The following is a 57671-nucleotide window of genomic DNA, read 5'->3' as shown; positions in this document are numbered from 1 at the left end:
ACCGTCTTTGCGGTAGTTGATCGCCGTGCCTTCGAAGAAGCGCCCTTCCTGCAGACAGATGCGCAACTCGTCGATCACTGCCCGGTCGGTCTCCGGGCCTTGCAGGCGCTTGAGCGTCTGGCCTTTCAGCTCTTCGAGCGTATAGCCGGTCATCGCGCAGAAGGCTGGGTTGGCGATTTCCACCCGCCCGCCGACGGTGAGGTCGGCATCGGTGATTACGATCGCGTTCCACGACTGCATTACGGCGGCCTGGAACAGCCTCGACTCGGAGGTGCTCATTGGGCAGGGCAGAAGCCAAAACGCCCTATCCTAGCAGCGTGGCGCGGTAGTGCGGGCTGCTATTGTGTTGTGGATGTGTCGCGAGTCACGTGCCGGTGCCGGCCGATGGGTTCATGTGGGCGCTGCGATCCTGCCCGGGGTCTCGAGCTGGATCTCGTCGCAGTTGTGCCCTGGCCCGCTGCGGTCGATGACGATGAAGTCGCAGATTTCGTCGAGTGCGAGCAGGGGGTGGTGCCAGACGCCGGGGGCGTAGTTGACGCCCTGGTCGCCGCGGGCGAGGAAGACTGTCAGGTCTTGTGCGGTGGGCGGTGCGCCCGCGGGGGCGACGACGACCAGATAGGGCTTGCCCGACATGGGGATGAAGGCCTGTGAGGCGAGCGGGTGGCGCTCCATCATGTTCACGGTGAAGGGCAGGGCGCGGGGCTGTCCGCGGAAGATGGAGACGATGACGCGGCCCTCGGGCCCGGGCTCGATGCGAGCGAGGTCGTGGTAGCGCTCGGTGTTGCCGGCGTTGATGGTGAAGTGCGGTGCGGCGTCGCGGGCCTCGATGAGCTGGCCGAAGGGTGCGAAGGCCTCGTGGGTGAGGGGCTCGACGGCGAGGGGGAGGGCGGGGTGCGCGGTCATGGTGTGCTCTCGGGTGAGGAAGGGGGCGACACGCTGGTCGGGCGCCCGGGCGCAGGGCTGCGCCCGCGCAGCGCCGGTCTTCTTATTTGGCCTCGACCTTGCCCCACAGGCGCAGTCGCGAGACGCCGCCGTCGGGGAAGATGTTCAAGCGCACGTGGGTGATCGGCCCGAGTTTGGCAACCTGCTCCGTGAAGGTATGGATCGCATCCATCTCCAGTTTCTGCTCGGGCAGCAGGGTGTGCCAGAACATCGACTGGGTGGTGATCGAGCGGTCGGTGCCGCCGGTGACATAGGCGGCCTGGATCGAGCAGCGATCGGGGTAGTTGCCCTTGAAGAAGGCGGTGTCGACCTCGATGCGCTCGACCGTGCCGGGGGCGCCGAGCTCGAGCACGCACCAGTCGTTGCCCGGTTCGCGGCGGCGGCGGGTCTCCCAGCCATCGCCCATGTTCATGCCACGGCCCGGCAGCAACAGCGCGGCGGCCGAAGAGCCGAAGCTGGCGTCGTTCCACGACACGGCGCGGCCGCCATTTTCCATCGCCACCAGATCGACGAGTTCGCCCGCGGCGGCTTTGGCCGCGAGCGAGCCCACCGGGCGGCCATAGACGCGCAGGCGCGCGATGCCGCCGTCCGGATACATGTTTACGCGCAGGTGGGTCCAGGCCGCGGTGCTGGCGCACTCGAGGAGGTGATGGCTGTTGGGTCCCATCGGGGTGGCCGGAAGGATCTCGGTCCAGGTCGCGGCCTGGAGCGCGGCCACGTCATCGGCGCCGGAGACGCAGGCCTCGATCGAGACGGCGGGCGGGTAGTTGCCGGTGAAGTGAGAGGTGTCGACGTCGAAGCCGCGGATGACGCCCTTGACGCCGAGTTTGACGAGAGCCCAGTCGTGCCCGGCGACGCGCTTGCGGCGCGACTCCCAGCCATCCATCCACTTGCCGTTGGTGTCGAACTTGCCGGGGACGAACTGTGCGGGCTCGGGGTTGAGCATGCGTGCGACCTCGGCGAAGAAGTCGTCGGAGGCGGCGATTGCCTTGGCGCCCAGGCGCGGGTTGGCGAGGTCGACCGAGCGCAGCGCCCAGTCGGGCAATTCGGCAGGGGGGGCGAAGACGGGGGCGCCGGGAGTGTGGCTGGCCATGTGTGTTCTCCTTGTCAGAGTTGGAGCAATGCGTTGGATCAATGGGGTCTGAGCCCATTGAAATCATTTCGGGTTGTAGGGGTGGCGCGCGATCCAGTGGCGGGCGATGTCGACGCGGCGGCACACCCATACGCGGTCGTGCTTCTCGATGTGGTCGAGGAAGCGCTGCAGCGCACGGAAGCGGCCCGGGCGGCCGAGCAGGCGGCAGTGCATGCCGATGCTCATCATCGCCGGGCGCTCCTCGCCCTCGGCGTACATCACGTCGAAGGCGTCCTTCAGGTACTCGAAGAACTCGTCGCCGTGCGAGAAGCCCTGCGGCAGCGCGAAGCGCATGTCGTTGGTGTCGAGGGTGTAGGGCACAACGAGGTGCTGCACGGTGTCGCCGTTGGTCTTGCGCACCTCGGTCCAGAACGGCAGGTCGTCGCCGTAGTAGTCCGAGTCGTAAAGGAAGCCGCCGTAGTCGGCCACCAGGCGCCGGGTGTTCACCGAGTCGCGGCCGGTGTACCAGCCCAGCGCGCGCTCGCCGGTGAGGCGCTCGATGATCTCCATGCCGATCTTCATGTGCTCGCGCTCGATCTCCTCGGGCACGTTCTGGTAGTGGATCCAGCGCCAGCCGTGGCAGGCGATCTCGTGGCCCAGTTCCTTGAACGCGGCGGTGAGCTCGGGGTGGCGCTCGAGCGCCATCGACACCCCGAAGATCGTCATCGGCAGGCCGCGGCGCTCGAACTCGCGCAGGAAGCGCCACACGCCCACGCGCGAGCCGTACTCGTAGATGCCCTCCATCGACAGGTGGCGCTCGGGGTAGCTGGCGGCGTTGAACAGCTCGGACAGGAACTGCTCGCTGCCGGCGTCACCGTGCAGCACGCAGTTCTCGCCGCCTTCCTCGTAGTTGAGCACGAACTGCACGGCGATGCGGGCGCGGCCCGGCCAGTCGGCATGCGGCGGGTTGCGGCCGTAGCCGACGAGGTCGCGGGGGTAGGGGGCGTTCGGAGTGCTCGGGGTGTTCGGTTTCATGCTCGGCTCCGGTGGGTCAGGCGAACAAGGCATCGAGGCGGAAGCGGGCGATCTTGCCGATCTCCTGCAGGCAGCGGGCGAATTCGGTGTCGCGATCGTTGCTCAGGCGGGCCTCGACGCCATCCATGATCTGGTGGCGGCTGAGCCCCTTCACGGCGACGACGAAGGGGAAACCAAAGCGCTCGCGGTAGGCCTTGTTGAGGCTGCGCAGGCGCTGCAACTCGTCCTTGCTGCACTGGTCCAGCCCGGCGCCGCGCTGCTCGCCGGTGGAGGCGGTGGTGAGCGTGCCTTCCTCCGCTTCCTTGCCGGCAAGCTCAGGGTGCGCGCAGATGAGGGCGAGTTGCTCGGCCGTGCTGGCGGTATCGAGCACCGCGAGCATGGCGGCGTGCAGGCCGTCGATACTGTCGAACGGGCGTTGGGCCCAGGCGCGCTCGGCGATCCAGGGCGAGTGCTCGAAGATGCCGTCCAGGTGGCTGACGAAGTCAGGCTGGGACAGGGCGGAAAGCGCCTGTAGGGTGAGGGTGTTGGGCGTAGCGTTCATGGCGTGGGTCTCTTGCGATGCGTTCTCGGCGGCGCGCTCAGTCCTGCGTCCTCGCGCCCTGGGCGAACCAGATGGCGATGGCCTGGCGTTCTTCATCGGTGATGCCGGTGAGGTTGCCGAGCGGCATGTAGCCGCTGGCGACCGTCTGCGCGCTCATGACCGCGTGCTGGGCGATCTGCTCCGCGCTCTCCAGCATCACGCCCTTGGGGGGTTGGGCGAAGCCCTCGAAGGTGGGCGAGGCGGCGTGGCAACTCACGCAGCGCTGGTCCATGATCTGCTTGACGGTGGCAAAGGACACCTGCTCGCCGCTGGCGTCGACCGGCTTGGGAGCCATCAGCACGATCAACAGCAGGATCAGCGCGCTGCCGGCGGCCGGCAGCCACCACTTGACCTGGCCGCGATGGCGCAGCACGAAGAACTGGCGGATCAGCACGCCGGCCATCATCAGCACGCCGAGCACGAGCCAGCCGTTGGCATGCGCATAGGTCATCGGGTAGTGGTTGCTGATCATGATGAACAGCACCGGCAGGGTGAAGTAGGTGTTGTGCACCGAGCGCTGCTTGCCGACGATGCCGGGCATGGTGTCGACCTCTTCGCCGCGGCGGATCTGCTCGACCATCTTCTTCTGGCCGGGAATGATGTGGAAGAACACGTTGGCCGCCATCATCGTGCCGAGCATGGCGCCGACGTGGATGTAGGCGCCGCGGGCCGAGAACACCTGATGCAGCGCATAGTTGGCCACCATCACGAAAACGAACACGATGGCTGCGAGCACGCCGTCCTTGCCGATCATGTTGCGGCACAGCAGGTCGTAGAAGACCCACCCGGCAACCAGGAAGGCGATCGAGATGGCGATTGCCGCGGTGGGCGATAGCGCCATGACGCTGTTGTCGATCAGGTAGCTGGAGGCACCGATCCAGTAGATCAGCGCCATCATGCCCATGCCTGACAGCCAGGTGCTGTAGGCCTCCCATTTGGACCAGTGCAGGTCCTGGGTAAGTGGTTCGCCCTTGGGGCCGGTGAGGTACTTCTGGCTGTGGTAGAACCCGCCACCATGCACGGCCCACAACTCGCCGAACACGCCGCGCTGCGCGTCTTCGGGCTTTTTCGGGGGCTTCAGCGAGTTGTCCAGCATGACGAAGTAGAAGGAGGCGCCGATCCAGGCAATGCCTGCGATCAGGTGCACCCAGCGGACCAGCAGGTTGGCCCAGTCGAGCAGGTAGGCTTCCATGTTCTTGTCTCTTTGTCAGTGGGGGAAGCGCGAGGCTCAGCTGCCGCGGTAGGTGGAGTAGCTCCACGGCGAGACCAGCAGGGGTACGTGGTAGTGCTGCTCGGTGTTGGCAATGCCGAAGCGCAGCGCAACTTCGTCCACGAACAGTGGCTCGGGCAGGTCCAGCCCCTGGGCGCGGAAGTAGTCGCCGGCGGCAAAGATGATTTCGTACTTGCCGGCCTCGAGCGCGGCGCCTTCGAGCAGGGGCTGGTCACAGCGGCCGTCGTGGTTGGTGACGGTGCGCGCGACTTCGCGGCGCTCGCCATCGAGCCTGTAGACGATCACCGCAATGCCGCTGCCCGGCTTGCCCTTGGCGGTGTCCAGAACGTGGGTGGTTAGGCGTCCCATGGTGTTGTCTCCTGCATGCTGTCTGGTGTGGGGCGGGCCCGTGCTCAGGCCCTTGATCTGAGTTGCAGTTTAAGCCTAGGGTGTATTAAGTAATCGCATATATGTTTATAAGTGATATATGCTGGCGCATATCTGACTCGGCGACCCCAGGCCGGGCTCCCATCACCGTGGACGAGGAGACGAGCATGACCCTAAGGCGTAGCGATGACCCGCTCGATACCTACCTGCTGCGCGTATTCGTGCTGCTCATCGGCGAGCGCAGCGTGTCACGTACGGCGCTCAAGCTCAATCAGTCGCAACCCGCGATCAGTGCTGCGCTCAAGCGCTTGCGCGACATCCTTGGCGATCCGCTGCTGGTGCGCGAGAAAGGCGGCATGGTGCCCACCGAGCGCGCGCTCGCGCTGGTGTCGCATGCCAAGGGGGCGCTCGCCGAGATCGACCGCATGGTCGACGGGCCAGAGGCCTTCGAGCCCGACAGCACGCGTCATGAGTTCCGTATCGGCTCGCCCGATTACCTGGCGCCGGTGTTCATCGCCGGAGTCGCCGAGCGTTTCCGCAGCGAGGCGCCGCAGGCGCGCCTGACGCTGCACTCGCTCGGGCCGAACTTCGACTTCGAGCGCTCACTTGCAGAGGGCGACCTAGACGTCGTGATCGGCAACTGGCCCGAGCCACCGCATCGCATGCACCTGTCGATGCTGCTCGAAGACGAGATCGTCTGCCTGGTGGCGGCCTCACACCCGTTTGCGCGCAAGGGCATGAGCGCGGAAGACTATGCGCGCGCGGTGCATGTGGTGCCGATGCCCTATTCGATCAGCCAGCGCGGGGTGATCGACAGCGTGCTGGCGTCGATGCGCATCCACCGCGAGGAACGCGTCGTCGTCCAGTCCTTCACCGCGGCCCCCTACCTGCTGCAGGGCACCGACCTGGTATTTACCACCACCCGTCACTTCGCCCAGTTCTATGCCAACCTGCTGCCGCTGGCGATCGTGCCCTCACCGATCGCTTTTCCGCCGATGCGCTTCTATCAGCTCTGGCACGAGCGCAATCATCAGTCCCCTGGGCATCGCTGGCTGCGTCGGCTGCTCAGCGACTGCGGGCGGCGTATCGTGAGCGCATCGGCCTAGCAGGAGCGGCCTGCGTCTGCAGGCCGCATCGGGTCTGGTGGAGCGCTCAGCGGTCGATCGGCACCAGTACCACCGGTACGTCGGCCTTCATGGTCACCTTGTGTGCCACCGAGCCGATCAGCAGTTCGCCGATCGCGCTATGACCGCGCGAACCCATCACGATCATGTCGGCCAGGGTGTGCTTGGCCATGTCGAGGATCTGGCGGGCGGGTTCGCCCTCCAGTGCGCGCACGCTGGTGAGCACCGACTTCACGTCCATGTCGGGGTGAGCCTCGGCGAAGATGTCGATGCGCTGCTGCAGCAGGGATTCAGCCTGGTTGCGGCCGGCGACCTTGATCTCGTCCAGCGTTTCCTTCTTGATGAACTCGGTGAAGGGCAGGGAGGTGGTCGGCGTGGTCACGGTGACGGCGTGCAGCTTGGCGCCGAATCTGAGCGCGAGGCCTACGGCATGACGGAACACGGCAGGTGAGCGCGGGGTCAGGTCGGAGGCGTAGAGGATGGATCTGATCTCGTAGGACATGGATGTCTCCGTGGAATCTCGTGGGCTGGCGTGGCGGTTTCTCAATGGCGCGGCTTGGGCAGCACGGCATCGAGGACGAGGGCAGCGAGCGCAGCCGGGATGAGGCCGGACTTCAGCAGCAGGGCGACCTGCTCGGGCACGGCGGTGCTGATCTCGGGCACCAGCGGCAGGCCCACGCCCAGGCTCAGCGAAACGGCCAGGATCAGCATCGAGCGCTGATCAAGCTCGTTCTCGGCGAGGATCTTGACGCCCGCCGAGGCGATCATGCCGAACATCACGATGGCGGCGCCGCCGAGCACGGCCGGGGGCATTGCCGAGGCCACCGCCGACAGCTTGGGGAAAAGGCCGAGCACGATCAGCACGATGCCGCCGATGGTGACCACGTGGCGGCTGACCACGCCGGTCAGTGCGACCAGGCCGACGTTCTGCGCATAGGCGGTGTTGGGCAGGGTGTTGAAGACCGAGGCAAAGGCGGTGGCCACGCCATCGCCCATGACGCCGCCCGAGAGCTCCTTGTTGGTGGCGGCACGCTTGGCGCCGCTGACCGTGATCGCCGAGATGTTGCCGATCGTCTCCAGGCCGACCACGAACATGATGATGCACATGCCCAGGATGGCGGTGGGCGAGAACTCCATGCCGAACACCATCGGCTGCGGCACGGCGAACCAGGCGGCTGTCTCGACCCTTGAGAAGTCCACCCAGCCCAGCACGATCGCGACGATGTAGCCGCTGACGAGACCGACCAGCACCGAGGCGAGCTTGATGAAGCCGCGGCCGAACTGGTGGCAGCCGATGGTCACGATCAGCACGAACAGCGCCAGCAGCAGGTGATGCGGCGCGGCAAAGTCTGGTGCACCTACGCCGCCAGCGGCGTAGCGCAGCCCGACCGGCATCAGGATGAGCCCGATCAGCAGCACGACGATACCGGTCACTACTGGCGAAAACAGGTGGCGAACGCGGCCCAGGAAGGCACCCAGGAACACCTGCAGCAGGCCGGCAACCAGCGATGCGCCGAGTACCGCGGGCAGCCCGAAGGCCTTCGCCAATGGCAGTGCCACCGGCAGGAAACCGAAGCTCGTGCCCTGCACGATGGGCAGGCGGGCGCCGATGGGGCCGATGCCGATCGACTGGATCAGGGTGCAGATGCCGGCGACGAAAAGGGCCACCTGGATCAGGAAGATGCGCTCGTCCATGGTCGCGCCGATCACGCCGGCGATGATGATCGGGGGGGTGATGTTGCCGACGAACATCGCCATGATGTGCTGGATGCCGAGCGGAATCGCGCGCGACAGCGGCGGCATGTAGTCGGGTGAGTGCTCGTCGACGGCCGGGCGCGGCGGCTTGGCCGGGTCGGGGTAGGCTGGGGTCGTCCCGCTCATTGTGGTGTCTCCGTGTCTCTGGCGCTGTGGCCTGGTTTGTCGTTGTCGGCCTGCTCGCAGGCGTGTTGCTTCCAGTCGTGCAGTACCCGCAGTTTAGGAGCGGACCCCGATTCGGAAACTGGCGGCCTCTGATAGCACTTATACGTCCCGGCTTATAGCTGCATAAGCAACATGCACGCGCTACCATCGAGCACTGGGCCGGGCGTCCGTTGAAGCGGGCGCTGCCTTGCGCCCCGAGGACAACACATGAAGCTCTACATTTCGCCGCGCGCACCCAATCCGCGCCGGGTCCAGATGTTCATTGCCGAGAAGGGCATCAGGGGTATCGAAGAGGTGGTCGTCGAGATCGGCAAGAACGAGCATCGCAGTTCGGACTTTCGTGCCAAGAGCCCGCTGGCCAAGGTGCCGGTGCTCGAACTCGACGACGGTCGCATGCTCGGAGAGACGCGCGCCATCTGTTCCTATCTCGAGGGCTTGTATCCCGAGCCCAACCTGATGGGGGCAAGCTTCGAGGAGCGCGCCTTCATCGAAATGGCGGACCGGCGCATGGAGTTCTACCTGTTCGGTGGCATCGCCAACTGCATCCGCCATACCCATCCCGGCCTGGCTCCTCTGGAGCAGCCGCAGTTCCCTGAGTTCGGCCGTTCGCAAGGCGAGAAGGTGCGCGAGGTGGCGCGCTGGCTGGATGAGGAACTCGCGACGCGCGCCTTCGTCGCCGGCGAGCGCTTCACCATTGCCGACATCACTGCCTTCTGCGCGATCGAGTTCGCCCGCGGCCTGATGAAGTTCAGGCCGGTGGCCGAGGGGCTGGACAACCTTCAGGCATGGCGCGACCGCATCGCCGAGCGACCGAGCGCGAAGTGCTAGGTCCAGCGTGCCCGTCAGGCATCAGGCCGATAGGGCTTTCCGAGCGAGAGCGGCGAGTTCAGCCGGATCGTGTTCACGTTGCGCGAGATCACCACCAGGACCACGATCGTTGCCCAGTAGGGCAGCGATGACAGGAACTGCGATGGGAAGTCGATCTGCAGCCCGGAGCCCTGGATGAAGAGTTGGGTGATCATCACGCCGCCGAACAGGTAGGCGCCGATCATTACCCGCAATGGCCGCCAGGTGGCGAACACCACCAGCGCGAGCGCGATCCAGCCGCGGCCGGCGACCATGCCTTCTGCCCACATCGGCGTGTAGAACACCGACAGGAAGGCGCCGCCGATGCCCGCCATGGCGCCGCCGAACAGGACTGCCAGATAGCGGATGCGGATCACCGGGTAGCCGATGGCATGCGCCGAGGCGGGCGATTCGCCTACCGCGCGCAGCACCAGGCCTGCACGGCTGCGGTAAAGGAACCACAGCAGGCCCCAGAACAGCGCCCAGGAAAAGTACACCAGCAACTGCTGGTTGTAGAGCGCTTCGCCGATGAGCGGGATGTCGGCGATGAACGGGATGCGGATCGGCGGCACTGCCTGCAGCGCTACGGCCTCATACGGTTTGCCCACGAATGCGGCCAGGCCGACGCCGAAGATCGCCAGCGCCAGCCCCGAGGCGACCTGGTTGGCCATCAGGGTGAGTGTAAGCACGCCGAACAGCAGCGCCATCGCCATGCCGGCGCCCATGCCGGCCAGCACGCCCAGCCAGGGGCTGCCGCTGTGATGGGTGATGGCGAAGGCAGTCACTGCGCCCATGGCCATCATGCCTTCGGCGCCGAGGTTGAGCACACCGGCCCTCTCGCTCACCAGTAGTCCCAGGGCAACGATGATGAGCGGTGTGCCGGCCACCACGGTGGCGAACAGCATCGAGGTGAACAGGTTGGCGTCCATGGGCGTTCCCGCTTCAGGCGGCGCGGCGGCGCAGCCGCAGGCGGTAGTTGATGAAGACGTCGGAGCCGAGCAGGAAGAACAGCAGCATGCCCTGGAACACCATCGAGATCGAACTCGGCAGGTTGAGATACTGCTGCGCCTGCTCGCCGCCGATATAGAGCAGCGCCATCAGCAGACTGGCGAGCAGGATGCCGAAGGCGTTCAGTCGCCCGACGAAGGCAACGATGATGGCTGCGAAGCCGTAGCCGCTGCCGACCTTGTCGGTGAGCTGGCCCATCGGCCCTGCGACCTCGCCCATGCCTGCGATGCCTGCTGCTGCACCGCCCGCGAGCAGGCCGGCCCAGATCATGCGCGAAGCCGAAAAACCCGCATAACGCGCCGCTGCCGCGGCTTCGCCTGCCACCCGCATGCGAAAGCCCGTGAAGCTGTGGTTCATGAACACATGGCCGGCGACCAGCAGGCCGATCGCGATTGCGAAGCCCATGTGCAGCCGCGTGCCCTCGAGCAGCATCGGCATGGTGGCGGCGTCGTCGAACATCTTGGTCTGCGGAAAGTTGAAGCCGTCCGGATCCCGCCATGGCCCGAACACCAGCCAGGACACGAACAGTTGCGCCACGTACACCAGCATCAGCGACACCAGGATCTCGTTGGCATTGAAGTGCGTGCGCAGGAAGGCCGGGATGCTCGCCCACAGCGCGCCACCGAGCGCCCCCGCGGCCACCATTGCCGGCAGCAGCAGGCTGCTCTGGCTGCCGTCGAAGTACAGAGCCACGCCGGTTGCCGCCACTGCCCCGAGCATGAACTGGCCTTCGGCGCCGATGTTCCACACATTGGCGCGGAAGCCTATTGCCAGGCCGATTGCGCACAACATCAGCGGCGTCGCCTTGAGCAGCAGCTCGGAGACGGCGTAGAGGTCGCGTACCGGGTTGAGGAAGAAGATGCGAAAGCCCTCGATCGGATCCTTGCCGAGCGCAAGGAAGAGCAGCATGCCGCCGACCAGGGTGAGTGCCACCGCGAGCAGCGGCGACAGCCAGGGCATCAGCCGCGAGGGTTCGGCACGGGCTTCGAGTTCAAGCATGCAGTGACTCCGCAGGCGTTGGCGCAGCAAGTGGTTCGTCGGTCTCGGCCCCTGGCCACAGGCCGCTCATCCACACGCCGATGTCCTCGACCGTCGTCTGCGCAGTGGGGCGGGCGGGAGACAGCCGGCCCTTGGCGATGACGGTGATGCGGTCGCAGATCTCGAACAGCTCGTCGAGTTCTTCCGAGATCACCAACACGGCACAGCCGCGGTCGCGCAGGTCGATCAGGGCCTGGCGGATCAGCGCTGCGGCGCCCACATCGACGCCCCACGTCGGCTGTGCGCACACCAGCAGCCTGGGTGCTTGCAGGATCTCGCGGCCGACGATGAACTTCTGCAGGTTGCCGCCCGACAGCGATTTTGCGGGTGCGCCAGCGCCGCCGCACTTGACCTTGAACGCCTCGATGCAGCGCTCGGCGAAGGCGCGCGCACGGCCCGCGTCTACAAGACCGCCGCGCACCAGGCCCTGTGTGTGCGAGGCTGTGAGCAGGGCGTTGTCGGCCAGTGCCATGCCGGGTACGGCGCCGCGCCCCAAGCGCTCTTCCGGAACGAAGCACAGGCCGAGCTTGCGGCGCTGGCCAGGCTTGAGGCGGCCTGCCTCGACATTGCAGATCTGCACCGGGAAGCGTTCGGCCAGCGGCTCCTCACCCGAGATTGCGCGCAGCAACTCCTGCTGGCCGTTGCCCGACACGCCGGCAATGCCGACGATCTCGCCAGCATGTACCTCGAGGTGGATGTCCTTCAGGTCGACGCCGAAAGGGTCGTCGGCAGCGTGCGACAGACCTGCCAGGCGCAAGCGCACTTCGCCGCTGGCGGCGGCCTGCGAATGCTCGCAATGCGGCAGCTCCTTGCCAATCATCAGGCGTGCCATGGACTGAGGGGTTTCCCGGGCGGGTTCGCATTCGCCGGTGACCTTGCCGGCGCGCAGGACTGTGGCCGTGTGGCAGAGCTCGCGAATCTCGTCGAGCTTGTGGCTGATGTAGAGGATGGAGCAGCCTTCGTCCGACAGCTGGCGCAGGGTCTCGAACAGCTTGCGCACCGCCTGCGGCGTCAGTACCGAGGTGGGCTCGTCCATGATCAGCAGGCGCGGGTCCTGCAGCAGGCAGCGGATGATTTCCACGCGCTGGCGCTCGCCTACCGAGAGTGCGTGGATGTGGCGGCGCGGATCGACCGGCAGGCCATAACGCGTCGACACCTCGGTGATGCGTTCGGCCAACTCGTCCAGAGCCTGGGCGCCGGGCAGGGCGAGGGCAACGTTCTCCACCACGGTCAGTGTTTCGAACAGCGAGAAATGCTGGAACACCATGCCGATGCCCAGGCTGCGCGCATGCGCCGGGCTGGTGACCTGGACGTCCTGCCCCTCCCAGAAGATCTGGCCGGCGCTGGGGCGTGTGACGCCGTAGATCATCTTCATCAGCGTGGACTTGCCGGCGCCATTTTCGCCCAGGATGGCCCGGATTTCGCCGGGTCGGACGCTGAGGTCGACGCGGTCGTTGGCGACGACAGTCGGATAGATCTTGCTGATCCCGCTCAGCTTCAGCCGCGGGTTGCTGGCCGCGCCAGCGATGCTGGCAGGGGGGTGGGTCATGGTGTTCACTGGGCTCGGTGAGTCATCCCGCGCGCGTCTGGACGGCGCAACGTCGCGACGATACGCGTCCAGTAGCCGCGTAGGCAAGTCGTCGCCAGGTCACGACGGCGTCGCGGCTTGTGTCACGCGGGCAGCGCCTGGAAGGGGTGTGCGTTTTCGGGTTGAGGAATACCTTGTTTCTGCTACCATCCGGGTTGTGATGTTGCGCTGCAGCATATTGCTGTCGTTTGCCGATGGCGCGACCTGATCCCGTTTTTTCAAGGAATACCCCCATGCATGTCCGTCGTTTTCCGGGCGTCGCCTCGCTGGCTGCGCTCGTCATTGCCGTTTCTGCGCCCGCTGCGCTGGCTGGTGAGTCGGCAGCGGCCGTCCGTGTCAAGCTCGACCGGGCGGCCACTGCACCGCTGGCCGTGATGCTCGACCAGCAGACCGGCGGACGCTACGAGTACCTGGCCGACGAAGGCTGGCGTTTTGCCGGTCAACGCGCCGAGGCCGCCCTCGCACCGGCGCAGGCCGGTGAAAGCGTCAGCCTGTTCGTCGACGTACCGACCGGTTTCGTCTTCAACTATGTGGTGGAGCAGGGCTGGGTATTCGCCGGTACCATCGGCGAGCCACAGTGATGGGCTGAGGCCTTGCGCCGCGGGCGCACGCGACTGCCTTCAGTCCGGCGTCGCCTTGTCATCCGCGTTGCGCTCTGCACTTGGGGTGACATGGGTGTCGTGTTCGAGCGACAGGGTCTGGGCGCGCTTGAGCTCGTCCGGGCTGAGCTTTATGGCGATGCTGTCGCGCTCCTGAACGCCATTCATGTTGAGTGCGGCGGCGGCGCGGTTGAACCACACATACGCTTGTACCGCGTCCTGCGGCACCCCGATCCCGGCGCGGTGCAGGCGCCCCAGTTCGACCATGCCCTCGGGGTCGCCCGCCTCGGCAGCGGCCGCAATCCAGCGTGCTGCGAGGTCGTAGTTCTGGGTGATGCCCACACCGTTGCGGTAGAGCTTGCCAAGCAGGATCATCGCGCCCGTGTGCCCGCCCTCAGAGGCGCGCTTGAGCCAGCCCAGGGCTTCCAGCGTTGCCTCCTTGCCACGCGCAGTGTCGAGCAGCGCCGCGCGTCCGGCGCGGAACTGAGCCTCTGTATCGCCGCGTGCAGCGGCCTCGATGTGCGTGCTTGCCGCAGCGCCGACGGGCATTCCGGCGGACGGCGCCTCCGGCACGGATTTGCGCCCCTCGAGCAGGACCACGACCACGCCCGCGACCAGCGCAACGACCGCAAGTCCAGCCAGGCCCGCGAGCAGCAGGAAGCTGCGCCGTCCGGCAATACTGCCGGAGTGCCGGCCGACGAAGCGGTTGGCGCAATTCAGGCAGCGGTATGGATGCTGGCCCGGGGTGTCCACCTTTTCCTGGTGCGAGCGCCAGCGCGACTCGCGACAGTCGGTCGAGCCGCACTTCGGGCAGGTGATCGTGAGGGGTGTGCTGCTCATTGCGCGCCTCCGCTCAGGATTTCCAGGCCCACATGATCAGCACCACCGCAATGACCACCAGCAGCGTGCTGCCACCGATGGCGGCGATCAGGGGGTTGTGTTGCAGAAGGTTCCTGCGGCCTGGCCCGAAGAAGCGATGCACGCAGGACATGCAGCGGTAGGGCGTTTCACCCTTGTGTTCCCGGCGCTCGTCTTCGGAGCGCCAGGGAGATTCGCGACAGTCCGTGCCGTCGCAGCGGGGACAGGTTGGCATGGTGCAGGAGCGCATGCGCCCCAGCCAGCAACTGGCCTGGGGCGCTTCGTGTAGTTATGGGCAGAACGCATTATATGAGATGCGACCTGACCTCAGCGAGCTCCCGCGTTGGGCTCAGCCGCAGGTTCCAACCGCGCCGCAGGCGGTGCAGAAGTCGCAGCCGTCCTTGCGGATGACGGTATGGTTGCCGCACTCGTTGCACAGCGCGCCCTGCATCAGCTTGGGCTCGTTGTCGTCGCGCGGCGACTCGAGGATGCCCATCTCGCGCGTCGGGTAGCCCTTCTCGTCGAGCACGCCGAGCATGGCGTAGCGGTGGATGATGAGCTGGGCCAGGTAGGCGACCGTGCTGGGCCAGTTCTGCTGGCGGCGGGTGCCCGGCACGAAGGCCATGAAGTCGCCCAGCGGCTCGGGGTAGTCGAGCAGCTTGCGCAGCTTCATGCCGATCCAGGCCGGATCCATGACGCGCATGTCGAGCGACAGGATGCGGGTCAGACCGTCCAGCGCACGCGGATAGTTGCCCGACAGCCACACCGAGTACGGACGGGTGACGCCGTCCGGCAGGGTGATCTCCTTCAGGCCGAGCACGAAGTCTTCACCGGTGGCCGGGTTGTAGATGTCCACCGTCCACGACAGCGTGCCGTCGGTGCCGGTCTTGGGCTCTTCGAGGCTGAACAGGGTGTCTAGCACCGAGTTGCTGTCGTCTTCCTTGTCAAAGACGCCGAGCTTCTCGCAGCGGTAGTTCACCGCCTGGGCAAAGGCCGAAACCACGCCGGGCACCAGCTTCTTCTCGCCGTGCGGCGGGAAGGGCATCTCGAACGAGCGCTCGCCGACGGTGCGTGCCAGGGTGTCGAGCTTGAGCTTGAGCCAGCCGCGGTCGTTGGCGCGCATGTCCATCGACAGCGTCTTGGCCACCGCACCCAGGCCGCGCGGCTGGTCGGCACCGTTTACCCACACTTCGAACGGGAAGCTGCCGCCGTTGTTGCCGACCTGGCCGACGAAGAGCGCGAAGCCGCCGCTCGGGGTGTTGAGCATGTAGGTCCACGCCAGGTTGCCGTCGGGCAGATCCGGACGGCCCGGCCAGCGCAGGCTGGACAGCACCGGTGCGGGCAGGTTCTTGATCGACAGGCGCTTGTTGGCGTCGGCAATCTCGACGTCGTGCGGCTGCTTCTGCTCGGCGGTCGGGGTCACCGACAGCACCGAACCCAGCACGTTGTTGGGACGGTAGGTGGCCAGCCCCTTGAGGCCCGCCTTCCAAGCGGTGAGGTAGAGGTCTTCGAACTCGGCGTAGGGGTAGTCCTCGGGCACGTTCACCGTCTTGGAGATGGACGTGTCGACATAGGGGGCGACGGCGGCGACCATGTCCTTGTGTGCCTGCGCGGAGATCTCCAGTGCAGTGACGAAGGACTCCGGCAGCTTGTCGACGTTGCCGCCGAGGTGGCGGTACAGGCGCCACGCGTAGTCCTCGACCGCATACTCCTTGAAGGTGCCGTCGGCCATGCGCTTGCGACGGGTGTAGGTGTAGGAGAAGGGCGGCTCGATGCCGTTCGAGGCGTTGTCGGCGAAGGCCAGGCTGATGGTGCCGGTCGGCGCGATCGACAGCAGGTGCGAGTTGCGGATGCCGTTCTTGCGAATCTTGTCCTTGACCTCGGCCGGCAGGCGCGAGGCGAAGTTGCCGCCAGACAGGTACAGGTCGGCGTTGAAGAGCGGGAAGGCGCCGCGTTCCTTGGCCAGGTCGGACGAGGCCAGATAGGCGCGGTTGCGCATGAACTCGGAGATCTTGCGCGCTTCCTCGCGTGCTTCGGGCGTGTCGTAGCGCTTGCCGAGCATGATCAGCGCGTCACCCAGGCCGGTGAAGCCCAGGCCCACGCGGCGCTTGGACTGCGCCTCGGCATGCTGTTGTTCGAGCGGCCAGTGGGTGGCTTCGAGCACGTTGTCGAGCATGCGGATGGAGACGTCGACCACCTTGCCGAACCCTGCATAGTCGAACTCGGCCTTGTCGCTGAACGGGTTCTTGACGAAGGGCGTCAGGTTGATCGAGCCCAGGCAGCAGCAGCCATAGGGCGGCAGCGGCTGTTCGGCGCAGGGGTTGGTGGCCTCGATGGTCTCGCAGTAGTACAGGTTGTTGTCCTGGTTCATGCGGTCGAGGAACAGGATGCCCGGCTCGGCGTGATCGTAGGTCGAGCGCATGACCTGGTCCCACAGGTCGCGTGCACGCACCTTGCGGTACACCCACAGGCCGTCGTCGCGCTGGTAGGCGCCGGCTTCCTTCAACTCATCGGTGGGCTCGGCCTTGTGCACCAGCTCGACATCGCCGTTGGCCTCGACGGCCTGCATGAAGGGGTCGGTGACGCCGACCGAGATGTTGAAGTTGGTGAGGTCGCCGTGGTCCTTGGCGTGGATGAACTCCTCGATGTCCGGATGATCGCAGCGCAGCACGCCCATTTGCGCGCCGCGGCGTGCACCGGCGGATTCGACGGTTTCGCAAGAGCGGTCGAACACGCGCATGTAGGACACCGGGCCGGAGGCGTTCGATGCCGTGCCCTTCACCAGCGCGCCCTTGGGGCGAATCGACGAGAAGTCGTAGCCGACACCGCCACCGCGACGCATGGTCTCGGCGGCCTGGGCCAGCGCGGTGTAGATGCCGGGGCGGCCATCGACGGCCTCAGTGACCGAGTCGCCGACCGGCTGCACGAAGCAGTTGATCAGCGTGGCGGCCAGCGTGGTGCCTGCGGCGCTGTTGATGCGGCCAGCGGGAACGAAACCTTTCTCCTGCGCTTCGAGGAACTTCGCTTCCCAGTGGGCGCGCTTGTCTTCGGACTCGATCGCGGCAAGCGCACGGGCAACCCGGCGGCGCACCTCGGCAACGGTTTGCTCGTCACCCTTGGCGTACTTTTCGACCAGAACCTCGCCGGAGATCTCCTGCATCGGCAGGTTGGCGGCAGAGGGTTTGATGGTGCCTTGGTTGTGTGCACTTGTGGACGCGCTGGTGGTCTCGCTCATGGCTTTTTTCTTCATCCGTGGTGGGTCTTGGAACGGACTGAAGAATAGCGCGGAAAGCGGGATTTCGCAAAAAAATAAAATCCTTTTAAAACATGTATTTATATTTTTAGTTTGTGTTTCAAATTTTACGAATGCACTACATGTAGTAGCCCTGTGTTCTCTTTTTTGGGCAGGAAAGCCAGTGTTTACGCGGGTTTTCGGCTGCCGTGCGCCAGCTAGTGTGCAGAGGAGAAGAACAGGTTCACATAGGCCGCCAGGTGCAGTTCGGCTTCCTCGCGAATGTCGGCGAGTTGCTCTGGCTCGAGCTCGAGCAGTGGCCAGATGTCCGCCTCGAGGCTCGCCGCCGCATCCGCGCTCGACTGATTGCGGCGTTCGGCCTCGACCACGCAGCGGGCCAGGCTGAGGAGGGCCGCTTCATTGCCGTACTCGCCACCCAAGCGGGGGCAGAGCTGGGTACCGATGGCCCCCGCAAAGCTTGGCGGCAGCTGCCACAGGTCGGCCAGCGCAGCCCCGATCTCGCTGAAGTCGCAGCCGACGACTTCGCGCTCGCTCACGTCCAGGGCCTTTCCGTCGCGCTCGGCGGATTCGCGTGCGGTTGCGGCGAGTTCGGGAACCGTCTGGTACATCACCAGGTGGCCGATGTCGGCCAGTAGTCCGATCACGAACAGACGTTCGCTGCCGGGCAGGCCGCGGCGGCGGGCGGCCGCCCGTGCCGCCAGCCCGTTGAGCATGCTGTCGCGCCAGAAACGGTGCATGTCGAGGCGGGCAGGGCGCACGCCTGCAAAGATTGCATGCAGGGACATCGCCAGCACGAGGTCATGTACCTGCTGCAGGCCAAGCAGCTGGACGGCGCGATCGACGTCGGCAATACGTCCGCGGTAGCCGTACATGGCACTGTTGACCAGCCGTAGCAGGCGTGCCGTGAGCGCGGGATCGGCCGCCACCAGTCGTGCCACCTCGCCGATCGAGCCGGCGGGCGAGTCGAGTTGCTGGCGAACGCGTTCGTAGACGTCGGGCAGGGCGGTCAGCGCCTCGACCTGGCTGACGAGTTCCTGTGCGGAGTGCATGGCTCAGTCCTTTACGGCAGTGGCAGCATCGGCGGCGCCGGGCGCTTGCGCTGCACATGGTCGCGTGGTGTCCGTGCCCGTCGGTGCGCGTCGGCGTACGTCTCGGCAATCGGAGCTTTCCTCCCTGGAGGCGGGTCCGATTATGCCCGAGGACGCCGGCCAGGGCAGTCGTACGAGGCGACGGAGGTCATTCCCGCGCTGGCAACCCTCGGCCGTCTGCCGCACGCCGGGTGCTGCCGGCCGAGTGCGTCGAGCTCTCCCCACAACATCTGGAAGCCGCCGAAGCCTTCACGGCCGACGATGGCCATTCTTCGACTGCGGCTTCCGAGCCGAGGAAGGCGAGCACGCCAATGCGCAGGGGCTGGGCTGCACAGGCGGGTGCCAGGGGCAGGAGAGCAAGCAGCATGCACCCCAGGGCGGCGCAGAGGCGAGAAACATAAAGAGGCCTGGACATGGGTGCAAAATCGCTGTTTGCGGCAGAGGCGTCAAGCCCGCTGGCGCATGGATCTCGGATGAGGGGAGGAGCAGGGCATGAAGCTGCTGAGTTGGAACATCCAGTGGGGGCGTGGGGCCGATGGGCGGGTGGACCTCGCCCGCAGCGCGGCGGCGATCCGGGCGGCAGGAGACTTCGACGTCATTTGCCTGCAGGAGGTTGCGTGCAATTTCCCCGGGCTGGCAGGCGGGGCGCGGGAGGATGAAGCCGCTGCGCTGGGCGCGGCCTTTGCGGGGTATGAGGCTGTCTATGCGGCGGCCGTCGATCTGCCGGACGGCGAGGGCGGGCGTGCCCGCTTCGGCAACCTGCTGCTGTCGCGCCTGCCTGTCGGACAGGTGTTCAGGCACCTGCTGCCTTCGCCCGCGGACCCGGCGTACCCGGCGATGCAGCGTGTGTGCGTGGAGGCCGTGGTGCAGGCGCCGTGGGGCGCGCTGCGGGTGATGACCACGCACCTGGAGTACTACTCGGCGGTCCAGCGTCGCGCCCAGGTCGAGGCGCTGCGCGGTCTGCAGGCCGAGGCAGCCGATCTGGCCGCGCGCCCGCCCGCACTCAAGGAGGCGAATCCGTCGTTTGCCGCGCCGCAGCGCCCGGCAGCGGCCGTGTTGTGCGGGGATTTCAACTGCGAGCCCGGTTCGGCCGAGCATCTTGCCATGCTGCAGCCGCTACCGGCGGCACCCTGGGGCGATGCGCGTGCGCACTGGGTAGACGCTTGGCAGCTCGTTCATGGCGCACAGCCTCATGCGCCCACTGTCGGCCTGCATGGCGCCGAGTGGCCCGATCGCGCCTATTGCTGCGACTACTTCTTCGTCACCACCGACCTTGCAGCCCGTGTGCGCGAGCTGGAGGTCATGGCGGACACGGCGGCGTCGGACCACCAGCCGGTGGTGCTCACCTTCGAGGCTCAGTCTTCGAGCAGGGCCTGAACCACGGCAGCGGGGTTCTCGTCGAGCATGCCGTGGCCGCAGGCTGCAAGCACGACCAGGCGCGCATTGCCCCCTGCCTGGAGGGCGTCGGCGAGCGGGGTCACGGCCTTGAGCGGGGTCATGCGGTCGACCTCGCCGCACAGCAGCAGGCTTGGGCCGCGGCGTCTGGCGGCGGCGGCCAGGCCGTCCTGCCAGGCGTCGCAGGCCGCCAGATCGGAGGCCAGTACTGCTGCGCCGTTGCGTTGCATGCGCGCGGTATTGGCTTCCTCCAGCGCCTGTCGACGGGCTTCGCCGATCAACTCCGCCGGAGCGAAGGAGAATTTGTTGATCAGGGCGTGCGCCTGTTGAGGGTCGTTACGCGTGGCATCGAGCACGAAGGGGGCGACCGGCATGGGCGCCAGGCTGCCGATCAACACCAGGCGGCCCACCCGTGTAGGGGCCGAGTCCGCTGCGGCCAGTGCGACCAGCGAGCCCATGCTGTGACCGCCGAGGTCGAAGCGACCCAGGCCAGCGGCGTCCGCGAATGCGAGCACCCAGTCCGCCATGGCATCGATGCCGAGACACGCGTCGCCGCTTGAACTGCCATGTCCAGGAAGGTCGACGGTGATCGTGCGCCTGCCGGCTTGAGCCAGGCCTTCGGCAACAGCTTGCCAGATGCCGCGGTCGTGTCCGGCACCGTGGACAAGGAGCAGGGGGTGGGCCGTCGTCGGCCCAAAATCGTCATAGGCGGCCATATGGCCGCGGAGAGGAATCGTAGGCATGGATGTCTCTGGTGACTTGCAGCTTGCATCAATGCGCCCGGCAGCTTGTGCGGCAGGGCTTGATGCACGGTGAGTGGGGTGCGGAAGGGGGTGCGGAAGGTAGCCGGGCTGCGGCTCGACGTGCAAGGCCCGATGCGTCAGGCGTATTCGTCAGGGTCCAGCATGTGCTCGATTGCGGTGATGCGATCCTTGAGCGCGAGTTTGCGTTTCTTGAGCCGGCGCAGCATCAGCTCGTCTTCCGAGGGCTGCTGCGCAAGGCGCGTGATCGCATCGTCCAGGTCCCGATGCTCGCTGCGCAGCTCCTCGAGGCGCCCGCGCAGGCTGGTGACCTCGTCGAATTGCTCGTCCGTCATGAATACGCTCCCCCGATCTGGATCTGCATGCGCTCAAGCGCACGTCTGCCCCGCCATTGTTTGCCAATGGTATGCGGGGCAGGCGGGCCTGACAATGCGCAATGAAGCGCAGGAGGGTGGGCGCCGATGACGGCGCCTCAACCGTCCGCTCAGTGACGGAAGCGTGACACCAGCCCTCCGAGCTCTCTGGCGATGGTGTCCAGGGACGTTGCCGACGAGGCGGTCTGTTCGGTGGATGCGCTGGTTTCTTCCACCATCTGGGCAATGCTCTCGACCTGCTGCGCGATGGCCGTGCTGGCGGCGCTTTGTTCCCGGGTGGCAAGCGCCACCTCGCGGATGCGGTCGAGCGTCGTGTGCGCGCCTTCGCGGATCTTGCGCAGCGACTGTTCGGCCTCGCGGGCAAGCTCCACGCCGCGCTCGACCTGGGGCAGCGCCTTGTCCATGGATTCGACTGCGCTGCCCGTGTCGCTCTGGATGGCGCCCGTCATCGCACTGATCTCTTCGGTCGCGGACGAGGTCCGTTCGGCAAGCTTGCGGACTTCGTCCGCGACCACCGCGAAGCCGCGGCCTTGCTCGCCTGCGCGAGCGGCCTCGATGGCAGCGTTGAGGGCAAGCAGGTTGGTCTGTGCTGCGATTTCCTTGATTACCTCGGTAATCTTGGAGATCTCGTTGGCACGCGTCTCGAGCGAGCGGATCATTCCCGCAGCGGCGGAGGTCTGTTCGGAGATCACGGTCATCTCGCGCGCTGCCTCGGCAACCTGGGCTTCGCCTCCCTGCGCCAGTTCCGCTGCCGTGCAGGAGTATTGTTCGGTGTCGCGGGCGAGGTCGGAGATGTGGTTGATGGAGACGGTCAGCTCTTCGATTGCGGCAGCCATGGCTGCCGTGGAGTCGGACTGGCGGTGCGATGCCTGAGCAACCTCGCCCGACGAGGTCGAGATGCTCTCGGCGGTGTGCCGCACGACGCCCGATTTGGCTGAGATCTCGCCCACGAGCTGACGAATCGCAGTCAGCATGCGCGAGAGTTCGGAGAGCAGGCTGCCACGTTGCGCGTTGGGAATGGCAACGGTGAGGTCTCCCGAGGCGGCGAGGTCCATCAGGCGCATTGCTTCGGTCGGCTCGCCGCCGATCTGGCGCAGCACCGAGCGGCCGATCTGGACGCCGAGCACTACCACCACCAGCATGATCACGAGGCTGACAAGCGTATCGACCAGCACGCTGTTCCAGAACTGGGTCTCGACGTCGTCCATGTACACCCCGGTACCGATGACCCAGCCCCAGGGCGCGAAGGTGGCGACGTACTGCAGCTTGTCGACCGGGTCGGTGCCGCCCGGACGGGGGAAGGCGGTATCGACGTAGCCGGCGCCATTGCGGCTCGCGGTGCCTACGACGTCCTTGATGGTGTACCGCCCCTTGCCGTCACGGACCTCGTTGCTCACATCGCGCCCCTTCCACTCCGGGCGGAAGGGGTGCATCACCGTCGTCGCCGACAGGTCGTAGATGTAGAGGTATTCGGTCTTGCCGTCGTCGCCGCCATAGCGCATCGCCTGAATGGCCTGGATGGCCCGCGCCTGGGCTTCCGGCGCGCCCAGTTCACCACTGCTAGCGTGAAAGGCGGCCGAGACCTGCACGGCGCTCTCGACGATGGAGCGGATCTGGAGCTTGCGTGTTTCGGTGAGTTCGGCCTTGAGCTGGATCGCGTCCAGGACCATGATGGTAGCCAGGCCCAGGAAGGTGGCGGCGATCAGCAGGATGATCTTGGTTCTGAACTTCAGGTTGTCGAGCATGGCTGTCCCCAGGCACCGTTGATGTACTCAACGCCGGTATCGGCGATAAGCCTGGAGACTTTAGCAGTTTATTGCGAAATGCTACGGCTCGCTCCGCCACGACCGAGGCAGCGGGGGGGCGGGCTTCAGCGAGTCTTTGGTCACATGCGATCGATCACGAGGTAGACCAAGGTCTGGTTGAGCAGCAGATAGGCGATCTCGCCGAAGGTCATCGGCCCGGTGAAGGCGCCTGTTCGGCGCCCCTCCAGGCCGTCATGCACGTAGTTGAGAATGCAGTTGCACGAGAACGCTGCGTGTCCGCCCTCTGCGCTCGAGTGCGTCGGCGGCAGCCGGCGGGCCAGGCGATAGGTGGTGTCCTTGAATACGGGGGCGTAGAAGTCGACGTGCCCGGTGCTGGCATCGATGCTCTTGAAGGACACGTTGACCATCGCCCCGCAATAGTCGGCGACCAAGGGCAGGCGCAGATCGCCGCCATGTGCTTCGAGGTAGTCCGCAAGGAGCGACGGAGCGCCATTGACGAGACATTCGTGCGCCGAGAAGCCCGTTTCCGGAAAGCGGATGTCGTCGCCCCCACCTTGCGCCAACAGATTGATGATCTCGACCCGTGCGTAGCAGTCGTCCGGGAGAGTGACATGCATCACCACCGCGCGCTCGGAGTCGAACTCTCCCGTTTGCCCGTTGATCACCATGGGGGTGGCGCGTTCGATATCGTCGAGGTGGCAGCCCGATACCCAGCCGACGAGGGGTTTCACGAACATGTCGTCGAACCCCGGCGCGTTGCGCGCGTAATGCGAGTGCACCGCAGAGAACGCCGGAATGATCAGTATGGAGTAGCCGTTGTCCGGGGCTTCCACACATATCCGGTCGAGCGAGGTCACGTCATGGAAGCGGATCCGCGGTGCTGGCGAGACGTGTGCGATCTCGCTCACGAATACGCGATCGCGGCTCATCTCGCCGCCGTCCTGCGCCATGAAATACGGAATCGTGCCGCCGATCCAGTTGCCGCGCGGCAGCTGCCGCAGCAAGTCCTCGTCGCCGGCAATGGTCAGGAAGGCGCCACGTTCGATGCGCCGTGCTGCCTCGACCAGGCCGAGCAACGAACCGTGTGCGGAGGCGCTTTGCTCAAGAGGAGTCCCGGCCACGTCATTCGCTCCTGATCTGGCTGAGTTCATGCGCGAGCAGGCGCTTGTTCTTGAGGAAGTACCGGTGCAGTTCCTGCAACTTGAGCGTGCGCACCTCGATGTCGGAGATCATCTCGAACTGCGCGCGCAGCCGTGTCAGCAGCAGCTTCAGGCCGAGGACGCGGATGTCGAGTTGTCGTCCGCCTTCCAGCAGCGCGACCCACACCGGGTCCGCCACGTCGGGCACGTCCGGGTCCGCCGCCGCGCCTGCGTCAGTTTCGCTGCCGTGCGCTGCGATACCCTGGGCCGGGGAGCGGTCGAAGCCCCAGCGGCCGCTGTCCATCGCATAGCGCAATCGCCAGAGTTCGGTGATCGGCAGGTCGAGCAGGGTGCAGATGCTCTGCAGGCTGCAGCCCTCGCGCAGAAAGGTGAAGATCCGCTCGTTGAGCGCGCGCGTGAATGGCAGGTCCGGTTCGCCGGCCCACGGTTGGCGCGAAAGGTCGGCCGTGCCTGGCGCCTGGACGTGGATATGGATCTGCCAGGCGCCGAAGTTGGCGTGCCGCCAGGACAGTGTCCGCGTACCCGGCACAGGCCGCGCGCGTACGATGCCCAACCAGGGGCGAGGGGTTTCCAGTCCGATCCAGATGTCGTGGCGACGGCCACCATTCTCCTTGCAGTCGGTAACCGTCCACGGCGCCTCGACATCCAGCAGTGTTTGCCACAGGTGTCGCTCGTTATTCATTGTCGGCGGGTCTCCAGCCATCGGATCGAGTGATCAAGTGCGCCGCCGTGACGGCTGCGCCACGTGCGCTGGAGAGCGCTCAGGCAACAATCATGCCATTGTTGTGCAGATATATGCGTTATGAAAAGTGCCGGGCGCGCTGAAACCCCTGCAGCTGAGGGCCGGCGAGCGCTTCGGGCGCCCGCCAGCCCTGTACGATGCCGCGGTGCAACTGTTTCACGCAGTGGCCTGTGCCAAGTGCTCCTGCTCCACGCGTGTTCCGAAACGATGCGCGCTGCTCATGAATGCTGCTCCCCAATTTGCGGGGGGGCTGTCTTAGGCGCTGCCCTTGGTGAGCGCCCTCAGGCTATCGGCCACCGCCTTGGTGTGCACCGCCGTGTCCGCGGTGCGGCGGCTCGACTGCTCGATGCTCTCGAGCAGCTTGGTGAGGTCGGCCACGCCGGACGATTGGCCTTCGATCTCGCGCGCCACATTGCTGATTGCATCCGCGAGCCGGGAAATGTCGCCACCGATCTCGGTCGCACTGGTACGCGATTTCTCCGCGAGCTTGCGCACCTCGTCTGCGACCACGGCGAACCCGCGCCCCTGTTCTCCGGCCCGTGCCGCCTCGATCGCGGCGTTGAGCGCGAGCAGGTTGGTCTGGTCGGAGATCTGCTGGATCACGCCTGCAACGCTCTTGATGCGGGCACTGGCTTCGGCCAGGCCGCGCGCGCTGGCGGCGACCTCGCCCGCACGCGCGGCAAGTTCGACGACCGTACTGCCGGCGCGATGGACGACCTCGTCCTGCTCGACGATGTGTGCGGACAGCGCATCCATCGACCCGTAAAGGTCGCCGGCACAACCATCCAGTTCCCGCGCAGTGTGCTCGCGCAGCGTGTTCGCCTCCCGGAGCACCCGCCCAAGATCGTTGAGTCCGGTGAAGACCCTCGCCATCGATTCATCCAGCCCGCTGGCGTCGAGCGAGCTGTCGAAGTGCTGGGCTTCGAAACTCTCGATCTGCTGAACCACGACACGCGACAGGCCCGCGAGCTTGGCGACCTGGCGGCGCAGGAAAAAGGCCTTGAACTCGCCGTAGTGGGCCACGAACTGGTCCACGAAGCCGTCGCGGAAGCCTTCTCCGGTGCGCACGCGGAAGAAGAAGATGGCAGTCAGGGTCTGGTTCAGATTCAAGCCCAGAATTTCGCCAAAGGTGGAGAAGCCGGCGAGCGGCACGCCCTCCATGACCTTGCCCATGTCGCCGAGCTCGCGCTCGTTGTAGAGCCTGCGCAGGATGCAGTCGTTGAGGATGCCGGCCACCGGCAGTCCCGGCTTGCCTTCCAGGAAGCGCTGGAAGTCCTGCCGTGTGCGTTCGGCCAGCCCGGTGCGGCGGACCATGACCAGCTCCTCGCCCGGGGCGACGTCGCAGTAGAAGTGCACGCGCCCGCTATCCAGGTCCATGCGTGCGATTGAGCGCACGTAGATTTCCTTGCCGACGCGAATGGCGAAGGAGTATTCGGCCAGCTTGGCCTCTAGCGAGCTGCGATCGCATTTGAGTCGGTCGCACAAGGCGTCGACCAGGGTGCCGATGCGGCCCTGCTGGTCGAACACCTGGCTGACATAGCGTTGCTCCAGCGAGGCGGACAAGACGTTGAACACGACATCCGTGGGCTCGAAGTTCTGGCTCTTGAACACGCCGAAACGCACGCCCGGCGCCGTTCTGACGAAAGTGACGAGGGCGTGGTTGTCCAGGCGCCGCTTGCCGTCGTGCAGCCAGGACACCTTGAAGTCGAGCGTGCCGCCGGCGGAGCCGCCCACGAACAGACAGGGGAAGCGGCCGCTCTCGTACAGGGCCTCCATGAAGAACGACTCGGATGCCGACAGGCCGTCGAACAGCACGTAGGCGAAGGTGTCGCGGTGATCGATGTCGAGGGCGATGCCGGCGTTCTCGATGCTCCTTGCCAGTCGCGCCACGCGCTCCTTCATCGGCACGGCAACCGAGCCGCGGCGCAAGTCCTCGCTGCCGAGGGGGATCGCCACCACTTCGGCGCGGGCCACCAGTGAGGCGTCGAAGCACTGGAGGACGATGCGATCCCAGCTTCCGCCGGTCGTGCAGTAGAGCTGGCCCTGTTCGGAGCAGAGCTCGCCTGCGGTCGTGCACATGGCCAGCGCCGCATCGGGAAAGCGCCTGCGCACTTCGGCCGCGCTGCGGTCGATGTCGGCGTGCGGCGACACGAAAGCGACCACGAATGTGGGCTTGATGCGCAAGGCGTCAAGCGCTGCCCCCAGCGTCGCCGAGGATGCCTGCAAGGTCACCACCCCTGCCGCATTGGCGGCTTGTTTGCGCAAGAACAGTCCCATGATCTCCTCGACCTCCGTTCATTCGGGTTCGTTGTTGTCCGAGCATCCGCGCCGCGCTCGTTTGTAAGCACTCGGGCCAGGCAAAGCACGAAATGGGCCTGCCGTCCGGCTTGGCGCAAATCTGGACCAGTCCGTAACATCGGCACTTTTTGCGGACCGCTTGAGGATGAACAAGGCCTTTGTGAAGGAAAGTGACGGCGACGGCGATGGCGACGAGGATCTGGCGCCGGGCCTGCGTCTGCCGGCCGGCAGCAAGAACTACATGACCCGGCGTGGTTACGACGCCTTGCGTGCGGAGCTCGACCAGCTCGTGCGCTTCGAGCGTCCGAAGCTCGTCGAGACGGTGGCGTGGGCGGCAGGCAATGGCGACCGTTCGGAGAACGGAGACTACATCTACGGCAAGAAGCGGCTGCGCGAGATCGACCGGCGCATCCGTTTCCTGATCAAGCGCATCGAGAACGCCGAGGTGGTGGACCCCGAGCGCCAGCGCGAGCTGGAGCAGGTGTTCTTTGGCGCTACGGTGAGTTTCTGCGACCTGGACACCGGCGAGGAGCAGACCCTGCAGATCGTGGGAGTGGATGAGGCTGATGCGACCCAGGGCCGGATCAGCTGGATATCGCCGCTTGCACGTGCCGTGCTGAAGTCGCGGGTCGGCGACGTGGTGCGCTTCCAGAGCCCGGCCGGGCTGCGTGAGCTGGAGATCGTCGGCGTGGTCTACGTTTGAGGCAAGTCAACGTTATCTCTTTGTATTTCATTGGAGTATCTGCGGTGGTGTGGGCGCGATGCAGCTAAAGTCGGAGGTGTATTTGGCCGATAGCAAACGCACAGGTTGCAGCCGCTGGCCGTGCAGGGGGGCTGACAGACCGAAGAAATCATAGAGAGGGAGGGAAGGGATATGCGCCTTGGATCATTGACCGTCGTGCAGCGTGTCTCGCTGCTGGTCGTGGTGGCGATGGCTGGCCTGGCATTGCTCACTGCAGTGGCATTGCGTGATGCGCACCGCCACATGACCGAAGGCTATGAGCGCAACGTCAGGAGCCAGGTCGAGGTCGCCCACGGTCTGATTGCGCATTTCCACGCCCTGGAGCGCAGCGGCGCAATGAGCCGGGCCAATGCGCAGGAGGCCGCCAAGGCGGCGTTGCGCGGCCTGCGCTATCAAGGCAACGAGTACTTCTGGGTCAATGACAGCGGTCCGGTGATGCTGATGCACCCGATCCGCCCCGATCTCGAGGGGGTGGACCTGTCTCCGAATCGTGATCCGCAGGGCAAGTACCTGTTCCGCGAGTTCGTGCGCGTGGCGCGTGCCGATGGCGCCGGTTTCGTGGATTACCTGTGGCCGCGCCCGGGGTCGGAGACGCCCCAGCCCAAGCTGTCCTACGTCAAGATGTTCGCGGAGTGGGACTGGATCGTCGGTACGGGCGTGTATGTCGATGATATCGATACCGCCATGCGTGGCGCGGCGACCGGCTTCGGTATCTTCGTGCTGGCGGTGCTCGTCGTCCTCGGCCTGATCTCGTGGTGGGTGGTGAGGGGCGTGGTCCGTGCGCTCGGCGGTGAGCCGGCCTATGCCAACGAGGTCATGCGCCAGGCCGCTGCGGGTCAGCTCGATGTCAGGGTCGCCAATCGCGCGGGCGCAGACAGCCTGCTTGGTACGCTGTCGACCATGCTTGGCCAGTTGCGCGCCATGGTGGGCGAAATCGGCCAGGGTTCGGGGCGGCTGACCGATACCGTGCGGGACATCTCTGAGGTCGCGCGGGTGGTGTCCAAGGCGTCGGCCGTGCAGACCGACTCGACCGCTGCCATCGCAGCCGCGGTCGAGGAGATGACGGTGAGCGTGGAGCACATCTCGGATGGCGCCCGCCATGCCGAGGAGAACTCGGCGGCGACGTCCGAGCTGGCCCATGAGGGCGCGGCGCGGGCCGAGCGTGTGGTCACGGAGATGAACTCGATCGCTGCCAAGGTCGGGGCGGCTGCAGGCAAGCTGCAGAACCTGGTCCTGCGTGCGGACGAAGTGGGGTCGATCGCCAACGTGATCAAGGAGATCGCCGGGCAAACCAACCTCCTGGCCCTCAACGCGGCGATCGAGGCCGCCAGGGCCGGCGAGCAGGGGCGCGGCTTTGCGGTCGTTGCCGACGAGGTGCGCGGCCTGGCCGAGCGCACGGCCGCGGCGACGGTTCAGATCGAGCAGGTCATCGAGGGCATCCAGACCGAGACCAAGGGCACGGTCGATGCCATGGCCGAGGTGACGGCGCAGGTCGAGGGCGGCGTGGTGCTCGTCGATGAGACGTCCGAGTCCCTGCATCAGATCAGGTCCGGCGCCGGCGAGGCGCTGGAGAAGATCCGCGGTGTGGCCTTCGCCACCCGCGAGCAGCGCGCCGCAGCAACCGAGATCGCCCAGCAGGTCGAGCGGATCACCTCGATGGCGCAGGACACCACGGCCGAGATGGCCTCGATGGCTCAGCTGGCGGAGCGCATGGAGCAACTGGCAGGCGACCTCAACCAGCTCGTCGGCCGCTTCCGCTGCTGAGCGCCCGCCCCGCATGCGCGGGCAGGCCCTTGAAAGTGGGAGCACCGCCCCCATCTGCGGCTCCGTCCTGATCAAACAGACGGAGCCGCAGTCACATGTCCGAAGTACAGAACCCGAACAACGCGTCGTCCCAGACCCTGAACTTCCAGGCCGAGGTGAAGCAGTTGCTTCACCTGATGATCCACTCGCTGTATTCCAATCGCGAGATCTTCCTGCGTGAGCTGGTCTCGAACGCATCCGATGCCTGCGACAAGCTGCGTTTCGAAGCCCTCGACAACGGCAGCCTGTACGAAAACGACGCCGAGCTGAAGATCCGCATCGGCTTCGATGCCGAGGCCAGGACCATCACCATCGCCGACAACGGCATCGGCATGAGCCGCGACGAAGCCATTGCCCACCTGGGCACCATCGCCAAGTCCGGTACGCGCGAGTTCTTCGGCCAGCTCACCGGCGACCAGAAGAAGGACGCCAACCTCATTGGCCAGTTCGGCGTCGGCTTCTACTCCGCCTTCCTCGTCGCCGATCGCGTCACCGTGCTCACCCGTCGCGCCGGCCTGGCTGCCGGCGAGGGTGTGAGGTGGGAATGCTCGATGGCCGGCGATGAAGCTGGCGCCTACACCGTGGCGCAGGTCGACAAGGCCGGCCGCGGCACCGAGATCACCCTGCATCTGCGCGAAGGCCAGGAAGACCTGCTGTCGTCGTGGAAGCTCAAGAGCCTGGTCCGCAAGTACTCCGATCACATCGTGCAGCCGATCGTGATGAAGAAGGAGGAGTGGAACGACGAGCAGAAGAAGCAGGTGCTCACGGACGAGGACGAGACCGTCAACCAGGCCAACGCCCTGTGGGCCCGGGCCAAGAACGACATCACGGATGACGAGTACAAGGCCTTCTACAAGCACGTTGCGCACGACTTCGACGAGCCGCTGGCGTGGACCCACTCGCGCGTCGAGGGCCGCCATGAATACACCAACCTGCTCTACATCCCGAAGAACGCGCCCTTCGACCTGTGGGACCGCAACGCCAAGCACGGCATCAAGCTGTACGTGAAGCGCGTCTTCATCATGGACGACGCCGAGAAGCTGATGCCGACCTACCTGCGCTTCGTGCGCGGCGTGGTCGATTCGGCCGACCTGCCGCTCAACGTGTCGCGCGAGATCCTGCAGGAGTCGAAGGACATCGACACCATCCGCTCGGGCTGCACGAAGAAGGTGCTGTCGATGCTGGAAGGTCTGGCCAACAGCGAGGAGGCTGCCGACAAGGAGAAGTACGCCGACTTCTGGAAGGCCTTCGGCAAGGTGCTGAAGGAAGGCGTGGGTGAGGACTTCGCCAACAAGGAGAAGATCGCCGGCCTGCTGCGCTTCGCCTCGACCCAGCTCGACACGGCGGACGAGGTCGTCTCGCTGGCCGACTACATCGGCCGCATGAAGGAAGGCCAGGACAAGATCTACTTCGTCACCGCCGAGACCTTCAATGCCGCGAAGAACAGCCCGCATCTCGAGGTCTTCCGCAAGAAGGGCATCGAGGTGCTGCTGCTGTCGGACCGTGTCGATGAGTGGGTGACCGGCAACCTCACCGAGTTCGACGGCAAGCCGCTGGTCTCCGTCGCCAAGGGCGGCCTGGACCTGGGCGCACTGGAGGACGAGGCCGAGAAGAAGGAAGCCGAGAAGGCCGCCGACGAGTACAAGGAACTGCTCGACAAGATGAAGGCGAGCCTGGGCGAGCGCGTGAAGGACGTGAAGGTGACCCTGCGCCTGACCGATTCGCCCGCCTGCCTGGTGGCCGACGAGCACGATCTGGGCATGAACCTCGCCCGCATCCTCAAGGCCGCGGGCCAGAACGCGCCGGTCTCCAAGCCCATCCTCGAGATCAACCCGAGCCATCCGGCGGTGCTGCGCCTGAAGTACGAGGACAAGCACTTCGACGACTGGGCAGCGGTGCTGTTCGACCAGGCCCTGCTGGCCGAGGGCGGCACGCTCGACGACCCGGCGACCTTCGTCAAGCGCATCAACCAGCTGATGATGGCGATGAGCGGCAGCTAAAGCGGGCCCATACCGGCGCTGCGGGTCAGGCCGCCGGCTTCACGGGAGGGGGTGTCCGTCAGGGCGCCCCTCCTTGTTCCTGGCGGTCGAGGGCATGTCCTGCATGTTGCCCGCAGTCTCGGCATTGGCCACGCCCAGGGGAGAGGTGGGCGCCTCCTGCGTAGCCGGGGCCGCTGTGGATTCGGCTGTCGAGGGCGCAGCGGTGTCTGGTACGGGGGGTTGGACCCGTCCTTCCGCCCGCCGCAGCCAGGGGTAGGCGAGTGCATGGTAGAGCGGGACCGGGGCGACCGAGCGCGATACGCCATGCGCCACCACCGCCGTCGCCATCAGCGGCAGCAGCATCTGGTGGTTGGCCGTCATCTCCATGACGATCACGAAGGAGGTGATCGGCGTCTGTGTCATGGCCGCGAGAAAGGCCACCATGCCCAGGACCAGGATGGCCGGGTCGGGTTCGCCGGGCAGCAGCATGGCGATGTCCGATCCCAGTCCGGCGCCCACGGCGAGCGCGGGTGCGAACACGCCGCCCGGGATGCGCGACACGAAAGCCAGCCAGATCACCGCCATCTTCATCAGCATGAAGGCCATCGGCAGCGCGGCGCTGCCTTCGAGCGCAGCCTTGGATTCGGCATAGCCCGTGCCGTAGGTCAGGCCGCCGCTGGCGACGCCGATCAGGCCGGTGAGCAGGCCGCAGAACGCGGCAAAGCGCACCGGCTGCGTCTGCGCGATGACGCCCACTCGCCCGGGCAGGCCGCGCGCCGAGGCGATCAGCACGCGTGAGAAGCCGCCGCCGAGCAGGCCGCCGACCACGCCGCACAGCAGCACCGGCCAGATGCCGTCGGGCCAGCCGATCGTGGCCAGGGTGCGGCCGAAGTAGGTGTAGTTGCCAAGCACGGCCAGTGACATCAGACCGGCGAAGATGACCGCGGTGAGCGTGGTGCTGTTGGCGCGGAAGGCACGGTAGCGGCACATCTCCTCGATTGCGAACATGATGCCGCCGAGCGGGGTGTTGAAGGCCGCGGCCACGCCTGCGCCGCTGCCGGCGACGATGAGGTCGCGGCTCGACGCGATGCGCCGGTGCCGCTTTCGGCTCGCCAGCATGTGCATGATCGAGGCACCGATCTGGATCGAGGGGCCTTCGCGCCCGATCGAAGCGCCCGACAGCAGGCCGCCCAGCGTCAGGAATACCTTTGCGATCGCGATGCGCAGCGACAGCAGCTGCTTGCGTACCCGCCCGTCGTCGGAGAGGGAGGCGGCGATGGCCTGTGGGATGCCGCTGCCTTCCGTCCCGGGAAAGAAACGCCGTGATACCCAGGCGAGCGCAGCAAAGCCTGCTGGCGCGACGATCAGGCTCAGCCAGGGGCGCTCGCGCATCACGCCGGCGTGGGTCTCGATGGCAAGCTCGGCACCGATCGCGAAGGCGATTGCGAGCAGCCCCGCGAACAAGGCGGCGCCAACCAGCAGCAAGCGGACACGCCAGCGGCGCAGCGAGAGCCAGGGCAGGGCGTAGCGGCGACCGCCGCGTAACAGCCGCCTCAGGCTCCAGCGAGTTCGGGTCGGCGTATCGAGTTTCGGGTCGGGGCTCATGAGGGCTCTGTTGCGGTACAGCATGGCGCCGTTCCGGAGGGGCGCTGACGACTGAACCGGGCTCGTTGCGTGCATGCTGCACATGCGAAAGGTGAACGATACCGTTACCATAGACGCCGTGGCAGGCAATGATGTTTTTTTGACAATGAAGCTTTGAGCAAATATAGTCCGAGCGAGATTCAGACAGTGGAAAACCAAGCAAGAGCAAGCAAGCCGGCCGCGCCGGTGACCCCGCTTTCGGTGCTGCAGCGTTTCAGGATCCTGATCCGCACGGCGCAGCGCCACTCCCAGTGGATCGAGCGCCAGAGCGGAGTGACAGGGGCGCAGCTATGGGCTCTGCAGGAACTCAAGGAGTCAGCTGGCCTGCGGGTGGGCGAGCTCGCCAACCGCATGGCGCTGCATCAATCGACCACGTCCAACATGGTCGATCGGCTCGAGACTGCGGGCTTGCTTCGCAAGGAGCGCACCACTGTCGACCAGCGCGTCGTCCGTCTCTACCTTACCGACGAGGGACAGGCACTGCTGGCGCGGGCGCCATCTCCGGCGCGCGGGGTTTTGCCCGAGGCCTTGCGGCTGATGGATGAGGCGGGCCTGGAGAGCCTTCAAAGCGAGCTCGACAAGCTGCTGCGCCAGATCAAGAATCTTGACGAAGGCTTTGGCATGCAGCCCTTGCCCTTCACCGAATGAGCGATGTTCCGCCTGGCACGGTCGGAACGTCCCGACCGTGTCTTACACACAGTGTTTCTTGCACTTGTGCGGACAGCAGCTTGAGCGGCCGACAGGCCGCTCTTTTTTTGTGTGCGCCCGGCATTGTGGCGTGCCAGGGCACCGCATCCGGATGCTCCTAGTGCTTTCTTGACAGCCCCTGCATGGCGCGCGCCAGGCCATCGAGCGTCATCGGGTACATGCGTCCGCCGACGATCTGGTGGATCAGCTCGATCGACTTGCGGTAGGGCCACAGGCGTTCCGGTTCCGGGTTGAGCCAGGCCGCTGCCGGGTAGGCGTCGAGCAGCCGCCGCAGCCAGGTGGCGCCCGGCTCGGCGTTCATGTGCTCGACCGAGCCATGCGGATGCAGGATCTCGTAGGGGCTCATGGTGGCATCACCGACGAAGATGAGCTTGTAGTCCGGCCCGTACTTGTGGATGACGTCGAGTAGCGGTGTGCGCTCGGCGTGCCGGCGGCGGTTGTCGCGCCAGACACCCTCGTAGACGCAGTTGTGGAAGTAGAAGTACTCGAGGTGCTTGAACTCGAGCCGGCAGGCCGAGAACAGCTCCTCGCAGATCTTGACGTGGTCGTCCATCGAGCCGCCAACGTCGAGGAAGAGCAGCACCTTGACCGCGTTGTGGCGCTCTGGCCGCATCATCAGGTCCAGCCAGCCGGCGTTGCGTGCGGTGGCGGCGATCGTGCCGTCGAGGTCGAGCTCCTCGGACGCGCCCTGGCGGGCGAAGCGGCGCAGCCGGCGCAGGGCAACCTTGATGTTGCGGGTGCCCAGTTCCACCGAGTCGTCCAGGTTGCGGAACTCGCGCTTGTCCCACACCTTGACCGCCGTGCGGTTGCCCGCCGATTCGCCTCCGACGCGGATGCCTTCCGGGTGGGTGCCGTTGTTGCCGAAGGGCGAACTGCCGCCGGTGCCGATCCATTTGTTGCCGCCCTGGTGGCGTCCCTTTTGCTCCTGCAGGCGCTTGCGGAACTCGTCCATCAGCTTGTCCCAGCCGAGCTCTTCCAGCTGTGCGCGCTCCTCGGGGCTGAGGTGCTTGCGTGCCATTGCCCGCAGCCACTCCTCAGGCAGGTCCACATCGAGGCCGGGGAGCTCGGTGACCCCCTTGAAGTACTCGCCAAAGGCTTGGTCGAAGCGGTCGTAGAGCGCTTCGTCCTTCACCAGGCAGGTGCGTGCAAAGTGGTAGAAGTCGTCGATCGAGGGGCCGCACACGTGCGCCTTCATCCCCTCGAGTACGGTCAGGAACTCGCGCGTCGACACCGGCAGCTTGCGTGCCTTCAGGTGCAGGAAAAAATCGATCAGCATCGGCAGCTCCGCTGGCGTGGGCCTCAGTCCTGTATCTGCATCGCCCAGGACAGGGCCTGCATGTGGCACTCCGTGGCCTGCTCGGGCGAGATGCCGCAGCGCTCAGCGGCTTCGGCCAGGCCGTCGCCCTGGGTTCGCTCGCAGGCGATGGCGACCTGGAGCAGGTCGTGGAGAGGGCCTCCCTTGCCGCGGACGGCAGCATCGATGTCAGCGCTGAGGGCCAGCGGCGCCAGCGCCTTGTCGAGCGGAACCTGCAGGATCACGTCGATGAGCGACAGCAGGCCGACGAGGAACAGGGCGTCACGCTCGGCGCTCGGGTGCGCGGCGGCGAGCAGTTCCATCATGCGGCCGCGGACGAGCGCCGTCTCCAGCGCCGCGCCGCCGCGCTCGCTTTCGGTTGCCGTGCTGCAGACGAGCAGGATCAGCCAGCGGTAGAGCTTTTCGCGGCCGAGCAGCGCGAGCGCGTTCTCGATCGAGGACACGCTTTGCGGCAGCGCATTGGCAGCCGAGTTGATGTAGCGCAGCAGGCGCAGCGACAGGGCAGCGTCCTGCTTGAGCAGCTCGGCCAGCTCGTGCGTATCGGCGTCGGCGCGCAGGCGGGCGATCAGGGTGCCGATGCGCAGTGTGCTGGGGCCGAGTTCGCGCTCGGTCCAGTCCTCGCGGCGGGTGATGAAGGGGCCCTGGAACAGGCTCGCGCCGAGCTTGAAGCTGAACCGGAACTCCTCGATCGAGGGCAGTTCGCGCACCAGCAGGCGCGCGTTGGGCGCAACCTCGAGGGCGATGTTGCTCAGCTGCAGGCCACGGCGGGCATCCAGGCCCTGCGCATGGGCGATGATGAAGTCGGCCCAGGGCAGCAGACCGTTGAATTCGGTGACGACGTTGGGGTCGTGCAAGCCAAGCCTGAAGCCGCGTTTGCGCAGGTCCTCGACCGTGCGCCGCAGGCTGTCGAAATCCGGGGCGCCTGCGTCGGGCAGTGCGGTGGGAATGAGGACCACGTTCGCCGCCGGCAGGTGCGCGAGGCAGGGGGCGGTGAGGAAGGAGTCCGGTACGTCGATGAAGGCGATGCGGTGCCCGAGGAGTTCGCCGATATCGGCGTTGATCAGGTTGCGCACCAGCACATCGACATAGACGTGGTGCACCCGCCGGTTGCTGTGGCGGATGCGCGCCCGCGTGCCCTCCTGCAGCATGAACTGGTAGCCGGCGATGCGCTGGTTGCGCCCGAGGACGGCCTCGCGGCACAGGAAGGTGACGATGCCGTCGGCGCTCAGGTCGGGGGTTGTCGCGCGCAGCGGGGCGTCGCGGTTGAGCTTGTCGAACCCGTCCGTCGCCGTGCGTAGCGGGGCCGCCGACGGTTTGCCGCGGCCGAACAGCCAGGCGAGCAGTGCCTTGAACATGGTGGGTTCGCTCAGCGGTTGTGGCGTGCCATGAATACCAGGCGCTCGAACAGGTGCATGTCCTGTTCGTTCTTGAGCAGGGCGCCGTGCAGGGGCGGGATGACCGCCTTGTTGTCCGTGCTGCGCAGGGCCTCGGGCGGGATGTCCTCGGCGACCAGCAGCTTGAGCCAGTCGATCAGTTCGGACGTGGAGGGCTTCTTCTTCAGCCCGGGGACGTCGCGCAGGCCGAAGAAGACTTCGAGCGCCTCGGTGAGCAGCTCCTTGCGGATTGCCGGGAAATGCACATCGACGATGCGCTGCATGGTGTCGCGATCGGGGAAGCGGATGTAGTGGAAGAAGCAGCGGCGCAGGAAGGCGTCGGGCAGTTCCTTCTCATTGTTCGAGGTGATGAACACGATCGGCCGGTGGCGGGCCTGGATGGTCTGGCGCGTCTCGTAGACATGGAACTCCATGCGGTCGAGTTCGCGCAGCAGGTCGTTCGGGAATTCGATGTCGGCCTTGTCGATCTCGTCGATCAGCACCACGGTCGGGCGCTCGGCCTCGAAGGCCTGCCACAGCACACCCTTGACGATGTAGTTGGAGATGTCGCGGACGCGGTCGTCGCCGAGCTGAGAGTCACGCAGGCGCGACACCGCGTCGTATTCGTACAGGCCTTGCTGGGCCTTGGTGGTGGACTTGATGTGCCACTGCAGCAAGGGCAGACCAAGGGCATCGGCGACCTGTTCTGCAAGCATCGTCTTGCCAGTGCCGGGCTCGCCCTTGATCAGCAGTGGGCGTTGCAGGCGGATGGCGGCGTTGACCGCGAGCATGAGGTCGGGCGTGGCGACGTAGTCGCGGGTGCCTTCGAAGCGCAGATCGGACATGCATGATTCCTCGTGTCGAATGGCATTGATTATACGGCCGGAGTGCGGGGCACTGGCCTCGCGAATCCGCCCGCGTGCAGGCAGAGCCGCCGCTGCAGTGCTAGCATCGCGCGCCATGATCATCGACGCCATCCGCCAGCGCCTGCGTACGCTCGGCGCCCGCCCCAGTCACGAAGGCCGCTTGCTGCGCGCCTGGCTGCAGGGGCGCGCGCTCGATGCCGGCCCGCACACCGACTCGAACCGCTTTCCCAAGGCCTTGCAGGCCGCCTTGCCCGCGCTCGAAGCGGAGCTGCTCGCGCTCGCCCGCGTGCGCTCCGAGCACCCCGGTGAGGACGGCACCCGCCTGCTGGTCGAACTTGCCGACGGCCAGACGGTGGAGAGCGTGCTGCTGCCGCGCGACGGCCTGTGCGTGTCCACCCAGCTCGGCTGCGCAGTAGGCTGCGTGTTCTGCATGACCGGCAAGGATGGCCTGCTGCGCCAGCTCGGCAGCGCCGAGATCGTCGCCCAGGTGGCACTGGCGCGCCGCCAGCGCCGGGTGCACAAAGTGGTGTTCATGGGCATGGGCGAGCCGGCGCACAACCTGGACGCGGTGGCTGAGGCGATCGAACTGCTCGGCACCGAGGGTGCCATCCCGCACAAGAACCTGGTGCTGTCGACCGTCGGCGACATGCGTGTGTTCGAGCGCTTGCCGCAGATGCAGGTCAAGCCTGCACTCGCGCTGTCGCTGCACACCACCAAGGCGGCGCTGCGCGCGCAGCTGCTGCCGCGCGCACCGCGCATCGACCCTGGCGAGCTGGTCGAGCTCGGCGAAGCCTGGGCGCGCGCCACCGGCTATCCCATCCAGTACCAATGGACGCTGATCGAAGGTGTCAATGACGGCGAGGACGAGATCGAAGGCATCGCACGCCTGCTTGCCGGCAAGTACGCGGTGATGAACATGATCCCCTTCAACACCGTCGACGGCCTCGCCTATCGCCGCCCGGATGCCGAGCGTGCCGCCGCCATCGCACGCAGCCTGCACCGCCGCGGCATCCTCACCAAGCTGCGCCAGTCTGCCGGGCAGGACGTCGATGCCGGTTGCGGTCAGCTGCGCGCGCGCGAAAGCAAGCTGGCATTCGTGCGCAGGGAAGAGAAGCGCGCCGTTCGAGGGCAGCTGCCCGGTTGAAGCGCTCTTGCCCCGCCCGCCCCAACCGCAAACCGCAGCGCGTGTCGCGCCCCCCTGTAGGAGCGGCGCCAGCCGCGAGGGGTTGAAGGCGGCGAGGTGTGTCGCAAGCCCCGAAAAGCTCGCGGCTGGCGCCGCTCCTACAGCGGGCGACGTGCGTGACGGTTTCCCGTAGGAGCGGCACCAGCCGCGAGGGGTTGAAGGCGGCGAGGTGTGTCGCAAGCTCCGAAAAGCTCGCGGCTGGCGCCGCTCCTACAGCGGGCGACATGCGTGACGGTTTCCCGTAGGAGCGGCGCCAGCCGCGAGGGGTCGAAGGCGGCGAGGTGTGTCGCAAGCCCCGAAAAGCTCGCGGCTGGCGCCGCTCCTACAGTGGGCGACGTGCGTGACGGTTTCCCGTAGGAGCGGCGTCAGCCGCGAGGGGTTGAAGGCGGCGAGGTGTGTCGCAAGCTCCGAAAAGCTCGCGGCTGGCGCTGCTCCTACAGCGGGCGACGTGCGTGACGGTTTCCCGTAGGAGCGGCGCCAGCCGCGAGGGGTTGAAGGCGGCGAGGTGTGTCGCAAGCCCCGAAAAGCTCGCGGCTGGCGCTGCTCCTACAGTGGGCGACGTGCGTGACGGTTTCCCGTAGGAGCGGCGCCAGCCGCGAGGGGTTGAAGGCGGCGAGGTGTGTCGCAAGCTCCGAAAAGCTCGCGGCTGGCGCCGCTCCTACAGCGGGCGACATGCGTGACGGTTTCCCGTAGGAGCGGCGTCAGCCGCGAGGGGTTGAAGGCGGCGAGGTGTGTCGCAAGCTCCGAAAAGCTCGCGGCTGGCGCCGCTCCTACAGTGGGCGACGTGCGTGACGGTTTCCCGTAGGAGCGGCGCCAGCCGCGAGGGGTTGAAGGCGGCGAGGTGTGTCGCAAGCCCCGAAAAGCTCGCGGCTGGCGCCGCTCCTACAGCGGGCGACATGCCTGACGGTTTCCCGTAGGAGCGGCGTCAGCCGCGAGGGGTTGAAGGCGGCGAGGTGTGTCGCAAGCTCCGAAAAGCTCGCGGCTGGCGCCGCTCCTACCCTGAAACGCGGCGTGTGGGCGCCACCGGTGGTTGGGCTCAGTGGCTGGCGAACACCGCTGTCCTGCCTTCGGCGTCGAAACTGACCACGTCGTAGCGCTCGGCCGGGTAGGGGCCTTCCATGCCGGGCGAGCCGAGCGGCATGCCGGGTGCCGAGATGCCGGCGATGGCAGGCTTGTCGGTGAGCATGCGGCGCACGTCGGCTGCAGGCACGTGGCCCTCGACCACATAGCCGCCCACCGTGGCCGTGTGGCACGAACCCAGCGCCTGCGGCACGCCGGCCTCGTGCTTGATCTGGCCCATCTGGCTGGTGGCCACTTCCTTGACCCTGAAGCCGTGCTCGCGCATGTGCTCGGCCCACTTGCCGCAGCAGCCGCAGTTGGGGTCCTTGAACATGACGACTTCGTCCCCGGCTGCGAAGGCCGGGACGACAGTGGCGAGGCTGAGCAGGCCGGCGGCGACGAGGCTGCGCAGGCCCGGTACGGGCGATGGGGTCGATGGGGTGGATGGTTTCATGGTGCAGACTCCAGTGTGGATCCATGGGGCGCGGCGGTATGCCGCGCTGCGCTGAGGTTGGCCGGCAGGCGCAGGGTGAAGGTGGTGGTGCCGCGCGTCGTGCCTGCTGCCATTGCGCTGTCCGCCCAGATGCGGCCGCCGTGCGCGTGCACGATCGAACGCGTGATCGCGAGGCCCAGACCGGCGCCTTCGCCATGGCTGCGGCGGTCGGCGCTGCCGCGGTGGAAGCGGTCGAAGATGCGCTCGATCTGTTCGGGGGGGATCGGCTCGCCGTCGTTGTCGATGCGGACCTCCGCCTCGCCGCCGTCGTGCCGCAATCCGATGCGGATGTTGCCGCCCGCCGGCGTATGGCGCAGCGCGTTCGACAGCAGGTTGGAGAGCGCCCGGCGCAGCATCAGGCGGTCGCCGCGCACGCTCGCCGTACCCTCGACTACGATGCGCACCCCCTGCGCCTCGGCGAGTGCGTCGTAGAACTCGATCAGCGCCGTGGCCTCGTCGGCGAGTGCGACGGCTTCGCTCGCACCGGGCAGACGGCCGTCCTCGGCCTGGGCGAGGAAGAGCATGTCGGCGACCATGCGTGCGATGCGCTCGAACTCCTCCATGTTGGAGGCCAGCACCTCGCGGTATTCGTCTGTGCTGCGGCTGCGTGTCAGCGCGACCTGGGTCTGCGTCATCAGGTTCGACACCGGCGTGCGCAGCTCGTGGGCGATGTCGGCGGAGAAGTCCGACAGGCGGCGGAAGGACGCTTCCAGGCGCGCCAGCATGCCGTTGAAGGCTTCGACCAGTTCGCGCACTTCGGCGGGGGCGTCGTCCTCGACCAGGCGCTCGTCTAGACGCTGGGCCGACAGCTGGCGGGCGGTGGCGCTGACTCGGCGCAGCGGCGCCAGGCCGCGGTGAGCTGCAAGCCAGCCGAGCAGGGCGGCGGTGATGGCGGCGAGCGAGATGCCCAGCCACAGGCCGCGGCGCAATTCGTCGAGGAAGTGGATGTGGTGCGAGACGTCGAGTGCCACCAGCGCCGTCATGTCCGCAGCACCGTCGCTGCTGCTGGCGTGTCCTTCCATGCCCGCCTGCAGCGTGATGCGTTCGGCGCGGCCGATGACCTGGTGGCCCCCTTGTGTCCACGGCACACTGCCGGCAGGCAAGTCCTTGCCGGCGAGCTGGGCAGGCGTAAAGAAGCCTGGCTGGATTGCATGTAATACGCGACCCTCTGCGTCGAGCAACAGCATCGCCACCATGTCGTGCCCGGCGAAGGCGTCGTCAAGGCGCGACAGGCGTTCGGCCAGCGGTAGCACGGCATCTGCGCCCTGCAGCAGGTTGGCGACCAGGGTGAGCTTTCCCACCAGCTCATGGTCGTCCAGTTCCTGAAAGTGGCGCTCTACCGCACGGCCGATGACGACACCGACCGTGATCAGCAGGCTTGCCGTCAGCGCCGCGAACAGCAGCGCGAGGCGGGCGGTCAGCGACAGGCCGGGTGGCAGCCTCATGCTTCCTCCGCCGCCTCCAGCACGTAACCCATGCCGCGCACGGTGCGGATGAGCTTGGGCTCGAAGGGGTCGTCCACCTTGGCACGCAGCCGGCGTACCGCGACCTCGATGACGTTGGTGTCGCTGTCGAAGTTCATGTCCCACACCTGGGAGGCGATCAGCGAGCGCGGCAGCACCTCGCCCTGGCGGCGCAGCAGTAGCTCGAGCAGGGCGAACTCCTTGGCGGTGAGCTCGATGCGCTGGCCGGCGCGGCTGGCGCGGCGACGCAGCAGGTCGAGCTCGAGGTCGGCGGCGCGCAGCAGCTCGGGCTCCTTGTTGCGGCTGCGGCGCAGCAGGGTGCGCACACGCGCGAGCAGCTCGGAGAACGCGAAAGGCTTCACCAGGTAGTCGTCGGCGCCGAGTTCGAGCCCGCGCACGCGGTCTTCCACCTGGTCGCGTGCGGTCAGGAACAGCACCGGCATCTCGCGCCCGCTGCGGCGCAGGGTCTGCAGCACGCCCCAGCCGTCCAGCGTGGGCAGCATGACGTCGAGCACGACCAGGTCGTAGTCGCCATTCAGTCCCAGGTGCAGGCCGTCCAGCCCGTCGCGGGCGAGATCGACGACGAAGCCGGCCTCGGCCAGGCCCTGGCGCAGGTAGTCACCGGTTTTCGGTTCGTCTTCGACGATGAGGATCTTCATGGCGGGCATTGTGCCTCGCGCGATCGCGACAGGGGAAAGCTGACAGGAATGTAATGCTCCCGTCAGCCTGGTGTCGGCTGGCGCTACCCATACTGCACCGAACCCCAGCAGTGGCGGGCGGGCCGGCGTGTGCCGGCACGACACGACAAGGAGAGCGACGATGCAGACCAAGCCGGCAACGATTCACACCACAACACTCACCCGAGCCTCCACCGCGACCCTGGCTGCGGGCGCCATCATTGCGCTGTGGCTCGCGTCAGCACCGGTACAGGCCCAGCAAGGGCATGACGCCCACCACGGCCACGGCGCCCCGGCAGCGGCAGCGAAGGCTGCGGATGCAGCCCAGTTCGCGCCCTCCGAGGGCGAGGTCAAGCGCCTCGACAAGGCCGGCAAAAGAGTGACGATCGCCCATGGCCCGCTCGAGAACCTCGGCATGCCGCCGATGACCATGGCCTTCGAGGTCGAGGACGCTGCGGTGGTCGATGCACTCAAGGTCGGCGATCGCATCCGCTTCATCGCCGGTAAGGAAGGGCGCCGCTACACCGCGCGCGACGTCGAGGTCGTGCAGTAAGCACGCGGCACAGGAAGATTCCATGAGCGCCTTCATGCGCCTGGCGAGCGTGTTTGCCTGCCTCGCCACCAGTGGCGTCGCGCTTGCCCAGCCGATTGCGCCGGGCGCGGACGTCGACAGCCTGCTCGCGCTCGTCCGCCAGGACAACCCGGCCTTTGCCGCCGAGGGCTTCGAGACCGATGCGGCGCGCGAGCGGGTGGGTGCGGCGGGGGCGCTGCCCGACCCGCGCTTCACGCTCGAGCTGATGGACGTCACCAACACCATGAGCGGGGGCTCGCCTTCGGTGCTGCCGGGCCGGGTCGGCGAGACCCGCTACCGCATCGTTCAGCCCCTGCCGGGCTGGGGCAAGCGCGCGCTCGAGACCGAGGCCGCCGTGGCCAGCGCCGCGCAGGCCGAGGCCGCGCGCGATGGCGCCTGGCGCACGCTGGAAGCCGCCATGCGCTCGGCCTGGCTGCGCTACTACCAGGCCGAGCGCGAACTGCAGTTCAGCCGTGAGCAGCAAGGCTTGCTGAGCAGCCTCGAGGCGGCGGCGCTCGCGCGTTACCGCAGCGGCGAGGGCAGCCAGCAGGATGTGCTGCAGGCCCAGCGCGAGGCGAGCGCCCAGCGCCTGGGCGTGCTCGCCATCGAGCAGCGCCGCCAGGCCGCGGTCGCCCAGCTCAATGCCCTGCTCGGGCGTGCGCCCGATGCGCCACTGGCCGCGCCGCTGGCGCCGGCGCCGCTGCCTGCCCGGCTCGAGTTCGCCGCCCTGGTCGAGCGTGCGCGTTTGGCCCACCCCGAGGTGCGCGCCGAGGCGGTCGGCGTGGACGCGGCGCGCATCGAGCGCGAACGCGCGCGCCGCGAGCGCCAGCCCGACTACGCAGTCGGCGTTACCTACAACCGCCCGCGCGAGGGCCGCGAGTCCTGGGACCTGATGTTCGAGGTGATGATCCCCTTGCAGCAGGGCGTGCGCGACGCGCGTCAGCGCGAGACCGCGGCGCTCGGCCTGGCCGCCGAGGCCCGCCGGCGCGCGGCTGAGACGCGCATCGCAGGTGAGTTGGGGGCGGCGTGGTCGTCCTGGCGGGCAGCCAGTGACAGCCTGCAACTGCTGCGCTCCACCCTGCTGCCCCAGGCACAGGCCGGGCGCGACGCAGCGCGCGCGGGCCTGGCCGGCAACCAGGTCGGTATTGGCGAGGTATTGATGGCCGAAGGCCAGGTGCTCGACACCCGGCTGGCCCTGCTGCAGGCGGAGATCGAGGCGCGCATGGCGCTGATCGAGCTGCAGCGACTGTCTGGAGAGCTTGAGTGACCGATTACATGAAACCCGCTGCGGGGCAATCTGCGGCGGAGGCAGGCGAGGCCAAGGCAGGGCGTGGCGCGCTGCGCGTACTCGCCCTGTTGGCGCTGGTGGCGGCAGTGGGGGGGGCGGGCTACTGGGTGGGCAGCAGCGTTGCGGGTCCGGTCCATGGCAGTGCTGCGCAGGTCGGGAAGGAAGCGGGCAGCGGCGCAGTCGCTGCGGCGACGAATACCGGCGCCCCTGCCAGCGGCGAGCGCCAGATCCTCTACTACCGCAACCCGATGGGCCTGCCCGACACCTCGCCGGTGCCCAAGAAGGACTCCATGGGCATGGACTACATCCCGGTTTATGCCGACGAGGCCAACGACGATGCCGGCACCGTGCGGGTGAGCCCGGCGCGCATGCAGACCCTGGGCGTGCGCACGGCAACGGTGGCGCGCGGCACGCTCGATGCGGTGCTGCGTGCCAGCGGCCGGGTGGAGATCGACGAGCGCGCGCAGGTGGTGGTGGCGCCGCGCTTCGAGGGCTGGATCGAGCGCCTGCATGTCAGCGCGGTGGGCGACGTCGTGCGCCGCGGCCAGCCGCTGCTCACGGCCTGGAGCCCGGCGCTGCAGTCGGCGGGCGAGGAGGTCCGCATCGCCGAGCGCCTGGTGACCGACAGCACTGCCGACCCCGAGGCCCGCGCCGCCGCCGTGCGACTGGCCGAGGCCGCGCGCGCGCGCCTGGCCAGCCTGCAGGTCGCCGGCCAGGCCGCACCGCGCCAGACCCTGCATGCGCCGGCCGACGGCATCGTGCTCGAGCGCATGGCGACCCAGGGCGCGCGCTTCACGGCGGGCGAGGCGCTGTTCCGCATCGCCGACCTGTCGCGGGTGTGGGTGATCGCCGATGTGTTCGAGCGCGACGTCGGCCGCGTGCAGGTGGGTGACCGGGTGGCGGTGAGCGTGGATGCGCTGCCTGGCCAGCGCCTGGAGGGCCGTATCGGCTACGTCTATCCGACCCTGGATGCCGGCACCCGCAGCACCCCGGTGCGCATCGAACTCGACAACCGCGCGGGCCAACTGCGCCCGGGCATGTTTGCCACCGTGGACCTCGCGCCCGGCGCCGCGCGCGAGCGCCTGCTGCTGCCGGCCTCGGCACTGATCGAGGACGGCGAGCGCCAGGTCGTGCTGCGCGCGCTCGGCGAGGGCCGCTTCCAGCCGCAGCCGGTGCGCATCGGCGAGCGCGGCCGCGAGCAGGTCGAGGTGCTCGACGGCGTCGCCGAGGGCGATCGCGTCGTCGTCTCGGCCAACTTCCTGATCGACTCGGAGAGCCAGCTGCGCGCCGCGCTCGCCGGCATGGGCGATGCGCCGCCCGACTACCCGAGCCACGACACCCGCGGCGTGTTCGAGGAAGCCTTCGAGGACGGCGTCAGCCTCAGCCACGAGGCCATCCCGGCGCTGGGCTGGCCGGCCATGACGATGGACTTCAGTCTGGCCGAGCCGGGGCTGGTCGAGGGCCTGCAGCCGGGCATGCCAATCCGCTTCAGCTTCGAGGACCGTGGCCCGGGCGAGTATGTGGTGACGCGTATCGAGCAGGTGGAAGGCGAGCATGCGGGACATTGACATGACGGATGCGCAGCGTGCGCCAGCGCAGGGGGAGCGGGATGCTGACGTGGCGCCTGCGGGTGGCTGGCTCAGTCGCCTGATCGACTGGTCGGCACGCAACGTCTTCCTGGTGCTGCTCGGCACCGTGCTTCTCATCGGCGCCGGCCTTTACGCCGTCAAGCACACGCCGCTCGATGCGCTGCCCGACCTGTCGGACGTGCAGGTCATCATCTACACCGACTACCCCGGCCAGGCGCCGCAGGTGGTGGAGGACCAGGTCACCTATCCGCTCACCACGGCGATGCTGGCCGTTCCGCAGGCGCGGGTGGTGCGCGGGTTCTCGATGTTCGGCGCGTCCTATGTGTACGTGATCTTCGAGGACGGCACCGACATCTACTGGGCGCGCTCGCGCGTGCTCGAGTACCTGAGCACCGCCGCCGCCCGCCTGCCCGCCGGCGTGGCGCCACAGATCGGGCCGGACGCCACCGGCGTCGGCTGGGTGTACCAGTACGCGATCACCGGCAAGGACCTGTCGCTGGCCGAGACGCGCAGCCTGCAGGACTGGTACGTGCGCTATCCGCTCACCCAGGCCCGCGGCGTAGCCGAAGTGGCCAGCGTGGGCGGCTTCGTACGCGAGTACCAGGTCACCATCGACCCCTATCGCCTGGCCGGCTTCGGCATCGGCCTGGAAGAGGTGGGGCGCGCGATCCGCGAATCCAATCGCGACGTCGGCGGCCGCGTCATCGAGCTGGCCGAGCGCGAGTTCATGGTGCGCGGCCGCGGCTATCTGCGCAGCGTGGCCGACATCGAGGACATCGCGCTCAAGGTCGATGGTGCGGGCCGCGGCACGCCGGTGCGGGTGGCCGACATCGGCCGTGTCGAACTGGTGCCGGCCGAACGCCGCGGCATTGCCGAACTCAACGGCGAGGGCGAGGTGGCCTCGGGCATCGTCATGGCGCGCTTCGGCGAGAACGCACTCGAGGTGATCAGGAACGTGCGCGAGAAACTGGCCGAGATCGCGCCCGGCCTGCCCGCAGGCGCCGAGATCGTGCCGGTGTATGACCGCTCGACGCTGATCGAGCGCGCGATCGACAACCTCAAGTCGACCCTGCTGGCGGAGAGCCTGATCGTCGCCGCGGTGTGCATCGTCTTCCTGCTCCATGTGCGCAGCGCGCTGGTGGCGATCGTGACCCTGCCGCTGGGCATCCTGGTCGCCTTCATCGGCATGCAGGCGCTGGGCATCGGCTCCAACATCATGAGCCTGGGCGGCATCGCCATCGCCATCGGTGCCATGGTCGACGCCTCGATCGTGATGATCGAGAACGCCCACAAGCGGCTTGAGACCCTGCGTGCCGAGGCCACCGCCGCCGAGCGCGCCGAGGTGCTGATCGGCGCCTGCCGCGAGGTGGGGCCAGCGCTGTTCTTCTCGCTCCTGATCATCACCGTGTCCTTCCTGCCGGTGTTTGCGCTCGAAGGCCAGGAAGGGCGGCTGTTTTCGCCGCTGGCATGGACCAAGACGCTGGCCATGGCGGGCGCTGCCTTCCTGTCGGTGACCCTGGTGCCGGTGCTGATGCTGTTCTTCGTGCGCGGCAAGATCGTCCCCGAGCAGCGCAACCCGATCAACCGCCTGCTGGTGTGGCTGTACCGCCCGGTGATCGCGCTGGCGATGCGCTTCAAGCTCACCACCGTGCTGCTCGCCCTGGTGGCGATGGCGGTGACGCTGATCCCGGCGCGCCAGATCGGCAGCGAGTTCATGCCCACGCTGGACGAAGGCGCGATCTTCTACATGCCGGCCGGCCTGCCCGGCATGTCGGTGACCGAGGCCGGACGCCTGCTCGCCACCACCAACCGCATCCTCAAGAGCTTCCCCGAGGTCGAGTCGGTGTATGGCAAGGCTGGCCGCGCCAACACCGCGACCGACCCGGCGCCGCTGGAGATGTTCGAGACCGTCATCAACCTCAAGCCGCGCTCGGAGTGGCGGCCGGGCATCACGGTGGATGCGCTGATCGGCGAGATGGATGCGGCGGTCAGGTTTCCCGGCCTGGCCAACTCGTGGACCATGCCGATCAAGGCCCGCATCGACATGCTCAGCACCGGCATCCGCACGCCGGTGGGGGTCAAGGTGTTCGGCCAGGACCTGGAGACCCTGGAGCGGGTGGCGAAGGAGGTCGAGGCCGTGGTGCGTGCCGTGCCCGGCACCTCCAGCGCCTACGCCGAGCGCGTTGCCGGCGGCTACTACGTCGACATCGAGCCGCGCCGCGACCAGCTCGCGCGCTACGGGCTCACCATCGACACGGTGCAGATGGCGGTGGCGACCGCGCTCGGCGGCGAGACGGTGACCACCACCGTCGAAGGCCTGGAGCGCTACAACGTCAGCGTGCGCTACCCGCGCGCGTTGCGCGAGGACCCGGCGCGCATCGCCGCCCAGGTGCTGGTGCCCACGGCCAGCGGCCCGGTGCCCCTCGGCCAGCTTGCCGAGGTCAAGCTGACCCGTGGTGCCCCCGCCATCCGCACGGAGAACGCCGCGCTGGTCGCCTATGTGTATGTGGACACCCGCGAAGCCGACATCGGCCGTTTCGTGCAGCGCGCGCAGCAGGCCGTGGCCGCCGAGGTGAGTTTCCCGCCGGGCTACTACGCCGCCTGGAGCGGGCAGTTCGAGTACATGGAACGTGCCAAGGAAAAGCTCACCGTTGTGGTTCCGCTGACGCTGGCGCTGATCTTCGTGCTGCTCTACCTCAACTTCCGCCGCCTGGCCGAGACCTTCATCGTCATGCTGTCGGTACCCTTTGCGCTCATCGGTGGCGTGTGGCTGATGTGGTGGCTGGGCTACCAGATGAGCGTGGCGGTGGCGGTGGGCTTCATTGCCCTCGCCGGCGTGGCGGCCGAAACGGGCGTGATCATGCTCATCTACCTCGACCACGCCTGGCAGCGCATCCGCGCCGAGCGTGCCGCGCGCGGTGAAATACCCAGCATCGCCGACCTCTACGCCGCAGTCATGGAAGGCGCCGTCGAGCGCGTGCGCCCCAAGATGATGACCGTGATCACCATCATCCTCGGCCTGCTGCCGGTCATGCTCGGCACCGGCACCGGCAGCGAGGTCATGAGCCGCATCGCCGCGCCGATGGTGGGCGGCATGGTGTCCTCCACCGTGCTGACGCTGGCGGTGATCCCGGTGCTGTATGCGCTGGTCAAGCAGTGGGAGCTGCGGCGGGAACGACGTACGACCGCCTGATTCGCGGCGCGCGTATCGCCTGCCGTAGGAGCGGCGCCAGCCGCGAGGGGTCGAAGGCGACGGGGCGTGTCGCATGCCCTGAAAAGCTCGCGACTTGCGTCGCTCCTACCGAGCACCACCATGCGCGTCACCCGCCGTGGGAGCGGCGCGAGCCGCGAGCCTTTCATGCCAAAGGCCTCTGTGCCGCTTGCCAAGTGCATGCTTCATAAATGGCCGATAGACTCCAACGGAATATGCTGTGTCATGCTTCGTGGAGTCGCCCATGGGTCCCGCTGATCGCCTTGTAAGGATTCGAAGCCTCTTCTCCCGTTCGAAGATCGTTTCGCGCTTCACGTTGCTTGATGAACTGGGCGTCTCGCCCGCGACGCTCAAGAGGGATCTTGCCTTCCTGCGCGACAGCATGAATACCCCGATCGTCTGGGATCGCGATGCGGCGGGCTATCGCATCGACCCGTCGCAAACGACGGGGGCCCAGATCGAACTGCCCGGTATGTGGTTCTCCGACAAAGAGATTCACGCGCTGCTCACCATGCAGCACCTCCTCGCAAACCTCGACCCAGGCGGATTGCTCGCGCCGCATGTCGAACCTTTGATCCAGCGGCTCAATAAGCTCCTTGGCGCAGCCGACAACCCAGCAGACGAGATCCGCCGCCGCGTGCTCATCGTCGGGATCGGCAAGCGTGCGATGAAGCTCACCCACTTCGAAAACATCGGCGCTGCCTTGCTCGGCCGCAAACGCCTGCGTATCCGCTACTACGCACGTGGCAGGGACGAGGAGAGCGAGCGCGAGATATCCCCGCAGCGGCTGGTTCACTACCGTGAGAACTGGTACCTGGACGCCTGGTGCCACCTGCGCGGGGGCCTGCGCAACTTTGCCGTGGATAGCGTACGTCGTGTCGAACTGCTGGAGCGCGCCGCAAAGGATGTGCCCAACAAGACGCTCGACAGCGTCCTCGGCCCGGGCTACGGCATCTTTGCAGGCGGTGCGGTGCAAACCGCAAGGCTGCGCTTCTCCCCAGAGCGTGCGCGCTGGGTCGCCAGTGAGCATTGGCACCCGGACCAGCGCGGCGCGTTCGAGCCCGACGGCAGCTACATACTCGAGGTCCCGTTCTCGGATCACCGGGAGCTGATGATGGACGTGCTCAAGCATGGACGGCATTGCGAGGTGCTGGGGCCCGAGGGGTTGCGGAAGCGGGTGGCGGAGGAGGTTGTCTGCATGGTGAGGAGTTTTTCGGAGCTTGCAGTGCAGGCTCATCCCGTGAGCCTTGGCCCATCCAGAATGCGTGGAGCTAACAGTCAGGATGAGATTTGATGTCAGCGCGGCATTTCGGCTATTGGGGCAAAGCGCACCCGTCGGGAACGGATGGTGACGGGTATCATCTTTTGCCATATCACTGTCTCGATGTGGCTGCCGTGGGCGTCACGCTTCTAAAGCGCTCGCCTGCGTTGAGCGCTCTCTTCGCCAGGGCGCTCGGCTTGGCTGAGGATCAACCGCTTTACTCGTGGTTCGCATTTGTTCTCGCCACGCATGACCTTGGCAAGTTCGCTGAATCGTTTCAGGGGCAGCGCGCTGATCTGGTCAAGTATCTCCGGGGGCGCGAGGCCGACTCCGGGAAGCCGTATAGCGTCCGCCATGACACGCTGGGCTGGCTGGTCTGGGATCAGCACCTCAAAGACCGCGCGGTCGATCGACGCTGGTTTGGGCCCGACAGCGAAGATGTGCTGGACGGTATCGGTTGGTGGGTGCGGGCCTGCACAGGGCATCATGGTTTACCCCCTGACTCTCGGGGGCACTGGCGACACCATTTTTGCCCGGAGGACGTCTCATCGATCGAAGACTTCCTGGAGGAGATTCGCACTCTCTTTCCGCTGGATGGAATCAATAGCGCACATACAGCACTCGGGACTGAAGCGTTTGAAGAGCGGAGTCGCGATCTTGCATGGTGGTTTGCGGGAGTCACAGTGCTTGCAGACTGGATTGGGTCGAACACACTGTTCTTCCCCTACCGTTCGGAGGCGATTCCACTCGGGGAATACTGGCAGGAAGCGCAAAAATACGCAGATGCGGCTATCGAGGCGGTCGGCGTGTTGCCGGTGCCATGTCGCGAACGCAGCTTCGCTGAGCTGTTCGCCGAGATCGCCAGGCCCTCTCCCTTGCAGGCATGGGCGATCGATACACCTCTCGCATCCGCACCGCAAATCCACCTGTTGGAGGATGTCACCGGCGCCGGCAAAACAGAAGCGGCCGTCATGCTCGCGCACCGACTGATGACTAGTGGCTGTGCCGATGGCTTCTTCGTCGCGCTGCCGACCATGGCCACTGCAAACGCGATGTATGGGCGTATTGCGGAGGTCTATCGCAAGCTGTTCGAAGGCAATCCCAGCCTCGTGCTGGCACACGGACAGCGCGCTCTGGTCGAGGCCTTCGCCGATTCCGTCCTGCCAGTCGGGCAGGACGAACGCGACGCGGCACAGCAGGACGACACTGCCACCGCACGCTGTAACGCCTGGCTTGCCGATCATGCCAAGCGTGCGCTGCTTGCGCCGGCCGGCGTCGGCACCATCGATCAGGTCCTGCTCGCCACCCTTTACAGCAAACACCAGTCCCTGCGTCTGCTGGGCCTCTTTCGCAAGGTGCTGATCATCGACGAGGTGCACGCCTGCGATGCCTACATGCAGCGTGTGCTCGAAACCGTACTGACCTTCCACGCCATGGCCGGAGGCAGCGTCATTCTCCTGTCGGCAACCCTGCCCGAACAGATGAAGCACGCCTTGTTCAGTGCCTTTGCACGCGGGCGCGGTGCGGACCCTTTGCCTCGCGCCTCTTCGCCAGGCTTTCCGCTGGTCACGTCCTGGCACGAGGGGCAAACGAATGCCGTACTCGAGCCCATCGTTGCGCGCGAGGCGGTGTGCCGGGATGTGGCCATTCGCTACGTCGCTGACGAGTACGAAGTGGTGAGTGCCATCCGCCGGGCGCTCGCCCAAGGCAAATGCGTGTGCTGGATGCGCAACACGGTCTCCGACGTCCTCGCAGCCCACGCGCACTTTGAGAACGAACTCGACGCGGATCACCTCATCGTGTTCCACGCGCGCTTCGCCCTGCAGGACCGGCTTGCCACCGAGAAACGCATTCTCACGCACTTCGGAAGGTCCAGCACACCAGCCCAGCGCGCGGGCAGGCTGGTGATCGCTTCGCAAGTCGCCGAACAATCTCTGGATGCGGACTGGGACATGGTGATCTCCGATCTCGCCCCCATAGACCGCCTGATCCAGCGCGCTGGCCGATTGCAACGCCACCCGCGCGACACGGATGGCGCGCGGCTTGCCGACCCGCAGGCGACCGACCAGCGAGGCCAGCCCTGTCTGTGGGTGCTCGGTCCGGCCTGGAGCGAAACTCCTGCCGCAAACTGGTACAAGCAGGCCTTCCCCAAGGCCGCCGCTGTCTATCCCCATCACGGTCACCTGTGGCTGACCGCCCGAGCGCTTCAGCAAGGCCGCATCGCCATGCCAGAGGATGCCCGCGCGCTCATCGAAGGTGTGTTTGGCAAAGGCGCCGAACTCCCGTCCGGCCTGCAGGCCAACGCCAACCAGGCCGACGGCGCCTACTTCAGCGACCTCAGCGTCGCGCAGCAGAACACCATCAAGATCGCTGACGGATACATACGCGGCGGCATCGACTGGTGGAGCGAAGCCAAGACACCCACCCGCCTGGGCGAGGCGAGCATGACCGTCTTGCTGGCCCGCTGGGATGGTGACCGGCTGCGACCCTGGGCTGAACATGGGAACCCGCGCCACGCCTGGGCCTACAGCAGCGTGAAAGTGGCCGAGCGGCTGATTGCACGGCGCGTACCGGAATCAGATGGCGCCAAAGAACAGTTGGTGAAGGACGCAGAAGCGCTGCTGCCGGACAAGGGGAAATGGTCGGTCGTGCTGGCGCTGCAGGCAACCGCCGAAGGTTGGACGGGCACGGCCTTGTCGATGGAACAGGACAACAAGCCTTCGAGACCTCTGCGCTGGCGCTATGACCATGTCCGTGGGCTGGAGCAGATACAAGACGCCGAACGGTTCGAACAGGAGCAGGAATGAACCTCATCGAAGACCACTGGATGCCCGTGCGCCGCACGGACGGCTCACGCGACTGGATTGCACCGCCGCAGCTTTCGGACCCCGACATCATCGCATTCGACGCCGACCGCGCGGATTTCAACGGTGCGCTGATGCAGTTCGCCATCGGCCTGCTGCAGACGACGGCGCCAATAGAGAGCCCGACGGCTTGGAGGCAGTTGCTCACCACTCCACCCGACGCACAGACCTTGCGCGACTGGTTTGCCCCCGTGGTCGAGGCCTTCAAACTGGATGGTGACGGCCCGCGCTTCATGCAAGACTCAACCGTATTGCAGGATTCTCCCGAGACCTATCCGATCAGCGCGCTTCTTATCGATGCTCCCGCTGACAACACTGTCAAGCTGAACAAGGATTTGTTTGTCAAGCGCGGACAGGTGGAAGCACTATGCCCCATATGCGCTGCAGCGGGGCTATTCACTCTTCAGACGAACGCGCCCGGGGGTGGTCCTGGCTATCGGACTGGATTGCGAGGCGGCGGCCCCTTAACGACGCTTATCCTGAGTGCATCGAATAGGGAACTTTGGTCAAACATCTGGCTGAACGTCTTACATCGCCCCTTGCACCTCGAACGAAATGGGCGAACAGACAAGGCACAGAAGCATTTCCGCTTTCCGTGGTTGGCCGATATCAGAACCCTTCAGCGGGACAAGCACTGGGAGATAAATCCTGAGCAGGTTCATCCCGACCACGTGTTCTGGGCAACTCCTCGGCGCATTCGCTTTGATTTCGACAACCTGGAGCGCGGCATCTGCGCTTTGTGCGGACAGGAGTCCTCCAAGCTGATCAGCAGGTTTGCGGCCAAGAACTATGGCCACAATTACAAAGGTGCTTGGGAGCATCCTCTTTCACCGCAGTACGAGACAAAGGGCGAGTGGCTGCCACTTCATCCTCAGCCTGGAGGAATAGGTTACCGACACTGGTTGGGATGGGTGCTTGGCATGCCAGATGCCAAGAATAAGCAACGGCCGGCACGTGTCGTCACCCACGCGATCGAGTCACGACATCGGCAACTGGGCGGAACCCTTCGGCTATGGGCGTTCGGTTACGACATGGACAACATGAAAGCGCGCTGTTGGTACGAGTCCACGTTGCCTTTGTACGCTTTGGGCGAGTGCAGCAAATCAGCCTTGGGTACGCTTGCTCCGGCCATCGCCACAATCATCGAAGCCTCGGATGCTGCGGCCGACTACCTCAATGACGCGGTCAAGAACGCATGGTTCGCGGAATCGCAAACAAAGCGGTGGCCCGCGGCGCGTAGCCAGCAGTTTCTCTGGAATGTTCAAAGCCACTTTTGGGCTCGTACAGAGGCTGCCTTCTATTCGAAGCTTCAGCAGTACATCGAGGCAGTCCGGCAGGACGAAAGTGCCGACCCCGATACGCTGGAAAGCCGGCAAGCCTGGCACCACGCCCTGCGTAGCGCCGCCTTGGATTTGTTCGACACCACCTTCGTCGGCGCTGGCCCCATCGAGCGACAGAAGCCACGGCGCGTGGCCGAAGCCCACCGGCAACTGTTGAACAGCCTGAACGGCAAGAAGATGCGCGAAGTGCTGCGTCTGCCTGCCGCCGACAAACCCGCAGCCGGCCGCGGCAAGCCCGCGACGGCAGACGTCTGAGGAGATCCCATGTCCGACCGATTCTCACGCGACAACGCCTACGGCACGATTCTGCTCAACTGGTGGCAGAAGCTCGAAGACGACCGCGCCAGCCGCGCCATCCTGCGCCGCGCACCCACCGTCACCGCCGTCGCCCTGAGTGCGCCCTATCAGCGTCTCTACCGTCGATTCAAGGCAGCCGGATGGAACGCGAACAGCGTCTCCACGCACGACGACCGCCTCGCCGCCATTGTCGGCCTGCTCGCGCATGTCACTCAGGATCAACCGGGGTCACCCGCCAAGGCAATGAGCCACAAGGCGCCCGGCGAGGACAGGCCGCTGGTCAGCGAGTTGCGCTTTACGCGTCTACTGGAGTCACCCGATGTCGACAGCCTGTTCGCGGGTTTGCGGCGCGTGCTGCCGATCATGGAGCACCGCGTGGATGTGATTGCACTGGCCGACGACATCCTGTTCTGGGGTGACGACCGCAAGAAGCGGTGGGCCTACGCCTATGACTGGCCCACTCGCAGCGCCGACTGACTCCCCCGATTCCGTCACGATTCCCTCACCCTTTCCGCTCAAGGAGAACACCCCATGTCCCGCTTCGTTCAACTGCACGTGCTGACCAGCTACCCGCCCTCCAACCTCAACCGTGACGACACCGGCCGTCCCAAAACGGCCCTGATGGGCGATGCGCTGCGGCTACGGATCTCCTCGCAAAGCCAGAAGCGCGCATGGCGGACGTCGGACATCTTCGAAACCGCCCTGGCTGGTCATATCGGTACCCGCACCAAGGACATGGGCAAGCGCGTGCACGATGTGCTGATCGCGGCGGGCGTGTCCGATAAGAACGCCCGTGAGTGGGCGCGCCAGATCGTCGGCAAGTTCGGCAAGCTGAAGTCCGACAAGAAAGCGGAGAAGGACGAAGACCTGCAAATCGAACAACTCGCGCACTTCAGCCCCGAAGAAGTCGAGGCCGTCGAGCAACTCGCGCAGACTTGCGCGACCCGTAACGCCGGGCCGACCGAGGAAGAACTCAAGCTGCTGCGCATCCCCCGCAAGGCGGCAGACATCGCCATGTTCGGTCGCATGCTCGCAGACAGCCCGGCCTTCAACATGGAAGCAGCCATCCAGGTCGCACACGCCATCACCGTGCACAAGAGCGCGGTCGAAGACGACTACTTCAGCGCGGTCGACGATCTCAACAATGGTCTCACCGACAAGGGTGCTGCACACATTGGCGAGCGCAGCTACGGCGCCGGTCTGTTCTATCTCTATATCTGCATCGACCGAGCCTTGCTCGTGGACAACCTCGGCGGCGACAAGGCGCTGGCGGAAAAGGCGCTCCAGGCCTTCATCCATGCAGTCACCAAGGTCAGCCCCACCGGCATGCAGAACAGCCACGCGTCGCGCGCCTACGCCAGCTACGTGCTCGCCGAGAAGGGCGACCAGCAACCGCGCTCGCTTGCCCAGGCCTTTCTCAAGCCGGTCAAACCCTTCGAGGGCGAGGACATGCTGGAGAAGGCGGTGAAAGCCATCGAGACGCGTCGCGCCAATTTCGACAAGGTGTACGGTGCCTGCGCGGATGCACGCTACGCGATCAACGCGGAAACCGGCGAGGGTAGTCTGGATGAGCTGATCCGCTTCACCCAGGAGTGAAGCCATGCCACTACTCGTCTTTCAACTTCAGGCGCCGCTATCGGCGGGCTCTATGCCGTTTCCAGTGGAAATTGACTTCTCAACAAACATGACGGTAGCGCCCGTAGTCGCGGGCGACGGCCGGCACCAGGGGGTTCTGCGGTAGATGCTTGAGCTTGGACATTCGCAGGTAGGCCATGGCGATGAAGTTCTCGATGTTGCGGAAGCCTCGGGCGGCGGTCTTCGTCTGTTGGAGCAGGCCGTTCATCGCTTCAACGTAGGCGTTGCTGCGTCCGTCGAGCATGCCGCGCACGACGCCGCCGAGGTGCTCCTTCAGGGTGAGGGCCAGCCGCTTGAAGGGCTCCAGGCGGCTGCGGCGCGCCCAGCTCAGCCATTTGCTCATGGCACCTTGCGCGATCTCCTCGCTGTTGCTCGCGGCTGCATCGCGATAGACCAGCCGCAGTGCCTGCTTCAGGCGCCACGCACGCGCGCTCTTCAGATTCGAGCGTTGCAGCCAGTGCATCGCCTCGAACTGGGCACGGGTCCAGCTCACCGGGTTCTTGCGCATCCCCCACAGCAGCTGACGCAGCGTCTTCTTGCTCTGTGCGCCGACCGCTTCGCGCACCGCTGCCGCCGAGCTACGCATCTCTTCGCGACGCACCTCGTCCATCGCCGCGTTGGCCAGCGCCACGACATGAAAGCGGTCGTAGCTGATCCGGGCATTGGGCAGCGACTGGTCGACTCCCTTGGCGTAGGCCGCGCTCATGTCGATACACGCGTGCTCAATGGTCAGCGGATCGCCGCCGTGCGCACGCATGTCCTGGGCAAAGACCTGCAACGTAGCGTGATCGCGCCCCGGGGTGGCAAACAGCAAGCGCTTGGCTTCAAGGTCATGCACGACGGTGATGTACTCGTGACCACGCTTGACGCTGGTCTCGTCGATCCCGACGTAGCGCACGCACGACATGTCGTCTTTGGCACGGGCCACCTCGACGTAATGGCGCACGCGGCGCCACAGGCGCTTCGGGGCAACCCGCAACTGGTTGGCCGCCTGGCGCACCGGCATCTCTCGGCACAGCGACAGACTCAGCGCCTCGAACAGCAGGGTAAAGCCGCTCCCCTCACGCGCCCACGGCACCGGCAGCTGCGTGGTCTTGCCGCAGCCGTTGCACTGAACGCGCGGAATCGCGGCATGCAGCCACGCTTCGAACTGAAAGAAATCCAGGTGACGCCAGCTACGCCGGACCCGGTCGTGGATCAACTGGGGCTCGGCCCCACACGCCGGACACGTAGCACGAGCGCCGGTGTGCTCGACCTCGAAGTCGA

At 66.5% G+C, this 57671-nt stretch carries 48 protein-coding genes (2 of these 48 only partly in view); 18 read left to right on the top strand and 30 right to left on the bottom strand.

The window, feature by feature from the left end; translation table 11 throughout:
• The 7 genes from LQF09_RS13790 to uraH form a co-directional block, all read right to left on the bottom strand.
• A protein-coding gene (locus tag LQF09_RS13790) for a sensor domain-containing diguanylate cyclase (RefSeq protein WP_270068242.1) crosses the window boundary here: on the bottom strand, positions 1-279 show its beginning. 969 nt of this gene lie to the left of the window's left edge; 279 of the gene's 1248 nt are visible here — the first part of the coding sequence; the start codon lies at positions 277-279; the stop codon falls past the left edge of the window.
• Between the two features lie 111 nt (positions 280-390).
• The gene (locus LQF09_RS13785; RefSeq protein ID WP_270068241.1) at positions 391-903 is read right to left on the bottom strand and encodes an ureidoglycolate lyase; all 513 of its coding nucleotides are present in this window, start codon (positions 901-903) and stop codon (positions 391-393) included.
• A gap of 82 nt (positions 904-985) precedes the next feature.
• A complete protein-coding gene (gene alc, locus LQF09_RS13780) occupies positions 986-2035 on the bottom strand; it encodes an allantoicase (protein ID WP_270068240.1) in 1050 nt (349 codons plus the stop codon).
• Positions 2036-2098: 63 nt separating this feature from the next.
• Entirely contained in the window at positions 2099-3049 is a 951-nt protein-coding gene (gene puuE / locus LQF09_RS13775; RefSeq protein ID WP_270068239.1) for an allantoinase PuuE, read from the bottom strand.
• Positions 3050-3065: 16 nt separating this feature from the next.
• Positions 3066-3590 carry a 2-oxo-4-hydroxy-4-carboxy-5-ureidoimidazoline decarboxylase gene (gene uraD / locus LQF09_RS13770; RefSeq protein ID WP_002930235.1) on the bottom strand — a complete coding sequence of 175 codons (525 nt, stop codon included), beginning with the start codon at positions 3588-3590 and terminating at the stop codon, positions 3066-3068.
• 37 nt (positions 3591-3627) lie between these two features.
• Positions 3628-4821, bottom strand: coding sequence for a urate hydroxylase PuuD (locus tag LQF09_RS13765; protein ID WP_002941853.1), 1194 nt, complete (start codon positions 4819-4821; stop codon positions 3628-3630).
• Between the two features lie 36 nt (positions 4822-4857).
• Positions 4858-5208 (bottom strand): hydroxyisourate hydrolase, encoded by a 351-nt coding sequence (gene uraH, locus LQF09_RS13760; protein WP_270068238.1) that lies wholly within the window; start codon positions 5206-5208, stop codon positions 4858-4860.
• A gap of 185 nt (positions 5209-5393) precedes the next feature.
• Here uraH and LQF09_RS13755 point away from each other — a divergent pair, with 185 nt between their 5' ends.
• Positions 5394-6332 (top strand): LysR family transcriptional regulator, encoded by a 939-nt coding sequence (locus LQF09_RS13755; RefSeq protein WP_002930219.1) that lies wholly within the window; start codon positions 5394-5396, stop codon positions 6330-6332.
• Positions 6333-6378: 46 nt separating this feature from the next.
• On the opposite strand, the gene LQF09_RS13750 is transcribed toward LQF09_RS13755, so the two are convergent.
• A complete protein-coding gene (locus LQF09_RS13750) occupies positions 6379-6852 on the bottom strand; it encodes a universal stress protein (protein WP_002930200.1) in 474 nt (157 codons plus the stop codon).
• Between the two features lie 41 nt (positions 6853-6893).
• Positions 6894-8231 carry a uracil-xanthine permease family protein gene (locus LQF09_RS13745; protein WP_270068237.1) on the bottom strand — a complete coding sequence of 446 codons (1338 nt, stop codon included), beginning with the start codon at positions 8229-8231 and terminating at the stop codon, positions 6894-6896.
• 246 nt (positions 8232-8477) lie between these two features.
• Between LQF09_RS13745 and LQF09_RS13740 the strand changes: the two genes are divergently transcribed.
• A complete protein-coding gene (locus LQF09_RS13740; protein ID WP_270068236.1) occupies positions 8478-9098 on the top strand; it encodes a glutathione S-transferase family protein in 621 nt (206 codons plus the stop codon).
• Between the two features lie 14 nt (positions 9099-9112).
• Here LQF09_RS13740 and LQF09_RS13735 read toward each other — a convergent pair whose 3' ends face one another.
• Genes LQF09_RS13735 through LQF09_RS13725 form a run of 3 tightly spaced genes read right to left on the bottom strand, consistent with a single transcriptional unit; the run spans position 9113 to position 12711 of the window.
• The gene (locus tag LQF09_RS13735) at positions 9113-10045 is read right to left on the bottom strand and encodes an ABC transporter permease (protein WP_002941875.1); all 933 of its coding nucleotides are present in this window, start codon (positions 10043-10045) and stop codon (positions 9113-9115) included.
• Positions 10046-10058: 13 nt separating this feature from the next.
• The gene (locus LQF09_RS13730; protein ID WP_002930187.1) at positions 10059-11123 is read right to left on the bottom strand and encodes an ABC transporter permease; all 1065 of its coding nucleotides are present in this window, start codon (positions 11121-11123) and stop codon (positions 10059-10061) included.
• The gene (locus LQF09_RS13725; RefSeq protein WP_198291817.1) at positions 11116-12711 is read right to left on the bottom strand and encodes an ABC transporter ATP-binding protein; all 1596 of its coding nucleotides are present in this window, start codon (positions 12709-12711) and stop codon (positions 11116-11118) included. The genes LQF09_RS13730 and LQF09_RS13725 overlap by 8 nt, the downstream gene beginning before the upstream one ends.
• 272 nt (positions 12712-12983) lie before the next feature.
• On the opposite strand from LQF09_RS13725, the gene LQF09_RS13720 reads away from it, so the two are divergent.
• A complete protein-coding gene (locus LQF09_RS13720) occupies positions 12984-13331 on the top strand; it encodes a hypothetical protein (RefSeq protein ID WP_002930182.1) in 348 nt (115 codons plus the stop codon).
• Positions 13332-13370: 39 nt separating this feature from the next.
• Here LQF09_RS13720 and LQF09_RS13715 read toward each other — a convergent pair whose 3' ends face one another.
• The 4 genes from LQF09_RS13715 to LQF09_RS13700 form a co-directional block, all read right to left on the bottom strand.
• Complete coding sequence (locus LQF09_RS13715; protein WP_270068235.1) at positions 13371-14189, bottom strand: sel1 repeat family protein; 819 nt, start codon at positions 14187-14189, stop codon at positions 13371-13373.
• A gap of 13 nt (positions 14190-14202) precedes the next feature.
• Complete coding sequence (locus LQF09_RS13710) at positions 14203-14442, bottom strand: hypothetical protein (RefSeq protein WP_232431641.1); 240 nt, start codon at positions 14440-14442, stop codon at positions 14203-14205.
• Positions 14443-14556: 114 nt separating this feature from the next.
• The gene (locus LQF09_RS13705; protein ID WP_002930173.1) at positions 14557-17442 is read right to left on the bottom strand and encodes an adenosylcobalamin-dependent ribonucleoside-diphosphate reductase; all 2886 of its coding nucleotides are present in this window, start codon (positions 17440-17442) and stop codon (positions 14557-14559) included.
• A gap of 215 nt (positions 17443-17657) precedes the next feature.
• Positions 17658-18509 carry an HDOD domain-containing protein gene (locus tag LQF09_RS13700; protein WP_270068234.1) on the bottom strand — a complete coding sequence of 284 codons (852 nt, stop codon included), beginning with the start codon at positions 18507-18509 and terminating at the stop codon, positions 17658-17660.
• 531 nt (positions 18510-19040) lie between these two features.
• On the opposite strand from LQF09_RS13700, the gene LQF09_RS13695 reads away from it, so the two are divergent.
• Complete coding sequence (locus tag LQF09_RS13695) at positions 19041-19925, top strand: endonuclease/exonuclease/phosphatase family protein (RefSeq protein ID WP_002930162.1); 885 nt, start codon at positions 19041-19043, stop codon at positions 19923-19925.
• On the opposite strand, the gene LQF09_RS13690 is transcribed toward LQF09_RS13695, so the two are convergent.
• The 6 genes from LQF09_RS13690 to LQF09_RS13665 all read right to left on the bottom strand — a co-directional run bounded on the left by LQF09_RS13690 (position 19904) and on the right by LQF09_RS13665 (position 27023).
• On the bottom strand, positions 19904-20686 hold the full coding sequence (locus LQF09_RS13690; protein ID WP_270068233.1) for an alpha/beta fold hydrolase: 783 nt from the start codon (positions 20684-20686) through the stop codon (positions 19904-19906). The genes LQF09_RS13695 and LQF09_RS13690 overlap by 22 nt on opposite strands.
• A 137-nt stretch (positions 20687-20823) precedes the next feature.
• A complete protein-coding gene (locus LQF09_RS13685) occupies positions 20824-21039 on the bottom strand; it encodes a YdcH family protein (protein WP_002930158.1) in 216 nt (71 codons plus the stop codon).
• A gap of 149 nt (positions 21040-21188) precedes the next feature.
• Positions 21189-22823 (bottom strand): methyl-accepting chemotaxis protein, encoded by a 1635-nt coding sequence (locus LQF09_RS13680; RefSeq protein WP_270068232.1) that lies wholly within the window; start codon positions 22821-22823, stop codon positions 21189-21191.
• Between the two features lie 140 nt (positions 22824-22963).
• Positions 22964-23965: a DUF6976 family protein gene (locus LQF09_RS13675; protein WP_270068231.1), complete on the bottom strand. Its 1002-nt coding sequence runs from the start codon at positions 23963-23965 to the stop codon at positions 22964-22966.
• Between the two features lies 1 nt (position 23966).
• Positions 23967-24686: a hypothetical protein gene (locus LQF09_RS13670; protein WP_270068230.1), complete on the bottom strand. Its 720-nt coding sequence runs from the start codon at positions 24684-24686 to the stop codon at positions 23967-23969.
• Positions 24687-25001: 315 nt separating this feature from the next.
• Positions 25002-27023, bottom strand: a complete 2022-nt coding sequence (locus LQF09_RS13665; RefSeq protein ID WP_270068229.1) for a methyl-accepting chemotaxis protein — start codon at positions 27021-27023, stop codon at positions 25002-25004.
• Positions 27024-27189: 166 nt separating this feature from the next.
• Here LQF09_RS13665 and greB point away from each other — a divergent pair, with 166 nt between their 5' ends.
• The 3 genes from greB to htpG all read left to right on the top strand — a co-directional run bounded on the left by greB (position 27190) and on the right by htpG (position 31589).
• Positions 27190-27747, top strand: coding sequence for a transcription elongation factor GreB (gene greB, locus LQF09_RS13660; RefSeq protein ID WP_002930147.1), 558 nt, complete (start codon positions 27190-27192; stop codon positions 27745-27747).
• 171 nt (positions 27748-27918) lie between these two features.
• Positions 27919-29550: a methyl-accepting chemotaxis protein gene (locus LQF09_RS13655; RefSeq protein WP_002930145.1), complete on the top strand. Its 1632-nt coding sequence runs from the start codon at positions 27919-27921 to the stop codon at positions 29548-29550.
• Between the two features lie 95 nt (positions 29551-29645).
• Positions 29646-31589, top strand: coding sequence for a molecular chaperone HtpG (gene htpG, locus LQF09_RS13650; protein ID WP_002941918.1), 1944 nt, complete (start codon positions 29646-29648; stop codon positions 31587-31589).
• A gap of 39 nt (positions 31590-31628) precedes the next feature.
• On the opposite strand, the gene LQF09_RS13645 is transcribed toward htpG, so the two are convergent.
• Positions 31629-33197, bottom strand: coding sequence for a chloride channel protein (locus LQF09_RS13645; protein ID WP_270068228.1), 1569 nt, complete (start codon positions 33195-33197; stop codon positions 31629-31631).
• 201 nt (positions 33198-33398) lie between these two features.
• Between LQF09_RS13645 and LQF09_RS13640 the strand changes: the two genes are divergently transcribed.
• The gene (locus LQF09_RS13640) at positions 33399-33860 is read left to right on the top strand and encodes a MarR family winged helix-turn-helix transcriptional regulator (RefSeq protein WP_002941926.1); all 462 of its coding nucleotides are present in this window, start codon (positions 33399-33401) and stop codon (positions 33858-33860) included.
• A 157-nt stretch (positions 33861-34017) separates the two neighbouring features.
• On the opposite strand, the gene LQF09_RS13635 is transcribed toward LQF09_RS13640, so the two are convergent.
• From LQF09_RS13635 to LQF09_RS13625, 3 genes are read right to left on the bottom strand one after another with little or no spacing between them, the layout of a single operon-like run.
• Complete coding sequence (locus tag LQF09_RS13635) at positions 34018-35196, bottom strand: vWA domain-containing protein (RefSeq protein ID WP_270068227.1); 1179 nt, start codon at positions 35194-35196, stop codon at positions 34018-34020.
• Positions 35197-35219: 23 nt separating this feature from the next.
• Positions 35220-36590, bottom strand: coding sequence for an EAL and HDOD domain-containing protein (locus LQF09_RS13630; RefSeq protein WP_270068226.1), 1371 nt, complete (start codon positions 36588-36590; stop codon positions 35220-35222).
• Between the two features lie 11 nt (positions 36591-36601).
• Positions 36602-37453 (bottom strand): AAA family ATPase, encoded by an 852-nt coding sequence (locus tag LQF09_RS13625; protein WP_270068225.1) that lies wholly within the window; start codon positions 37451-37453, stop codon positions 36602-36604.
• A gap of 115 nt (positions 37454-37568) precedes the next feature.
• Between LQF09_RS13625 and LQF09_RS13620 the strand changes: the two genes are divergently transcribed.
• A complete protein-coding gene (locus LQF09_RS13620) occupies positions 37569-38618 on the top strand; it encodes an RNA methyltransferase (protein WP_270068224.1) in 1050 nt (349 codons plus the stop codon).
• Positions 38619-39693: 1075 nt separating this feature from the next.
• Here LQF09_RS13620 and LQF09_RS13615 read toward each other — a convergent pair.
• From LQF09_RS13615 to LQF09_RS13605, 3 genes are read right to left on the bottom strand one after another with little or no spacing between them, the layout of a single operon-like run.
• Positions 39694-40170, bottom strand: a complete 477-nt coding sequence (locus LQF09_RS13615; protein ID WP_002934254.1) for a DUF411 domain-containing protein — start codon at positions 40168-40170, stop codon at positions 39694-39696.
• Positions 40167-41654 (bottom strand): heavy metal sensor histidine kinase, encoded by a 1488-nt coding sequence (locus LQF09_RS13610; protein WP_270068223.1) that lies wholly within the window; start codon positions 41652-41654, stop codon positions 40167-40169. Before LQF09_RS13610 ends, LQF09_RS13615 begins: the two co-directional genes overlap by 4 nt.
• Positions 41651-42331 (bottom strand): heavy metal response regulator transcription factor, encoded by a 681-nt coding sequence (locus LQF09_RS13605; protein ID WP_002934258.1) that lies wholly within the window; start codon positions 42329-42331, stop codon positions 41651-41653. Before LQF09_RS13605 ends, LQF09_RS13610 begins: the two co-directional genes overlap by 4 nt.
• A 160-nt stretch (positions 42332-42491) precedes the next feature.
• Here LQF09_RS13605 and LQF09_RS13600 point away from each other — a divergent pair, with 160 nt between their 5' ends.
• The 9 genes from LQF09_RS13600 to cas7e all read left to right on the top strand — a co-directional run bounded on the left by LQF09_RS13600 (position 42492) and on the right by cas7e (position 56366).
• Positions 42492-42902: a copper-binding protein gene (locus LQF09_RS13600; RefSeq protein WP_002934260.1), complete on the top strand. Its 411-nt coding sequence runs from the start codon at positions 42492-42494 to the stop codon at positions 42900-42902.
• A 22-nt stretch (positions 42903-42924) separates the two neighbouring features.
• A complete protein-coding gene (locus LQF09_RS13595) occupies positions 42925-44187 on the top strand; it encodes a TolC family protein (RefSeq protein ID WP_270068222.1) in 1263 nt (420 codons plus the stop codon).
• A gap of 269 nt (positions 44188-44456) precedes the next feature.
• Positions 44457-45776, top strand: a complete 1320-nt coding sequence (locus tag LQF09_RS13590) for an efflux RND transporter periplasmic adaptor subunit (protein ID WP_443081782.1) — start codon at positions 44457-44459, stop codon at positions 45774-45776.
• Complete coding sequence (locus LQF09_RS13585; RefSeq protein ID WP_270068221.1) at positions 45763-48990, top strand: efflux RND transporter permease subunit; 3228 nt, start codon at positions 45763-45765, stop codon at positions 48988-48990. Before LQF09_RS13590 ends, LQF09_RS13585 begins: the two co-directional genes overlap by 14 nt.
• Before the next feature lie 262 nt (positions 48991-49252).
• Positions 49253-50302, top strand: coding sequence for a helix-turn-helix transcriptional regulator (locus LQF09_RS13580; protein WP_270068220.1), 1050 nt, complete (start codon positions 49253-49255; stop codon positions 50300-50302).
• Positions 50302-53076: a CRISPR-associated helicase Cas3' gene (gene cas3 / locus LQF09_RS13575; RefSeq protein ID WP_270068219.1), complete on the top strand. Its 2775-nt coding sequence runs from the start codon at positions 50302-50304 to the stop codon at positions 53074-53076. Before LQF09_RS13580 ends, cas3 begins: the two co-directional genes overlap by 1 nt.
• Entirely contained in the window at positions 53073-54728 is a 1656-nt protein-coding gene (gene casA, locus LQF09_RS13570; protein ID WP_270068218.1) for a type I-E CRISPR-associated protein Cse1/CasA, read from the top strand. The genes cas3 and casA overlap by 4 nt, the downstream gene beginning before the upstream one ends.
• A gap of 9 nt (positions 54729-54737) precedes the next feature.
• Positions 54738-55247, top strand: coding sequence for a type I-E CRISPR-associated protein Cse2/CasB (gene casB / locus LQF09_RS13565; protein ID WP_270068217.1), 510 nt, complete (start codon positions 54738-54740; stop codon positions 55245-55247).
• Between the two features lie 54 nt (positions 55248-55301).
• Positions 55302-56366, top strand: a complete 1065-nt coding sequence (cas7e, locus tag LQF09_RS13560) for a type I-E CRISPR-associated protein Cas7/Cse4/CasC (protein WP_270068216.1) — start codon at positions 55302-55304, stop codon at positions 56364-56366.
• Between the two features lie 79 nt (positions 56367-56445).
• On the opposite strand, the gene LQF09_RS13555 is transcribed toward cas7e, so the two are convergent.
• Positions 56446-57671 carry the 3' portion of an ISL3-like element ISIde1 family transposase gene (locus LQF09_RS13555; protein ID WP_270067959.1) on the bottom strand. Its footprint extends 97 nt past the window's final position, so the window shows 1226 of its 1323 coding nt (coding positions 98-1323); its start codon lies off the right edge, out of view — the gene reads right to left on this strand; its stop codon occupies positions 56446-56448.

The organism is Thauera sp. WB-2 (genome assembly GCF_027594845.1).
Classification (GTDB): domain Bacteria; phylum Pseudomonadota; class Gammaproteobacteria; order Burkholderiales; family Rhodocyclaceae; genus Thauera; species Thauera mechernichensis.
The sequence above is the reverse complement of the archived record's forward strand: the minus strand, read 5'-3'. Positions and strand labels throughout refer to the sequence as shown.

Coding starts and splice junctions, on each gene's coding strand:
- LQF09_RS13785 (WP_270068241.1), bottom strand. CDS start 903: ATGACCGCGCACCCCGCCCTCCCCCTCGCCGTCGAGCCCCTCACCCAC.
- alc (WP_270068240.1), bottom strand. CDS start 2,035: ATGGCCAGCCACACTCCCGGCGCCCCCGTCTTCGCCCCCCCTGCCGAA.
- puuE (WP_270068239.1), bottom strand. CDS start 3,049: ATGAAACCGAACACCCCGAGCACTCCGAACGCCCCCTACCCCCGCGAC.
- uraD (WP_002930235.1), bottom strand. CDS start 3,590: ATGAACGCTACGCCCAACACCCTCACCCTACAGGCGCTTTCCGCCCTG.
- LQF09_RS13765 (WP_002941853.1), bottom strand. CDS start 4,821: ATGGAAGCCTACCTGCTCGACTGGGCCAACCTGCTGGTCCGCTGGGTG.
- uraH (WP_270068238.1), bottom strand. CDS start 5,208: ATGGGACGCCTAACCACCCACGTTCTGGACACCGCCAAGGGCAAGCCG.
- LQF09_RS13755 (WP_002930219.1), top strand. CDS start 5,394: ATGACCCTAAGGCGTAGCGATGACCCGCTCGATACCTACCTGCTGCGC.
- LQF09_RS13750 (WP_002930200.1), bottom strand. CDS start 6,852: ATGTCCTACGAGATCAGATCCATCCTCTACGCCTCCGACCTGACCCCG.
- LQF09_RS13745 (WP_270068237.1), bottom strand. CDS start 8,231: ATGAGCGGGACGACCCCAGCCTACCCCGACCCGGCCAAGCCGCCGCGC.
- LQF09_RS13740 (WP_270068236.1), top strand. CDS start 8,478: ATGAAGCTCTACATTTCGCCGCGCGCACCCAATCCGCGCCGGGTCCAG.
- LQF09_RS13735 (WP_002941875.1), bottom strand. CDS start 10,045: ATGGACGCCAACCTGTTCACCTCGATGCTGTTCGCCACCGTGGTGGCC.
- LQF09_RS13730 (WP_002930187.1), bottom strand. CDS start 11,123: ATGCTTGAACTCGAAGCCCGTGCCGAACCCTCGCGGCTGATGCCCTGG.
- LQF09_RS13725 (WP_198291817.1), bottom strand. CDS start 12,711: ATGACCCACCCCCCTGCCAGCATCGCTGGCGCGGCCAGCAACCCGCGG.
- LQF09_RS13720 (WP_002930182.1), top strand. CDS start 12,984: ATGCATGTCCGTCGTTTTCCGGGCGTCGCCTCGCTGGCTGCGCTCGTC.
- LQF09_RS13715 (WP_270068235.1), bottom strand. CDS start 14,189: ATGAGCAGCACACCCCTCACGATCACCTGCCCGAAGTGCGGCTCGACC.
- LQF09_RS13710 (WP_232431641.1), bottom strand. CDS start 14,442: ATGCCAACCTGTCCCCGCTGCGACGGCACGGACTGTCGCGAATCTCCC.
- LQF09_RS13705 (WP_002930173.1), bottom strand. CDS start 17,442: ATGAGCGAGACCACCAGCGCGTCCACAAGTGCACACAACCAAGGCACC.
- LQF09_RS13700 (WP_270068234.1), bottom strand. CDS start 18,509: ATGCACTCCGCACAGGAACTCGTCAGCCAGGTCGAGGCGCTGACCGCC.
- LQF09_RS13695 (WP_002930162.1), top strand. CDS start 19,041: ATGAAGCTGCTGAGTTGGAACATCCAGTGGGGGCGTGGGGCCGATGGG.
- LQF09_RS13690 (WP_270068233.1), bottom strand. CDS start 20,686: ATGCCTACGATTCCTCTCCGCGGCCATATGGCCGCCTATGACGATTTT.
- LQF09_RS13685 (WP_002930158.1), bottom strand. CDS start 21,039: ATGACGGACGAGCAATTCGACGAGGTCACCAGCCTGCGCGGGCGCCTC.
- LQF09_RS13680 (WP_270068232.1), bottom strand. CDS start 22,823: ATGCTCGACAACCTGAAGTTCAGAACCAAGATCATCCTGCTGATCGCC.
- LQF09_RS13670 (WP_270068230.1), bottom strand. CDS start 24,686: ATGAATAACGAGCGACACCTGTGGCAAACACTGCTGGATGTCGAGGCG.
- LQF09_RS13665 (WP_270068229.1), bottom strand. CDS start 27,023: ATGGGACTGTTCTTGCGCAAACAAGCCGCCAATGCGGCAGGGGTGGTG.
- greB (WP_002930147.1), top strand. CDS start 27,190: ATGAACAAGGCCTTTGTGAAGGAAAGTGACGGCGACGGCGATGGCGAC.
- LQF09_RS13655 (WP_002930145.1), top strand. CDS start 27,919: ATGCGCCTTGGATCATTGACCGTCGTGCAGCGTGTCTCGCTGCTGGTC.
- htpG (WP_002941918.1), top strand. CDS start 29,646: ATGTCCGAAGTACAGAACCCGAACAACGCGTCGTCCCAGACCCTGAAC.
- LQF09_RS13645 (WP_270068228.1), bottom strand. CDS start 33,197: ATGCTGTACCGCAACAGAGCCCTCATGAGCCCCGACCCGAAACTCGAT.
- LQF09_RS13635 (WP_270068227.1), bottom strand. CDS start 35,196: ATGCTGATCGATTTTTTCCTGCACCTGAAGGCACGCAAGCTGCCGGTG.
- LQF09_RS13630 (WP_270068226.1), bottom strand. CDS start 36,590: ATGTTCAAGGCACTGCTCGCCTGGCTGTTCGGCCGCGGCAAACCGTCG.
- LQF09_RS13625 (WP_270068225.1), bottom strand. CDS start 37,453: ATGTCCGATCTGCGCTTCGAAGGCACCCGCGACTACGTCGCCACGCCC.
- LQF09_RS13620 (WP_270068224.1), top strand. CDS start 37,569: ATGATCATCGACGCCATCCGCCAGCGCCTGCGTACGCTCGGCGCCCGC.
- LQF09_RS13615 (WP_002934254.1), bottom strand. CDS start 40,170: ATGAAACCATCCACCCCATCGACCCCATCGCCCGTACCGGGCCTGCGC.
- LQF09_RS13610 (WP_270068223.1), bottom strand. CDS start 41,654: ATGAGGCTGCCACCCGGCCTGTCGCTGACCGCCCGCCTCGCGCTGCTG.
- LQF09_RS13605 (WP_002934258.1), bottom strand. CDS start 42,331: ATGAAGATCCTCATCGTCGAAGACGAACCGAAAACCGGTGACTACCTG.
- LQF09_RS13600 (WP_002934260.1), top strand. CDS start 42,492: ATGCAGACCAAGCCGGCAACGATTCACACCACAACACTCACCCGAGCC.
- LQF09_RS13595 (WP_270068222.1), top strand. CDS start 42,925: ATGAGCGCCTTCATGCGCCTGGCGAGCGTGTTTGCCTGCCTCGCCACC.
- LQF09_RS13590 (WP_443081782.1), top strand. CDS start 44,457: ATGGGCCTGCCCGACACCTCGCCGGTGCCCAAGAAGGACTCCATGGGC.
- LQF09_RS13585 (WP_270068221.1), top strand. CDS start 45,763: ATGCGGGACATTGACATGACGGATGCGCAGCGTGCGCCAGCGCAGGGG.
- LQF09_RS13580 (WP_270068220.1), top strand. CDS start 49,253: ATGGGTCCCGCTGATCGCCTTGTAAGGATTCGAAGCCTCTTCTCCCGT.
- cas3 (WP_270068219.1), top strand. CDS start 50,302: ATGTCAGCGCGGCATTTCGGCTATTGGGGCAAAGCGCACCCGTCGGGA.
- casA (WP_270068218.1), top strand. CDS start 53,073: ATGAACCTCATCGAAGACCACTGGATGCCCGTGCGCCGCACGGACGGC.
- casB (WP_270068217.1), top strand. CDS start 54,738: ATGTCCGACCGATTCTCACGCGACAACGCCTACGGCACGATTCTGCTC.
- cas7e (WP_270068216.1), top strand. CDS start 55,302: ATGTCCCGCTTCGTTCAACTGCACGTGCTGACCAGCTACCCGCCCTCC.